Annotated in this window: 52 protein-coding genes (1 of these 52 cut by a window edge); 21 read left to right on the top strand and 31 right to left on the bottom strand. The window is 74.4% G+C overall.

The window, feature by feature from the left end; translation table 11 throughout:
• On the bottom strand, window positions 1-193 hold the 5' portion of the coding sequence (locus ACZ407_RS24470; RefSeq protein ID WP_468131657.1) for a putative quinol monooxygenase. Its footprint begins 110 nt before the window's first position; 193 of the gene's 303 nt are visible here — the first part of the coding sequence; it begins with the start codon at window positions 191-193; the stop codon falls past the left edge of the window.
• Window positions 194-219: 26 nt separating this feature from the next.
• Window positions 220-900, bottom strand: a complete 681-nt coding sequence (locus tag ACZ407_RS24465) for a TetR/AcrR family transcriptional regulator (protein ID WP_468131655.1) — start codon at window positions 898-900, stop codon at window positions 220-222.
• A 250-nt stretch (window positions 901-1,150) separates the two neighbouring features.
• On the opposite strand from ACZ407_RS24465, the gene ACZ407_RS24460 reads away from it, so the two are divergent.
• From ACZ407_RS24460 to ACZ407_RS24450, 3 genes are all read left to right on the top strand, one after another.
• The gene (locus tag ACZ407_RS24460) at window positions 1,151-3,100 is read left to right on the top strand and encodes a glycoside hydrolase family 5 protein (protein WP_468131653.1); all 1,950 of its coding nucleotides are present in this window, start codon (window positions 1,151-1,153) and stop codon (window positions 3,098-3,100) included.
• 226 nt (window positions 3,101-3,326) lie between these two features.
• Complete coding sequence (locus ACZ407_RS24455; RefSeq protein ID WP_468131651.1) at window positions 3,327-4,751, top strand: glycoside hydrolase family 16 protein; 1,425 nt, start codon at window positions 3,327-3,329, stop codon at window positions 4,749-4,751.
• Between the two features lie 154 nt (window positions 4,752-4,905).
• A complete protein-coding gene (locus ACZ407_RS24450; RefSeq protein ID WP_468131649.1) occupies window positions 4,906-5,952 on the top strand; it encodes a LacI family DNA-binding transcriptional regulator in 1,047 nt (348 codons plus the stop codon).
• A gap of 61 nt (window positions 5,953-6,013) precedes the next feature.
• Here ACZ407_RS24450 and ACZ407_RS24445 read toward each other — a convergent pair whose 3' ends face one another.
• The 3 genes from ACZ407_RS24445 to ACZ407_RS24435 all read right to left on the bottom strand — a co-directional run bounded on the left by ACZ407_RS24445 (window position 6,014) and on the right by ACZ407_RS24435 (window position 8,134).
• On the bottom strand, window positions 6,014-6,697 hold the full coding sequence (locus ACZ407_RS24445; RefSeq protein ID WP_468131647.1) for an alpha/beta fold hydrolase: 684 nt from the start codon (window positions 6,695-6,697) through the stop codon (window positions 6,014-6,016).
• 220 nt (window positions 6,698-6,917) lie between these two features.
• The gene (locus ACZ407_RS24440; RefSeq protein WP_468131645.1) at window positions 6,918-7,625 is read right to left on the bottom strand and encodes a ribonuclease H family protein; all 708 of its coding nucleotides are present in this window, start codon (window positions 7,623-7,625) and stop codon (window positions 6,918-6,920) included.
• A gap of 77 nt (window positions 7,626-7,702) precedes the next feature.
• Complete coding sequence (locus tag ACZ407_RS24435; protein ID WP_468131643.1) at window positions 7,703-8,134, bottom strand: nuclear transport factor 2 family protein; 432 nt, start codon at window positions 8,132-8,134, stop codon at window positions 7,703-7,705.
• 124 nt (window positions 8,135-8,258) lie between these two features.
• Here ACZ407_RS24435 and ACZ407_RS24430 point away from each other — a divergent pair, with 124 nt between their 5' ends.
• From ACZ407_RS24430 to yczE, 5 genes are all read left to right on the top strand, one after another.
• Complete coding sequence (locus tag ACZ407_RS24430) at window positions 8,259-8,828, top strand: PadR family transcriptional regulator (protein ID WP_468131641.1); 570 nt, start codon at window positions 8,259-8,261, stop codon at window positions 8,826-8,828.
• Window positions 8,815-9,609, top strand: coding sequence for an SGNH/GDSL hydrolase family protein (locus ACZ407_RS24425; RefSeq protein WP_468131639.1), 795 nt, complete (start codon window positions 8,815-8,817; stop codon window positions 9,607-9,609). Before ACZ407_RS24430 ends, ACZ407_RS24425 begins: the two co-directional genes overlap by 14 nt.
• 138 nt (window positions 9,610-9,747) lie before the next feature.
• Window positions 9,748-10,674, top strand: coding sequence for a serine hydrolase (locus ACZ407_RS24420; protein ID WP_468131637.1), 927 nt, complete (start codon window positions 9,748-9,750; stop codon window positions 10,672-10,674).
• Window positions 10,675-10,810: 136 nt separating this feature from the next.
• Window positions 10,811-12,661 carry a serine/threonine-protein kinase gene (locus ACZ407_RS24415; protein WP_468131635.1) on the top strand — a complete coding sequence of 617 codons (1,851 nt, stop codon included), beginning with the start codon at window positions 10,811-10,813 and terminating at the stop codon, window positions 12,659-12,661.
• Window positions 12,662-12,927: 266 nt separating this feature from the next.
• Window positions 12,928-13,551: a membrane protein YczE gene (gene yczE, locus ACZ407_RS24410; RefSeq protein WP_468131787.1), complete on the top strand. Its 624-nt coding sequence runs from the start codon at window positions 12,928-12,930 to the stop codon at window positions 13,549-13,551.
• Here yczE and ACZ407_RS24405 read toward each other — a convergent pair.
• From ACZ407_RS24405 to ACZ407_RS24390, 4 genes are all read right to left on the bottom strand, one after another.
• Window positions 13,505-15,016, bottom strand: coding sequence for an alpha/beta hydrolase (locus ACZ407_RS24405; protein WP_468131633.1), 1,512 nt, complete (start codon window positions 15,014-15,016; stop codon window positions 13,505-13,507). The two genes, yczE and ACZ407_RS24405, sit on opposite strands and share 47 nt — an antisense overlap.
• A 188-nt stretch (window positions 15,017-15,204) precedes the next feature.
• Window positions 15,205-15,873: a hypothetical protein gene (locus tag ACZ407_RS24400; RefSeq protein WP_468131631.1), complete on the bottom strand. Its 669-nt coding sequence runs from the start codon at window positions 15,871-15,873 to the stop codon at window positions 15,205-15,207.
• A 127-nt stretch (window positions 15,874-16,000) separates the two neighbouring features.
• Entirely contained in the window at window positions 16,001-18,064 is a 2,064-nt protein-coding gene (locus ACZ407_RS24395; RefSeq protein ID WP_468131629.1) for an RICIN domain-containing protein, read from the bottom strand.
• A gap of 400 nt (window positions 18,065-18,464) precedes the next feature.
• Window positions 18,465-18,911 (bottom strand): MarR family winged helix-turn-helix transcriptional regulator, encoded by a 447-nt coding sequence (locus ACZ407_RS24390; RefSeq protein WP_468131627.1) that lies wholly within the window; start codon window positions 18,909-18,911, stop codon window positions 18,465-18,467.
• A 159-nt stretch (window positions 18,912-19,070) separates the two neighbouring features.
• Between ACZ407_RS24390 and ACZ407_RS24385 the strand changes: the two genes are divergently transcribed.
• Window positions 19,071-20,606 carry an MFS transporter gene (locus tag ACZ407_RS24385; protein WP_468131625.1) on the top strand — a complete coding sequence of 512 codons (1,536 nt, stop codon included), beginning with the start codon at window positions 19,071-19,073 and terminating at the stop codon, window positions 20,604-20,606.
• Window positions 20,607-20,673: 67 nt separating this feature from the next.
• Here the strand turns inward: ACZ407_RS24385 and ACZ407_RS24380 are convergent, their stop codons facing one another.
• Window positions 20,674-21,366, bottom strand: a complete 693-nt coding sequence (locus ACZ407_RS24380) for an NAD-dependent epimerase/dehydratase family protein (protein ID WP_468131623.1) — start codon at window positions 21,364-21,366, stop codon at window positions 20,674-20,676.
• Window positions 21,367-21,566: 200 nt separating this feature from the next.
• Window positions 21,567-22,901, bottom strand: a complete 1,335-nt coding sequence (locus ACZ407_RS24375; RefSeq protein ID WP_468131621.1) for a M48 family metallopeptidase — start codon at window positions 22,899-22,901, stop codon at window positions 21,567-21,569.
• A 329-nt stretch (window positions 22,902-23,230) separates the two neighbouring features.
• On the opposite strand from ACZ407_RS24375, the gene ACZ407_RS24370 reads away from it, so the two are divergent.
• Window positions 23,231-23,458: a hypothetical protein gene (locus tag ACZ407_RS24370; protein WP_468131619.1), complete on the top strand. Its 228-nt coding sequence runs from the start codon at window positions 23,231-23,233 to the stop codon at window positions 23,456-23,458.
• Window positions 23,459-23,497: 39 nt separating this feature from the next.
• Here ACZ407_RS24370 and ACZ407_RS24365 read toward each other — a convergent pair whose 3' ends face one another.
• The 4 genes from ACZ407_RS24365 to ACZ407_RS24350 form a co-directional block, all read right to left on the bottom strand.
• Window positions 23,498-24,538: an asparaginase gene (locus ACZ407_RS24365; RefSeq protein ID WP_468131618.1), complete on the bottom strand. Its 1,041-nt coding sequence runs from the start codon at window positions 24,536-24,538 to the stop codon at window positions 23,498-23,500.
• Between the two features lie 234 nt (window positions 24,539-24,772).
• Window positions 24,773-25,360, bottom strand: a complete 588-nt coding sequence (locus tag ACZ407_RS24360) for a TetR/AcrR family transcriptional regulator (protein WP_468131616.1) — start codon at window positions 25,358-25,360, stop codon at window positions 24,773-24,775.
• Window positions 25,357-25,710 (bottom strand): DUF1304 domain-containing protein, encoded by a 354-nt coding sequence (locus ACZ407_RS24355; RefSeq protein WP_468131614.1) that lies wholly within the window; start codon window positions 25,708-25,710, stop codon window positions 25,357-25,359. The genes ACZ407_RS24360 and ACZ407_RS24355 overlap by 4 nt, the downstream gene beginning before the upstream one ends.
• Before the next feature lie 78 nt (window positions 25,711-25,788).
• A complete protein-coding gene (locus ACZ407_RS24350; RefSeq protein WP_468131612.1) occupies window positions 25,789-27,129 on the bottom strand; it encodes a helix-turn-helix domain-containing protein in 1,341 nt (446 codons plus the stop codon).
• Window positions 27,130-27,270: 141 nt separating this feature from the next.
• On the opposite strand from ACZ407_RS24350, the gene ACZ407_RS24345 reads away from it, so the two are divergent.
• Window positions 27,271-28,623, top strand: a complete 1,353-nt coding sequence (locus tag ACZ407_RS24345) for a M64 family metallopeptidase (RefSeq protein WP_468131610.1) — start codon at window positions 27,271-27,273, stop codon at window positions 28,621-28,623.
• A gap of 84 nt (window positions 28,624-28,707) precedes the next feature.
• Here ACZ407_RS24345 and ACZ407_RS24340 read toward each other — a convergent pair whose 3' ends face one another.
• From ACZ407_RS24340 to ACZ407_RS24325, 4 genes are all read right to left on the bottom strand, one after another.
• Window positions 28,708-29,928 (bottom strand): S8 family peptidase, encoded by a 1,221-nt coding sequence (locus ACZ407_RS24340; protein ID WP_468131608.1) that lies wholly within the window; start codon window positions 29,926-29,928, stop codon window positions 28,708-28,710.
• 383 nt (window positions 29,929-30,311) lie between these two features.
• Complete coding sequence (locus ACZ407_RS24335) at window positions 30,312-33,530, bottom strand: TIM-barrel domain-containing protein (protein ID WP_468131606.1); 3,219 nt, start codon at window positions 33,528-33,530, stop codon at window positions 30,312-30,314.
• 271 nt (window positions 33,531-33,801) lie between these two features.
• Window positions 33,802-34,374 (bottom strand): DoxX family protein, encoded by a 573-nt coding sequence (locus tag ACZ407_RS24330; protein ID WP_468131604.1) that lies wholly within the window; start codon window positions 34,372-34,374, stop codon window positions 33,802-33,804.
• Window positions 34,375-34,515: 141 nt separating this feature from the next.
• Window positions 34,516-35,301: a dioxygenase family protein gene (locus ACZ407_RS24325; RefSeq protein WP_468131602.1), complete on the bottom strand. Its 786-nt coding sequence runs from the start codon at window positions 35,299-35,301 to the stop codon at window positions 34,516-34,518.
• 124 nt (window positions 35,302-35,425) lie between these two features.
• On the opposite strand from ACZ407_RS24325, the gene ACZ407_RS24320 reads away from it, so the two are divergent.
• Window positions 35,426-35,890 (top strand): MarR family winged helix-turn-helix transcriptional regulator, encoded by a 465-nt coding sequence (locus tag ACZ407_RS24320; protein ID WP_468131600.1) that lies wholly within the window; start codon window positions 35,426-35,428, stop codon window positions 35,888-35,890.
• Window positions 35,891-35,918: 28 nt separating this feature from the next.
• On the opposite strand, the gene ACZ407_RS24315 is transcribed toward ACZ407_RS24320, so the two are convergent.
• The gene (locus ACZ407_RS24315; RefSeq protein WP_468131598.1) at window positions 35,919-36,074 is read right to left on the bottom strand and encodes a DUF6126 family protein; all 156 of its coding nucleotides are present in this window, start codon (window positions 36,072-36,074) and stop codon (window positions 35,919-35,921) included.
• Between the two features lie 37 nt (window positions 36,075-36,111).
• Window positions 36,112-36,747: a helix-turn-helix domain-containing protein gene (locus tag ACZ407_RS24310; protein WP_468131596.1), complete on the bottom strand. Its 636-nt coding sequence runs from the start codon at window positions 36,745-36,747 to the stop codon at window positions 36,112-36,114.
• Window positions 36,748-36,878: 131 nt separating this feature from the next.
• Between ACZ407_RS24310 and ACZ407_RS24305 the strand changes: the two genes are divergently transcribed.
• The 3 genes from ACZ407_RS24305 (at window position 36,879) to ACZ407_RS24295 (ending at window position 39,169) form a co-directional block, all read left to right on the top strand.
• The gene (locus ACZ407_RS24305; RefSeq protein WP_468131594.1) at window positions 36,879-37,706 is read left to right on the top strand and encodes a hypothetical protein; all 828 of its coding nucleotides are present in this window, start codon (window positions 36,879-36,881) and stop codon (window positions 37,704-37,706) included.
• A 217-nt stretch (window positions 37,707-37,923) separates the two neighbouring features.
• Window positions 37,924-38,553 (top strand): alpha-ketoglutarate-dependent dioxygenase AlkB family protein, encoded by a 630-nt coding sequence (locus ACZ407_RS24300; RefSeq protein ID WP_468131592.1) that lies wholly within the window; start codon window positions 37,924-37,926, stop codon window positions 38,551-38,553.
• A 154-nt stretch (window positions 38,554-38,707) separates the two neighbouring features.
• Window positions 38,708-39,169: a Crp/Fnr family transcriptional regulator gene (locus tag ACZ407_RS24295; RefSeq protein ID WP_468131590.1), complete on the top strand. Its 462-nt coding sequence runs from the start codon at window positions 38,708-38,710 to the stop codon at window positions 39,167-39,169.
• A 12-nt stretch (window positions 39,170-39,181) separates the two neighbouring features.
• Here ACZ407_RS24295 and ACZ407_RS24290 read toward each other — a convergent pair whose 3' ends face one another.
• Window positions 39,182-40,618, bottom strand: coding sequence for an amidase (locus tag ACZ407_RS24290; protein WP_468131588.1), 1,437 nt, complete (start codon window positions 40,616-40,618; stop codon window positions 39,182-39,184).
• Between the two features lie 301 nt (window positions 40,619-40,919).
• Here ACZ407_RS24290 and ACZ407_RS24285 point away from each other — a divergent pair, with 301 nt between their 5' ends.
• A complete protein-coding gene (locus ACZ407_RS24285; protein ID WP_468131586.1) occupies window positions 40,920-41,351 on the top strand; it encodes a subtilase-type protease inhibitor in 432 nt (143 codons plus the stop codon).
• 255 nt (window positions 41,352-41,606) lie between these two features.
• A complete protein-coding gene (locus ACZ407_RS24280; protein WP_468131584.1) occupies window positions 41,607-42,512 on the top strand; it encodes a glycoside hydrolase family 19 protein in 906 nt (301 codons plus the stop codon).
• Window positions 42,513-42,621: 109 nt separating this feature from the next.
• Here the strand turns inward: ACZ407_RS24280 and ACZ407_RS24275 are convergent, their stop codons facing one another.
• From ACZ407_RS24275 to ACZ407_RS24250, 6 genes are all read right to left on the bottom strand, one after another.
• Window positions 42,622-43,569 carry an aldo/keto reductase gene (locus ACZ407_RS24275; protein ID WP_468131582.1) on the bottom strand — a complete coding sequence of 316 codons (948 nt, stop codon included), beginning with the start codon at window positions 43,567-43,569 and terminating at the stop codon, window positions 42,622-42,624.
• Between the two features lie 76 nt (window positions 43,570-43,645).
• Window positions 43,646-43,981 (bottom strand): MazG-like family protein, encoded by a 336-nt coding sequence (locus tag ACZ407_RS24270; RefSeq protein ID WP_468131580.1) that lies wholly within the window; start codon window positions 43,979-43,981, stop codon window positions 43,646-43,648.
• A 25-nt stretch (window positions 43,982-44,006) separates the two neighbouring features.
• The gene (locus ACZ407_RS24265; protein ID WP_468131578.1) at window positions 44,007-44,387 is read right to left on the bottom strand and encodes a hypothetical protein; all 381 of its coding nucleotides are present in this window, start codon (window positions 44,385-44,387) and stop codon (window positions 44,007-44,009) included.
• Between the two features lie 57 nt (window positions 44,388-44,444).
• Window positions 44,445-44,714 (bottom strand): hypothetical protein, encoded by a 270-nt coding sequence (locus ACZ407_RS24260; RefSeq protein ID WP_468131576.1) that lies wholly within the window; start codon window positions 44,712-44,714, stop codon window positions 44,445-44,447.
• On the bottom strand, window positions 44,711-45,091 hold the full coding sequence (locus ACZ407_RS24255) for a hypothetical protein (protein WP_468131574.1): 381 nt from the start codon (window positions 45,089-45,091) through the stop codon (window positions 44,711-44,713). The genes ACZ407_RS24260 and ACZ407_RS24255 overlap by 4 nt, the downstream gene beginning before the upstream one ends.
• 80 nt (window positions 45,092-45,171) lie before the next feature.
• Window positions 45,172-46,032: a GNAT family N-acetyltransferase gene (locus tag ACZ407_RS24250; RefSeq protein ID WP_468131572.1), complete on the bottom strand. Its 861-nt coding sequence runs from the start codon at window positions 46,030-46,032 to the stop codon at window positions 45,172-45,174.
• A 191-nt stretch (window positions 46,033-46,223) separates the two neighbouring features.
• Between ACZ407_RS24250 and ACZ407_RS24245 the strand changes: the two genes are divergently transcribed.
• Window positions 46,224-47,840 (top strand): phospholipase D-like domain-containing protein, encoded by a 1,617-nt coding sequence (locus ACZ407_RS24245; RefSeq protein WP_468131570.1) that lies wholly within the window; start codon window positions 46,224-46,226, stop codon window positions 47,838-47,840.
• A gap of 109 nt (window positions 47,841-47,949) precedes the next feature.
• Here ACZ407_RS24245 and ACZ407_RS24240 read toward each other — a convergent pair whose 3' ends face one another.
• Window positions 47,950-49,338 carry a glutamate decarboxylase gene (locus ACZ407_RS24240; protein ID WP_468131568.1) on the bottom strand — a complete coding sequence of 463 codons (1,389 nt, stop codon included), beginning with the start codon at window positions 49,336-49,338 and terminating at the stop codon, window positions 47,950-47,952.
• A 327-nt stretch (window positions 49,339-49,665) separates the two neighbouring features.
• On the opposite strand from ACZ407_RS24240, the gene melC1 reads away from it, so the two are divergent.
• Together melC1 and melC2 are read left to right on the top strand one after the other, a co-directional pair.
• Window positions 49,666-50,088 (top strand): apotyrosinase chaperone MelC1, encoded by a 423-nt coding sequence (gene melC1, locus ACZ407_RS24235; RefSeq protein WP_468131566.1) that lies wholly within the window; start codon window positions 49,666-49,668, stop codon window positions 50,086-50,088.
• A 17-nt stretch (window positions 50,089-50,105) separates the two neighbouring features.
• Complete coding sequence (gene melC2 / locus ACZ407_RS24230; RefSeq protein WP_468131564.1) at window positions 50,106-50,933, top strand: tyrosinase MelC2; 828 nt, start codon at window positions 50,106-50,108, stop codon at window positions 50,931-50,933.
• Between the two features lie 6 nt (window positions 50,934-50,939).
• Here the strand turns inward: melC2 and ACZ407_RS24225 are convergent, their stop codons facing one another.
• Window positions 50,940-51,632: a response regulator gene (locus tag ACZ407_RS24225; protein WP_468131562.1), complete on the bottom strand. Its 693-nt coding sequence runs from the start codon at window positions 51,630-51,632 to the stop codon at window positions 50,940-50,942.
• The gene (locus ACZ407_RS24220) at window positions 51,629-53,227 is read right to left on the bottom strand and encodes a sensor histidine kinase (protein WP_468131560.1); all 1,599 of its coding nucleotides are present in this window, start codon (window positions 53,225-53,227) and stop codon (window positions 51,629-51,631) included. Before ACZ407_RS24220 ends, ACZ407_RS24225 begins: the two co-directional genes overlap by 4 nt.
• A gap of 187 nt (window positions 53,228-53,414) precedes the next feature.
• Here ACZ407_RS24220 and ACZ407_RS24215 point away from each other — a divergent pair, with 187 nt between their 5' ends.
• Window positions 53,415-54,866 carry a cation:dicarboxylate symporter family transporter gene (locus tag ACZ407_RS24215; RefSeq protein WP_468131558.1) on the top strand — a complete coding sequence of 484 codons (1,452 nt, stop codon included), beginning with the start codon at window positions 53,415-53,417 and terminating at the stop codon, window positions 54,864-54,866.
• Window positions 54,867-54,981: the final 115 nt, after the last annotated feature.

Here is a 54,981-nt window from a genome sequence, read left to right as displayed (position 1 = left end):
GGTCCTCCGCCGAGGCCCACCGCTCGATGAGCACGAAGCGGTCGGGGTCTCCGCAGACCTGGTGCATGTCGTACTGGAGGCACCCCTCCTCGGCCCGCACGACCGGGGCGAGCCGCTCGAAGGCGGCGGTCTGCTCCGGGCCGCGGCCCGGCTGGGTGGTGATCAGGATGACGAGCTGTACCGGCTTTGACATGCCCGGCACCGTAGCCAGCAGGCCGGCTAGCGCGCCGGGTTGACCAGATAGCGGGCAAGGAAGAGGTCCACGCCCGAGGTGACGGTGCGCGTGAGTTCGGCCTCGTCGATCGCCGCGTCCGGGCTGAAGGTGCGCACGAGCTGGGGCACGCCCACGGTGGCGGCCACGAGCTGCTCGACGGCGAGGGCCGCGTCGGGGGCGTCGAGGCGGCCGCGCTCGGTGAGCTCGGTGACCGCGGCGATCAGCGGGCCGTTGTTCATGTCGTACGTGATCCGGTACCAGAGCCGGCCGAGCTGCGGGAACCGGTCGATCTCGCCGATGACCAGGCGGCGCAGCGACATGATGTCGGGGCGCAGGAGCAGCCCGGCCCAGTCGCGGGTGAGGTGGACGAGGGCGGCCCGCAGGTCGGGGGCCCGGGCGATGGTGTGGCTGCAGGGCTCCAGGCCGGCGTACGTCTCGCGCAGGATGCCCGCGATGGCGGCGAGGAAGAGCCGTTCCTTGCTGCCGAAGTGCTTGTAGACGGTGGCTTTGGAGACCCCGGAGCGGCTGGTGATCGCGTCCATGGAGGCGGCCGCGTAGCCCTCGGCGAGGAATTCGGCCACGGCCGCGTCGATGATCGCGCGGCGCTTGAGCCGGGTGGCCTCGGAGCAGTCGGGGATGACCGGGATGCCGTACTCGTCCGTGGTGTCTGTCGCGCCGGCGTCCATGGGGGCCGTCCTCCGGTCGTGCTCTGCGGTGTGGGGGATCTCAGTATATGAACTGAACGGTTCCGTATCCGCGCGCCGGGGGCGCCGAACCATACGGTTCAGCCCACCGCAGGCCCGGGAGTCCGGAGCCGGGCGTCCCGCCGGCCCGCGCAGATCTCTGGCCCCTTCGCCAACTCGTCGGTAACTTGGCCGGGTTCACCCACCCGCCGGCTCCGGCCGCTCCCGGGCCGCCGTCTCCGAGGCAGGTCCCTTGACATCTCCCTTACGCGCACTGCGCCGCCTGGCGGCCGTGTCCGCACTGCTGGCCGCCGCCTGCGCCGGCGCGCCCGCACCGGCCCTCGCGTCCCCGGCGGCCGCCGCGGCGGCAGCGGCAGCCCCGGTCTCCGCTCCGTCCACCGGGCCCGCGCTCGCCGCCTCGTGGACGCCGCCCCTGTCCACCCGGGGCCGCTACATCGTGGACGCCCGGGGCGAGCGCTTCCGCCTGCGGTCGGGGAACTGGGACGGCGCCCAGGGCTCCTGGTCCGGCTCCGGCGACATCGCAGACCCCGCCTCCCACCACAGCGGCCAGGACTCCCACGGCATCCCGCTCGGGCTGGACCGCGCCCCGCTGGCCGCGATCGTCGCCGACCTGCACCGGCTCGGGCTCAACAGCATCCGGCTGCCGTTCTCCAACGAGATGGTCCACACCGCCCGGCCGGTCCCCGACTCCGCCGTCGCGGCCAACCCCGGGCTGCGGGGGAAGACCCCGCTGGAGGTGTACGACGCGGTGGTCTCGGCCCTGACCGCCGACGGCTTCGCCGTGATCCTCAACAACCACACCAACACCAGCCGCTGGTGCTGCGCCCTCGACGGCAACGAGCGCTGGAACACCAGCCAGTCCACCCGGGCCTGGGCCGACGACTGGGTCTTCATGGCCCGCCGCTACCGGGACAACCCCCGCGTGGCCGGCGCCGACCTCTACAACGAGGTGCGCCGCACCGTCCTCGACGACCCCAACTGGGGCCTGGGCGACGACCACGACTGGTACGCCGCCGCCCAGGAGGCCGCGGACCGCATCCTCACCGAGGCCGATCCGGAGCTCCTCGTCATCGTCGAGGGGATCAACTGGACCGGCATCCCCGTGGACGGGTTCGCCCACGGCCGGCCCACCCTCACCCCGGCCCGGACCCTGTCGCACACCCTCGCCGTCTCCGGCAAGCTCGTCTACTCGGCCCACTTCTACGGCTACACCGGCCCCCGCCACAGCGGCGCCACCGGCATGGGCGAGACCCACGACCCCCGCTACCAGGACCTGAGCCCCGCCGAGCTGGAACGGGTCCTGTACGACCAGGCCTTCTTCGTGTCCGCCGAAACCGGCGCGCACTTCACCGCCCCGGTGTGGATCAGCGAGTTCGGGATCGGCTCCGACGAGCAGAACCCCGTGCCCCGCTCCTGGTTCACCCGCTTCGCCGGGCATCTGGCCGCCGCGGACGCCGACTTCGCGTACTGGCCGGCCATCGGGTGGACCGGGCACGACAGCTGGGCCCTGCTGCGCTACGACACCTCCGGCGCCCGCAGCGGCATCCTGGACGGCGGGGACTGGCGGTCCGCCGACTGGACCTCGCTGACCACCGCCCCCGGCCGGACCGGGCCGGTGCCCCGGACCGCTTCCTGGGACCTGCTCACCACCGACCACCGCGACCACGTCCAGTCCCTGCGCACCCGGGCCCTGGGCGACTGGGACGGCGGGGCCCGCAAGGCGGTGTGCCCCGACGGCGAGCGGCTGGTGGGCCTGAGCCACTCGGGGGGCCGCGGCCTGTGCACCGACGGGCCGTCCCCGGGCGACCTGCGGGCCGCGGGCAGCACGCAGACCGTGGTGCGGGACGAGCGGTACGTCCCGGCGGGCGGGGACTGGGCCGGCGGCTACACCAAACTCCAGTGCCCGCCGCAGCAGTTCGCCATCGGCTTCAGCCGGCGCGGGGACCGCACCTCCGCGGTGCTGTGCGTACCGGCGCGAGAGGCCCTGGGCACGGCGGGCCGCACCCTCTGGTTCGACCGCGGCGACAACCGGCCCGCGGGCTCGCCCGGGGCGGACTTCGCGTACGGCCACTTCAAGGGGCAGTGCGGGTCCGACGAGTACGCGGCCGGGGTCGCCTTCACGACCCGGGTCGGCTCGGCCGGGCGGCCGGACGCGCTGCTCTGCCGCCGCCTGGCGCCCTGAGGTCCGTCCGGCCCGGCGGGCCCACCGCCGGGCCGGCTGCGGCGCCGCTGCCGTCATCCAGTGAACCCACTCTGCTTCCGAGGCAGTTGGCGCCTCCAACTCTTGACGCCCGCACCGGCGCGGAGGACAGTGTCCAGCGGCGCGCCTGAGAGCGCTCTCAGAACGGTGAACGCCCTCGTGCGCCTCCCCCCGGACCGCGCCTCGCGGCGCCTCAGAGAGGTGACTCATGCACCCGACATCCGGCACCACCCGGGCCCCGGCCCGGCGCACCCTGCTCGCCGCGCTCACCACCGCGGCCGTGGCCGTGGCCGCCGCCGCGGCCGCGGCCTTCGGCACCGGATCCGCGCAGGCCGTGGCCCCGCCGGTGCCGGCCGGTTGGACCCAGGTGTTCCTCGACGAGTTCGACGGCCCGGCCGGCTCCGGGGTGAACACGGACCGCTGGCAGTACACCACCGGCACCAGCTACCCCGGCGGCCCCGCCCGCTTCGGCACCGGGGAGATCGAGACGATGACGTCGAGCACGGCGAACGTCTCCCTCGACGGCGCGGGCAACCTCCGCATCACCCCGCGGCGGGACGCCGCCGGCAACTGGACCTCGGGCCGGATCGAGACCCGGCGCGCCGACTTCGAGCCCCCTGCGGGCGGCAGACTGCGCGCCGAGGCCCGCATACAGATGCCGAACGTCACCGGGGCGGCGGCGAAGGGCTACTGGCCGGCCTTCTGGATGCTCGGCACCCCCTACCGCGGCAACTGGTGGAACTGGCCCGGCATCGGCGAGCTCGACATCATGGAGAACGTCCAGGGCCTGAACACGGTGTGGGCGACCATGCACTGCGGCACGAGCCCGGGCGGCCCCTGCAACGAGACCTCCGGCATCGGCGGGCAGCGCACCTGCCCCGGAGCCACCTGCCAGGCCGGCTTCCACACGTACGCCGTCGAGTGGGACCGGTCCGCCGCGGTGGAGCAGATGCGCTTCTCCGTCGACGGGACCGTCTTCCACACCGTACGGGCCGACCAGGTGGACGCGGCGACCTGGGCGGCCGCCACGAACCACGGCTACTTCGTCATCCTGAACGTGGCCATGGGCGGCGGGTTCCCCGACGCCTTCGGCGGCGGGCCCGATGCCGGGACCGAACCGGGCCACCCGATGGTCGTGGACTACGTCTCCGTCCAGCGCACGGGCGGCACCACCACCCCGCCCACCACCACCCCGCCGACCACTCCGCCGGCCGGAAGGCGCGACGCGTACGCCGTGATCGAGGCCGAGTCGTACGACGAGCAGTCCGGGACCGTGCGCGAGACCACCGCGGACAGCGGGGGCGGCCAGAACCTCGCCTCGGTCGGCAACGGGGACTGGGCCCTCTACAAGGGCGTGGACTTCGGATCCGGGGCGGCGGCCCGGCAGTTCTACGGCCGGGTGGCCGGCGGCGCGGGCGGCGGGGTCAGCGGGCTCGTCGAAGTCCGGCTGGACAGCCGCACCGCCGCTCCGGTCGGCAGCTTCTCCGTGGCGAACACCGGCGGCTGGCAGAACTGGCAGACCGTGCCCGCGAACATCAGCGCCGTCACCGGCATCCACGACGTGTACCTGACCTTCACCAGCGGCCAGCCCGCCGACTTCGTGAACGTCAACTGGATCCGCTTCGGCCGCTGATCACGGCGGGAGCCCCGATCCGCCCGCCGCCCCTCGGGCACGCCGAGCCGCGCCGCCCGGGCCGCCGCACCCCCTCCCGGCGGCCCGGGCCCGGGCACTACCCTGCTCTTCGCGCGGCGCAGGGGGCGCCCGGCCTGCACAGGAGGGAGCGCCCGTGTCCGAACCGCTCACCGGGGTACGTCCGACGCTGGAAGCCGTCGCAGCCCGCGCCGGGGTCTCGCGGGCCACCGTCTCCCGGGTGGTCAACGGCGGGGAGGGGGTGCGCGCCCGGCTGGCCGAACAGGTCCATGAGGCCATCCGCGAGCTCGGCTACGTGCCCAACCCGGCGGCCCGGACCCTGGTCACGCGGCGCACCGGGGCCGTGGCCGTGGTCATCGCCGAGCCCGAGACGCGGATCTTCTCGGACCCCTTCTTCTCCCGCCAGATACGCGGGATCAGCCGGGAACTCACCGCACACGACACCCAGTTGGTACTGCTGCTGGTCGAGGGCCGGGAGGAGTACGGCCGGATCGGGCGCTACCTCGCCGGCGGGCACGTGGACGGGGCGCTCGCCTTCTCCCTGCACGCCGAGGACCCGCTGCCGGAGATGACGCGCTCCCTCGGGCTGCCCACCGTGTTCGGCGGCCGCCCGGCCTGGACGGCCGGGGCCGCGGACGGGGAGGGCGTCACCTACGTGGACGCGGACAACCGGGGCGGGGCGCAGGCGGCCGTACGGCACCTGCTGGAGCGCGGCCGGAGGTCGGTCGCGCACATCTCCGGACCGCTCGACCAGACCTCGGCGGCCGACCGGTTCGAGGGCTACCGGGACCTGCTGCCGGACGGGGATCCGGCGCTGGTCGCCGAGGGGGACTTCACGGCGGCGGGCGGGGCGCGGGCGATGGCCGAACTGCTGGACCGCCGCCCGTCCCTCGACGCGGTGTTCGCCGCGAACGACCTGATGGCCACGGGCGCGCTGCGGGTGCTGCGGGAGCGCGGCCGGTCGGTGCCCGGTGACGTGGCCGTGGTCGGTTTCGACGACGCGGAGGTGATCGCCGAGACCGCCGACCCGCCGCTGACGACCGTACGCCAGGACATCGAGGGGATGGGCCGGACCATGGCCCGGCTGCTGCTGCGGCGGCTGGGCCCGGAGGGCCGGACCGCGGGCCGGACGGCCGGGCCGGTGATCACGCCCACCGTCCTCGTACCGCGCGCCTCGGCCTGATCCGGCCCCGCGCGCCCCGGCCCGATCCGGCCCGATCCGGTCCGCCCCGCCGGGCGGCCGGCTACGCGTGCCGGGCCGCGGTCCGGATGACGTCGAGGACGGCCTCGGGCTGGGACAGCATCGGAACGTGCGAGGAGTCGAGCTCGACGGTGGTGGCGCCCATGCGCTGGGACATGAACCGCTGGAGGTCGGGGTTGACGGCGTGGTCCTGCCGGGCGAGGACGTACCAGCTGGGCTTGGACTTCCAGGCCGGGTCGTCCGTGCTGGCGCCGAGGACTTCCGCGCGCGCGGATCCCTGGGTGGCCCACACCAGCTGCTGATCGGCCTCCGAGAGGTCCCCGCAGAAGTCGGAGATGCCGTCGCGGGCGATCCACAGGCGGCCGTCCTCCGCGTCCAGGTGCGCGAAGAGGGGCGGCGGGTCGAACTTGCCGATCAGCCCCTCCGGGGTCTCGCCCGCGTCCGGCGCCAGCGCGGCGATGTAGACCAGGGCCCCGACCCGCTCGTCCGTGCCGGCCGCGCTGATCACGAAACCGCCCCAGGAGTGGCCGACGAGGACGGCCGGGGCGCTGACCCGTGCCAGGGCGCGCCGGACGGCATCGACATCGCCCTCCAGCGAGTCCAGCGTGTTCTGGGCGGAGACGACCTCGTGGCCCTCCCTCTGGAGGGCCGGGATCAGCTTGCTGTAGCAGGAGCCGTCCGCCCACAGGCCGTGGGCGAAGACGATGCTGGGCTTGCTCGGAGACATCGGCGCGTTCCTCCAGTCGGCGGTCCCCCCTCGCCTCTTCGGCACCCCGAGTCCACACCGGCGGGCGCCCGCCCACACCCCGGGCGGCCCGAACGGGTCACGCGGGGCGGGGCGGGCGGCGGGGCCTTCAGGCGCCCCGGTCGCCCCCGCCCCCGCCCCCGCCCGCGCTGCCAGGCGGGCGAGGAAGGGGACGGCCCGGGGAACCGGGCGGGGGGCGGGGTCAGTCCGCCGGGGCGGTGGTGCGGCAGTCGGGGTGGCCCCAGCGGGAGCCGACCTTGGTGATCGGCTCGCCCGCCGCGTACGTCCGGCCGCACGGGCAGGTGCCCTTGAACTTCGCTTTGATGGTGCGCGCCGGGCCGCCGGAGCCCCCGGCCGGGGAGGACTTGCGGGCGGTGGCCGTGCCGGGCTTGCGGCGGGCCGGTGCGCTGCGCTGCGGCGCCGGTACGGGGATGTCCTCGTGCCCGTGCGCGGTACCGGCGGCCTCCTGGGTGGCGGCGGCGTCGCTGGCGGCCTGGTCGGCGATGGCGTTGAGGTGGTCGCCGTCCTCCCGGTGGGCGGGCACGTACCGGAACTCGACGTCGCGTCCGGCCAGCAGCTCGTCGATGCTCTCGACGAGCTCCCGGTTGGCGACGGGCTTGCCGCCGGCCGTCTTCCAGCCGTTGCGCTTCCAGTTCGGCAGCCATTCGGTGACGGCCTTCATCGCGTACTGCGAGTCCATCCGCACCTGGAGGGCGGTGCCCGGCGCCACCGCCTCCAGCAGCCTCTGGAGGGCGGTGAGTTCGCCGATGTTGTTGGTGGCGCGGCCCAGCGGGCCCGCCTCCCAGCGCTCGGGGCGGCCCTCGGCGTCGGCGATGACCCAGGCCCATCCGGCCGGGCCGGGATTTCCCTTGGCCGCCCCGTCACAGGCGGCGATGATGCGATCGGACATCCCCCGATGATGCCCGACCGCGACACCGCCGGGCGCCGGCCGGGTGCCCGGCGGCCGCCGCCGGTGGCGCGGTGCCCTCAGTCCGCCGTCGGCACCAGGCCCTCGGCCACCAGCCCGGCGAGGACCGCCTCCCCCAGGGCGTGCACCGCGGACTGCGGGCGGACCATCACCGTGAACTCCTTGATCCGGCCATCGGCGGCGAAGTGGAGGAGGTCGATGCCGTGGACCTCCCTGCCGTTCACGGTGGCCCGGAACAGCAGGACCTCGGAGGGGGCCGCACTGCCGTCGGCGCTCGTCTGCGCCTCCCCCTCGTACCCGCCGACGTAGCGGAAGTCCTCGAAGACGCGCAGCAGGAGGCCGAAGAGGGCCAGGACCATCGGCCGGCCCTCGAAGGGGGTGAACTTCACGGGGCTGTAGAGGCGCACGTCCTCGGTGAACAGGTCGTCGAGCAGCGACAGGTCGCGCTTCTCGACGGCGGTGCGGAAGCGCTGTGCGGCGGATGCGGACACGGGTCCTCCCCTGTAGTCATGGATGTGACTAGTCAGATTTTTGAGTATGCTCGGAGGGGCCGGTGCGGACAAGGGGCCCGGGACGGTTCCGGGGCGGGTGCGGCGGCAGGAGGAGAGGGATCCGATGGCCTTGCGCCACGCCGTCCTCGCGGCGCTGCTCGACGAGGAACTCAGCGGGTACCAGCTGGCCAAGGCGTTCAGCGTGGGCGTGGCGAACTTCTGGCACGCCCTGCCCCAGCAGCTGTACGCGGAGCTGGCCCGGCTGGAGAAGGAGGGCCTGATCTCCGGCCGCGAGGTGGTCCAGGACACCCGTCCGAACAAGCGCCTGTTCCGGGTCACCGAGGCAGGTCTGGCCGAACTGGACGCCTTCGCCGCGGCAGCGGCCAAGCCCTCCTTCATGCGCGACGACCTGGTGGTCAAGGTGCAGGCGGCGGACCACGTGGATCCCGCCGTGCTGATCGCGCAGCTCACCGAGCGGGCCGGGATCGCCCGCGCCAAGGCGGACCTCTTCGAACACCTGCTGCGCACCATGCGGGGCGAGGCCGACGAGGCGGAGTTCCTGCGCCACGGCGAGCGCATCGGCCCGTATCTGACCTGCCTGCGCGGCCTCGCCTTCGAGCGGGGCAACCTGGAGTGGTGCCTGCGCACCATCGGGGTCCTGGAGGAGCGGGAGGCCGCCCGTGTCCGGCCGTGACTACCTGCGCTACGTGGCCCTCGGCGACAGCCAGACCGAGGGGCTGGGCGACGGGGACGAGGAGACCGGCCTGCGCGGCTGGGCCGACCGGTTCGCCGAGGACCTCGCCCGGCACCAGCCCGGCCTGGCGTACGCCAACCTGGCCGTACGCGGGCGCCTGGCGGGGCAGGTACGGGCCGGGCAGCTCGCGGCGGCGCTGGACCTGCGCCCGGACCTGGCCACGGTGGTGGCCGGGATGAACGACCTGCTGCGGCCGCGCTTCGACGCAGACGAGGTGGCCGGGCACCTGGAGGCGATGTTCGCCGCGCTGACCGCCCAGGGGGCCCGGGTGGCCACGGTGACCTTCCCCGACCCCGGGCGGATCACCCCGCTCGCCCGGCCGCTGGGCTCCCGGGTCGAGGCGCTCAACGCCCGGATCCGGGCGGCGGCGGGGCGGCACGGGGTCGCGGTGGCCGAGACAGGCCACCACCCGGTGGTCGCGGATCCCCGCCTGTGGAGCCCGGACCGGCTGCACGCGGGGCCGGTCGGCCACGCCCGGATCGCGGGCGCCGTGGCCGAAGCCCTCGGTCTGCCGGGCAGCAGCGACGCCTGGACCCGCCCGCTGCCGCCGCCCGCGGTGCCCTTCCCCACCGGGCTGCGCGCCGCGCCCGCCGAACTGCGGTGGGCGGCCGGGTTCCTCGGCCCGTGGCTGGGGCGGCGGCTGCTCGGCCGCTCCTCCGGTGCGGGGCGCACCGCGAAGCGCCCCGCACTGCTTCCCGTACGCCTTCCCGCCGGCTCCTGAGGGGGCCGAGACATAGGACACCCGATCGGTTGAACATTTTTTCGGTTCGGGTGCAACCTTTCGGTGGGTCGACGAGTCATGACCGTCGGGTGCGCGCGAGCGCGCCCGCTCGGCAACAAAGGGGATGGGAAGCCTCCAATGACTCACCGGATATCCCGGCGCGCCCGCATGCTGTCCGCAGGCCTGGCCGCCGGGGTGCTCGTACCGCTCGGCGCCGCCGCCGCTCCCGCCTCGGCGGCGGTCGCCCCGACGGTCTCCTGCACCTCCGCCAAGGCCGGTCTGGCCGCCAAGCTCCAGCAGGACATCACCGCCGCCATGCGCGGCCGCAAGGGCGCCATCGCGGTCGGCCTGTACGACCGCACCACGAAGACCACGTGCAGCTTCCGCTCCACCTCGGCGTACGACTCGGCGAGCGTGGTCAAGGCGACCGTGCTCGCCGCCCTGCTGTGGGACGCGAAGAAGACGAACCGCTACCTCACGCAGCGGGAGGCGGACCTCGCGACCGCCATGATCACCAAGTCCGACAACAACGCGACCACCTCGCTGTGGCGCCAGCTGGGCCTGACGAAGATCAAGGGCTTCCTCACCGCCGCCGGGATGACGCACACCGTTCCCGGGGCGAACGGCTACTGGGGGCTCACCCAGATCACCGTCCAGGACGAGCAGCGGCTCCTCTCGCTGATCACCGCGAAGAACACGGTGCTCAGCGACAACTCCCGCGCGTACATCCTGAAGCTGATGAACAAGGTCGTGGCCTCGCAGCGCTGGGGCACGCCCGCGGGCGCCCCGTCCACCGTCAAGGTGCACGTGAAGAACGGCTGGCTGCCGCGGGCCACGCACGGCTGGCGGGTGCACAGCATCGGCGCGTTCCAGGGCGGCGGGCACGACTACTACATGACCGTGCTGAGCCAGGACAACAGCTCGATGGACTACGGCGTGGCCACCATCCAGGCGATCGCGAAGGTGATCCACCGGGACCTGGTGCCGACCACGACGGCCCCGCAGCGCATCGCTCCGCCGGTCAGCCCGACCGAGGCGATCCCGCCGGTGCCGGCCGCCTCCTGAGGCCCCGGCACCCACGGGCGAGCCGCCCGCCGCAGCGCCCCTGGCCCGGGTCCTCCGCTCCGGAGGGCCCGGGCCTTGGCGCAGGTCGGGGCGCGTGCGGCATCATGAGGCCCATCCGATCGAGGGGGAGAACAGCGTGTCGCAGGGCGCTCCGCGCAACAGCACGGTGATCGGCGGGCGTTACCGCCTGGAGCAGCAGCTGGGCCGGGGCGGGATGGGTACGGTCTGGCGCGCGACGGACGAGCTGCTCGGCCGCCGCGTCGCCGTCAAGGAACTCCACGTGGACGACGGGGCGAACGCCGCGAGCGCCCTGCGCGAGGCCCGTGTCGTCGCCCAGCTCCGCCATCCGCACGTGGTCGTCGTGCACGACGTGGTCGAGCACGAGGGGCATCCGTACATCGTGATGGAGCTCGTCGACGGCGGATCCCTCGCGCACCGGCTGGCGACCGCGGGCCCGCTGGCCCCGGCCGAGGCCGCCCGGGTCGGGCTGGCCCTGCTGGGCGCACTGAGCGCCGCCCACGCGGGCGGGGTGCTGCACCGGGACGTGAAGCCGGCCAACGTGCTGCTGGAGTCGGGCACGGACCGGGTGGTGCTGACCGACTTCGGCATCGCCCGGCTCGCCGGGGCCACGACCATCAGCGAGAGCGGGGCTTTCGTCGGCTCCCCCGAATACACCGCGCCCGAACGGATGCAGGGCGGCGAGGCCGGGCCCGCGTCCGACCTGTGGTCCCTGGGCGCCCTGCTGTGCGCGGCGGTCAGCGGGGAGTCCCCGTTCCGGCGCGACTCCCTCGGGGGCATCCTGCACGCGGTCGTCTTCGACGTGATCCGCCCGCCGCAGGAGCTCGGCCCGCTGGCCGCGGTCGTACGGGGGCTGCTGGAGCGGGATCCGGAGCGGCGCATCGGCGCGGCGGAGGCCGAGCGGCTCCTCGCGGAGTGCGCGGGGGCGGGCGGGATCGGCGCGGGCCGGGCCGCCGGCCGCTCCCCGGCCGAACCCGTCCGGCCGGCGTCCGGGCCGTCTCCGAACGCGCCGACGCAGGCCCGGCCGGCGGGGCCGGGCGGGGCCGGCGCGGCAGCGGAGTCCGGTGCCGGGGATGGGCCCTCCGGGGCGGGAGGTGCCGGAGGCGTGCTCGGTGCCGGCTGGGCCGGAGCCGCGGCGGCGGGACCGGCCGGGGGCTCGCCGGGGGCCTCAGTGGCCACGAGCGCGGCCGCGGGTGCCGCCCTTGCCGGGGGCGCGGCCGGTTCGGGTGCCGTGTCCGACGGGACGACCCAGCGGGAGGGGCAACCCCCGCGGCGGCGCCTGCGCATGGGCCTGATCGCGGCGCTCGTCGCCTGCACCGCGCTGGGCGCGGGGACGGCGGTGGCCCTGCTCGACAAGGATCCGGCCGGCCCGGGCGGCACCGCGGGCGCCCAGGGCACCGCGCCCGGCGCGGCCGCCTCCCGAGGCTCCCGGAGCGCGGCCACGGGTGCTCCGGCGGACGCGGCCCCGCCCTCGGGCGCCCCGTCCGTCGTGCCCACGGCTCCGACCGGGAAGGCGGTGCCCGCCGGATACCGGTTCGTTCCCGACGTGCAGGGCTTCGGACTGGCGGTGCCGGAGGGGTACCAGCGCGCCACCGACGACAAGCGGGTCTTCTACCTCTCCCCCGACTCGGCGGTGCGGATCGGGATCAGGCTCCGGATGCCGGTGGCGGGCGGGCCGCTGGCGGTCATGGAGGCCTCGCACCGCGACGGCCCGTCCACCAACCGCGGCTACCGCGACGGCTCGGTGGTCCCCACGACCCACAACGGGATGCCCGCCGCCCTGTGGGAGTTCAGCTGGGACGGCTTCTCGTCCGTCGAGGGGCCCCGGCACACCCTCGACGTGTGCTGGGAGGAGAACAACCGGCTGTACGACCTGTGGGTCTCGGCCCCCGTCGGCAGGGCCGGGGAGGCCAAAAGGCACTTCGACGCGGCCCTGGACTCCTTCGCCGCGCTGGCCGCCGGCCGCTGAGACGGACCGCACGGCGGAAACAAGGCCACTTGGGTCGGATTGGCCCTGGATGCGGATTCCACCTGTGCCGGAGCCTGGGGGGCGTCGGCCATTGGATCTCCGGAAAGGCCCCACCGGTGCCCACCCCCTCACTCCCCTCGCTCCCCGCCGCCCCTGTCGAACCGGCCGCGCCCGCGCAGCCGCCTGCTCCCGCCTCCGGCCCGCCGCCCGCGGCCGCCGGACCGGAGGTCCCGGCCCCGCCCCCGGCTCCGGCCCCGCCCCGCCGACTGGCCCGCCGCCTGGTCCAGCTCTACGCCGGGCTCGCCCTGTACGGCGCCAGTTCGGCCCTCCTCGTCCGGGCGGGGCTGGGCCTCGACCCCTGGGACGTGTTCCACCAGGGGGTGGCCGAGCGGATCGGCTGGAGCATCGGAACCGTGTCCGTGGCCGTGGGGGCGCTGGTGCTGCTCCTGTGGTGGCCGCTGCGCCAGCGCCCGGGGCTCGGCACCGTCTCGAACGTGTTCGTCGTGGGTCTGAGCATGGACGCCACCCTCGTCTTCGTGCCGGCGGCCGGGCGCCCGGTGGTCCAGGTGCTGCTCCTCGCCGCCGGAGTGGTCCTCAACGGCATCGCGACCGGCCTGTACATCGCGGCGCGCTTCGGCCCCGGCCCGCGCGACGGGCTGATGACCGGCCTGCACCGCCGGACGGGCCGCTCGATCCGGCTGGTGCGCACCGGCATCGAACTGACCGTCCTGGCGGCCGGGTTCCTGCTGGGCGGCACGGTCGGGATCGCCACCGTGGTGTACGCCGTGGCCATCGGCCCGCTGGCCCAGTTCTTCCTGCGCTTCTTCGCCCTGCCGGAGCCGGTCAGTTCGGGCAGTACGCGTCCTGCTCCGGCCGCTCCCCCGTCGTGAGGAAGGCGGTGACCGCGCGGTTGCCGCAGGCGTTGCCGTTGCCCAGGTAGAGCCCGTGCCCGCCCTGTTCCTCGGTGACCATGCGGGCCCGGTCGCCGAGCGCCGCGCGCATCTTCAGGGCCCCGGAGAGCGGGTTGGCGGGGTCGCGGCGGCTCTGCAGCATGAGGATGTCGGAAGGGCCCTCGGAGGTGATCCGCACCGGCTCGGGCGCGGTCTCGTGCTTCCAGAAGGAGCAGGGCAGGACGTTGACGGGCATGCCCGCCGTCAGGGGGTGGGCGGCGCGGTCGGCGGCGACCGCCCTCCGGTGGCCGGCGGCCGGAGTGTGCGGCCAGGCCACGTCGTTGCAGATGACGCCGACCATGACCGCCGCGTCCTCGTCGCGGATCGGCCGGGCGAGCTCCGGCGGCAGGGCCACGGGGTCGCCGCCGGCCGCGGCCGCCCGTACCAGGCGTGCGAAGGCGGGGAAGGCGGCATCGGCGTAGAGGGCGTTCTGCAGGGCCTGGCGCAGTCCGTTCCCGGTGAGCGGGACCCCCGGGGTGGTGGACTCCCGCGGTGCCCGGTCGAGGGCGGCGGCGAGGGACAGGACCAGCGGGCGGACCTCCTCGGCCCGCTCGGCGAGCCGCAGGCCCTCGCGGTTCCGGTCCGGGTGCGAGGCCCAGGCGGCGAAGTCGGGGAAGCGGTCGTCGGCGCCCGCCGACATGTTCGCCAGCCAGCCGCGGGCCACCCGCTTCGGGTCGGGGTCGCCGCTGCTGTCGAGCACCCAGCGGTCGGTGCGGTGCGGGAACTGCTGGGCGTAGACGGCCCCGACATAGGTGCCGTACGAGACCCCCCACGCCGAGAGCTTCTCCTCGCCGAGCGCCGCCCGGAAGCGGTCCATGTCGCGCACCTGGTTGGCGGTGGTGAAGCTGCGCAGCACGGGTCCGCCGTTGCGCGCGCAGGCCTCGGCTATGCGGTGCGAGCGGGCGAGGTTGGCGCCGATGGAGCCGTCGGGGGCGGGCCACGGGCGCAGGCTCGTGAGGTAGCGGTCCCCGGGGGCGAGTGCGCAGCTCGCGGTGGTGCTGCCGCCGACCCCGCGCGGGTCCATGGCCACGAGGTCGTACGTGTTCCCCAGCTCCTTGCGGAGGGCCGCGCCCTTCTGGGCCAGGCGCTGCACTCCGGAGCCGCCCGGACCGCCGGGGATCACGAGGAGGCTGCCGCGGCGGGTGCCCGCGCCGCGCTCGGCGGGAAGGCGGGTGACGGCGATGCCGAGCTGCCGCCCTTCGGGCTCGGCGTAGTCGAGCGGCACGGGCAGGGTGGCGCACTCCTGGCCGGCCGGGCCGCCGGGCCGGGCGCAGGGCTGCCAGTCGAGCTGCGGGGCGGCGGCCCCGGTCCCGGGGGCGGCGGCCGCCGCGGTCCCGGTCAGGGTGGCCGCCACCACCGCGGCGGCGAGGGTCAGGAGCAGGGGCTTCTTGATCGGGTTCGTCATGCCCTCAGCCTGGTCGAAGGCGTTCGCGCCCCCCATCCGGCGGGCCGGTCGGCCCGGGGTGGGGACAACCCCCGGGCCCGAGTACGGCCCGCCGCGGGGCAGTTGGCCCCGGGCGGCCGCCGAGGCCCCTCTCGCGGCGGGGCCGGGTCACCGGGCTTTCCGGGCCTGCGCGCGGCCGTGCGGGAGGCTCAGCGGCGTTTGCGCGAGCGGGCGCGGCGGACGAGGATCCCCACCGTGGCGCCGGTGAGGGCGGCGCCTGCGACACCCAGGGTGGTCAGCCACGTGCCGCGGCCGGGGCCGGAGTCCGGCTCCCGGTTGCGGTCGGGGGCGACGGGGTCCATGGCGGGCCGGGCGGCCGTACGGGTGGCTCCGGCGGCCTTCGGGGCATCCGCGGCCGTCCGCCGCCCGGGGCTCCCGGGCCCGGCGGGGGTGGCGGTGCTCGCGGCCGGGCCGGGGGCGGCGACCGTGACGGTGCCCTGGCCGCGGCCGAGGTCCGGGAAGCCCACCTCGACGGTGACCTGCCAGCGGCCGGCCGGCAGGGCTTCGGCGGTGGTCCAGCCGGCCGCGGTGCCCGGGTCGCGGACCAGCTTCCAGGGACCCGCCGTGCGCGTGCCGTCCCCGCTGACCGCGTTGACGGTCGCCGCGACCCGCTCCTCCACCGGGTCCCCGTCGTTCTCCCAGGTGACGTCGGCGGTGACGCGGCCCTGCCGGTGTCCGGTGAGGGTGACCTCGATCGTGTCCCCGTGTGCGGCCGCGGTGCCCGGCGCGGCCATGAGCAGGGCGCCGGACAGGAGGGCGGCGGCCAGGGAGGCGGCGGCCGGGGAGGTGGCGGCCGGGGAGGTGGTTCTTCGGTGCATGGCGGTGCTCCCGGTGGAATGAGGGGCGGGAAGTGCGGTGCGGGCAGGCGGGCCGCCCCGTGACGGCCCGCCTGCCCGGTCGGGTGGCCGCTCGGCGCCTGGGCGCCGAGCGGCACTCCGGCCGGGGTCAGCCGGCCTTCTGGAGGGTCCAGGCCTGGGCCGGGCGCCCGTCCTTGCGCTGGAGGTCGAGCAGCCAGGCCCCGTAGTACGGGCGGTTGCTGACGGTCAGCGCGTAGTCCCCGCTGCGGTCGGTGACCGTGACGGACGCGCCGCGGGTGCCGAGCTTCCACTGCTGGGCCTTGGCGGTGCCGCAGGGCTGCTGGGCGATCCACATGCCGGGGGCCGGAGTGCCGCCGGGCTGGAGGCACTTGCCCGAGGCTGCGGAGCGGATGCGCACGAGTCCGCTGCCGGCGTCGTCGAAGTACCACTGCTGGTGCGCGTACCCGTTGGCGGCGGAGCCGACGAGGAGCGTCCCGTCCGCGCTGCGGCCGCCCCACAGCTCGGCGTTCATGCCGGTGCTGCCGTTGCCGAGCACGTAGCGGCGGCTCGGGGTGGTGGCCCCGTCGCCCGCCTTCCGGGTGGTGAAGCGCCTGGCCGTGCCGGGTCCGCTGTCGCGCCCCTGGGCGTCGCGCACGGAGACGGCCACCTTGTACGAGGTGCCGGGCTGGAGGCGGTAGATGCGCAGCACGGTGCCCTGGACCCAGGTGAGCTGCCTGCCGTCGAGGAACACCTGGTACCAGGCCGCGCCCCGGACCTGCGGCCAGCTCACCACGGCGGAGTCGGCCTGGATCTGGCTCACCGTCACGTCGGGTCCGGTGCCCGGTCCGGGCGTGGTCGGCGTGGGGCTGGGCTTCGGACTCGGGCTCGGGCTCGGGCCGGGGTCCGTGTCGCCGCCGCCCTTGGTGCGCATCAGGAACTGGTTGTCCGCGATGTTCCAGTGGGTCGCCAGGTAGCTGCCGGGCCGCGGGCTGGTGTGGAAGTAGTCGTCGTGGTTGCAGTCGAGGATGTTCTCGGAGGCCCGGTTGGTGCAGACGTTGCGCATCTGCGGGTAGTACGGGCTGTCCGAGTAGCACATGACGTCCCACTCGTCGGTGCAGTGCGCGCCGCGGCTGGTGTTGGGGGCGCTGTTGTTCACCGCACCGAGGTTGTGGCCGAGTTCGTGGGCGGCGGTGTGTCCGCCCCAGCAGCCGCTGTCCGTACGGCCGTAGGAGGGGCCGAAGTTGCTGAGGTTGTTCTGCTCGGGGCGCTCGTCCCCGTTGAAGGTGCCGATGCCGCAGTACACCTGGGCGTCCGCGAAGACCATGTACTTGCGGTCGCGGCGGTCGAGGCCCTTGGCGGCCAGCGCGCGGTTGGTGGCGCTGAACTCGGCCAGGGCGGAGTCCGGGAGCTCGATGTTGAGCACGGTCGGGGTGCAGTCGGCGGCGGTGACGTACCGGATGTGGCGGATGCCGCCCGTCTCCTCGGCGCTGGCCGAGTAGATGACGTCGGCGTCGGCGGCCCACTTGCGGAAGGAGGCCGCGTACTGCGCGTAGCGGTCGCTGCCGGGCGGGTGGACGTAGACCACCTGGACCCGGTTGCCGGTGTTCCCGTCCCCGTCGCAGGGCACGGTCTGCCCGGCGGGGCCGGCCGCGGCGGTGCGGGCCGGGCTCGCGGACTTGCGCGGGGCGGGGGCGGCCGCTGCGGTGCCCTGGGCCTGCGCGTCGACGGCGGGCGCGTCCTGAGCACGTCCGCTGCCCTGCGCCGGGGAGGGGTCGCCGCCGGGCGTGGCCGGATCGGCGGCCTTGGCCACGGACTTCACCGCGGGCGGGGTGTCCTTCTTGATGTCCACGCCCTTCGGCGGGGCGTCGGGGCCGTGGGTGCAGTGCCCCGCGGCGGTGGTGTAGACGCCGGCGCACCGGTCGCCCTTGGGCGCGGGCTTGAGGCCGTCGTAGACCATGCCGCGGGCCGGCTCGTTGCCGGGCTTCTCGTCGAGGGGGGCGGGTTCCGCGTCGCGGGCCGGTGCGGCGGCCGGCACGAGCAGGGCGGTCTCCGGCCGGGCCTGGGCGGGCCGACCGGTCCGCGCGTCCTCGCGGCCGGCCTCGTACGCGACTCCGGCCGCCACGACGGCGGCCACCGCCATGGCGGCGGTGATGCCTATGAAGCGTCCCCGCGGCTTCCGCTGACGTTCTTTCAGCCTTCGATGCTTGGACATGCACACCTCAATTCCTTGGTCAGGGGAGTGGGTGCGTCGGAGCCTGCCAGACGTCTCGCGTGGAGAATTCGGACAAACGGGAGGCGAGCCCGAGAATCCGATCCGTTACCTGCTGGTCTGATTTGATGAACACTCAATTCGCTTATGGACGTGGGGAGTTACGCGCGTCACCGCCCAGTGGTCCAGTCCCGCTTAAGGATGTCGTTATCAAATCGAGATAGTGCGGAAATCGTTGTTGACGGGGATTCAGTCGGGGATTCAACCGTCGATTACCGGGCGCAGGGCCCCGATTACCGATAGGTAAAGATGCACCGGACACCCGGCCCCGCCCGCCGCGGACGAGGTTCCGCATCCGGCCGACCCGGCGCCCGGCGCGGCGGTCCGGATGCACCCGGAAACCTCAGGCGCGCTGCTCCAGCGTGGGCCGCAGGCGCTCCAGGAGCGCATGGAGGGTGGCGCTCTCCACGCCGTCGAGGGTGTCGAGCGCGGAGTGGGTGGCCTGCATCTCCTCGCGCACCCGGCGGATGATCTCGCGCCCCGCGTCGGTGGCGACCACGTTCTTGACCCGCCGGTCGGCCGGGTCCGGCTCGCGGCGGACCAGCCCACGGGCCTCCAGGCGGTCGACGATCCCCGTGACGTTGGAGGCGTCGCACACCAGGAGGGTGGCCAGGCGGCGCATCGGCAGCGGTCCGTCGAGCTGGGCCAGCACCTTGGCCTGGGTGGAGGTGAGCCCGTGGCGCGCCGCGGCGGCTGCGAAATCCCGCCACTGGGCAGCGCCGATCGCGGCGAGCAGCTCCAGCAGCTGGAGCTTGCCGGGGACGGGGTGCGGCGTTGCGGTGGCGCTCATGCGGCGAGCGTACCCAGATTGCTTCACATTATCAATTGTTTACTTGACCACCTTAACTATTTGGGTCTACCTTCGATCGAGTTACTTGAGGTCATGAAACATCTGCCACCTGAAGCACCTGCACCTCACCCGAGAAGCAACCAGAAGGTCCTGCCAGCCATGAGCACCCAGTCCCCCGCCGCCCCGGCAGCCGGGCGCAGCCGAAACGAGACGGTCATCGTCTTCGCCCTGAGCCTCGCCGCGATGGTCGTTTCGATGATGCAGACCCTGCCCGTCCCGATCCTCGGCCTCATCCGCAACGACCTGGGCGCCTCCACCGCCGGGGTCAGCTGGGTGACCACGGCCACCCTGCTGTCGGCCGCGGTCTTCACCCCGCTGCTCGGGCGCTTCGGCGACCAGCACGGCAAGAAGCCCACTCTGGTGGCCGTCCTCGGCGTGATGGTCGCGGGCTCCGTGATCGCGGCGCTCGCCGGCTCCCTCCCGCTGCTGATCCTCGGCCGCGTCCTCCAGGGCGCCGCCACCGCGATCTTCCCGCTGGCCCTGTCCGTCCTGCGCGAGGAGGTCCGCCCGCAGAAGCTGCCCGGCGCCATGGCCCTGGTCAGCGGCACGCTGGCGTTCGGCAGCGGCCTGGCGCTGGTCGCCACCGGGCTCCTCACCTCCGGTGACGGCGCCGACTACCGCAATGCCTTCTGGATGGCGACCGGCTTCGCCGTCCTCGCCCTGGTCGCGGTCGTCGCACTCGTCCCCGCCACCCGCCACAAGACCGGCGGCCGCACCGACTTCCTCGGCGCACTCACCCTCGGCCTGACCCTGCTCCTGCTCCTGCTGCCGATCTCCCAGGGCCACGAGTGGGGCTGGACCTCCGGCCGTACCCTGGGCAGCTTCGCCGGCGCCGCCGTCATGACGGTGGTCTGGGTCCTCACCGAGCTCAAGGTCGGCGAGCCGCTGGTGGACATGCGGATGTTCGTGCACCGCCCGGTCCTCATGGCCAACCTGGCCGGCATCCTCGTCGGCTTCGGCATGTTCGCGAACTTCCTGGGCGTCTCCTACCTCGTCCAGATGCCCGAGGCGCTGACCGGCTACGGCTTCGGCGCGTCCATCCTGCGCGCCTCCGTCGAGTTCCTGCTGCCGGGCGCGATCGTCTCGCTGCTCGCCTCCCCGGTCGGCGGCCAGATCGTCCGGCACCGCGGCCCCCGGGTCGCGCTGGGCCTGGCGGCGGCGCTCGGTGCCGCGGGCTTCGGCTGGCTGGCCCTCGACCACGACCACACCTTCTCGGTGATCGGCGCCGGCCTGGTCGTCGGTGCGGCCGTCAGCTTCGGCTACGCCGCGATGCCCGCCGTGATCATGGCGAGCGTCCCGCACCACCAGAGCGGCATCGCCAACGGCATCAACTCGATCTCCCGCTCCACCGGCAGCGCGATCGGCAGTGCCATCGTCACGACCATCCTGGCCTCGAAGACCGTCGAGCACCTGCCGGCGGGCGTCCCCGCCCTCCCGGCCGAGTCGGGCTTCACCCTCACCTTCGTGATCGGCGCCGTCGCCTTCGCGCTGGTCGCCGTCATCGGCGGGATCGGCCTGCGCGGACAGCACCGCCCGCACACGGCGGCTCAGGCCGCGGCGGCCGGTACCCCGGATGCGGCTGCCGGGACCGCGGACGCGGAGCAGCCGAAGGCGAAGGCGGAGACCTCCGCCTGACCCGTACGCCGCACCCCGCGGCACCACGCGCCGAAGGGCCCCGGTCTCCACCGGGGCCCTTCGGCGTTCAGGCGCCCAGCCGGTCGATGTCCTTGCTGTAGAGGATCCGCGGGCCGGTGCCGTGCAGCCGGGTGACCGCGATCATCGCCCGGCCCAGGTGCTCGGTCGTGGTCGTGTGGCCGGGCGCGACCCGGCGCAGCAGCGGGTACAGCCAGGACGTGAGCGCGTAGCTGATGCGGTAGGCGCGGGTGCGGGAGACCTCGCCGTGCACCGGATGGATGTAGCCGGGCCGGAAGACGTACGCGTGGAGGTCCATCGCCAGCAGCGCGTTCTCGGTCCGCCCCTTGACCCGCGCCCACATCCGGCGTCCGCGCTCGGTGCTGTCCGTGCCCTCTCCCGAGACGTACGTGAAGACGGGGCGGGACGGGTCTCCGGGGGCCCGGCCCGCCGCGTGGGCCTCGGCCAGGGCCCGGGCCGCGGCGAGGGTGTACGCGTAGGTGACCCGGGTGTAGGAGGCCTCGTCGTGTCCGGCGACGGAGACCCCGAGGCAGAAGAAGCAGGCGTCCGCCCCGGAGAACTCCCCCGCGACCGCCGTGTAGTCGGCGAAGTCCTGGTGCAGGACCTCGCGCAGCTTCGGATGTGCGTGCCCCAGGGGCCTGCGGTTGACGACGGTCACGCCGGTGATCCCGGGATCCGCCAGGCAGGCGCGCAGCACCCCCTGACCGATCATCCCGGAGGCTCCGAAGACGACGACCTTCATGGGCTGCTCCCAGCACGGTGCACACGGACGCGGACATGGACATGGTCCCGGACGCGGAGCCGGCGCGGGCGCTCGCACGGATCCGGACGGAACCGCAGTCTGCCCGCCCCCGGTCCGCCCCCGGGGTTGCCCCCGCTCCCCGGCGTGTCCGGCGCCGGTCCCGGCGGCCGGTCCGGGGGTGTCCGCCCGCGTACCCCGCGTCAGCAGCCCCGCCCGTGCAGGACCTCGCGGGCCAGGGCGGCGCGGGCCGGGGCCAGTTCCGCGGCGAGGGCCGCGGCCCTCGTCCCGTCGCAGACGACCCGCGCCGGTCGGGGGCCCGCCGCCAGCAGGCACCGGCGGCGCAGATGGGTGGGCGGATGCGTGTCGTCCACGCTGTGCCCGCGCCGCGCCGAGACCCGGCGCAGGCGTTCGTACTCGCGGTCCGGCACGGAGGCGGCGTGCGCGGCCAGCTGCTCCCACAGCCCCGGCTCCGAGGCTCCGGACCCGCCCGACCCGCCCGGCCGGGCGGACCCGGCGTGCGCGGCGCGGCCCGCCGTGCCGCGGGTCCCGGCAGCGACCGCCGCCCGCCGCAGCTGCCGGGCCGCGGACGGCAGCACCAGCAGTCGGTCCATCAGGGCCACCGCGGCCTCGGTGGATCCGGCCCGTGCGGCCCCGGCGTCCGCCAGGTACTCGGCGCGCTGCGACTCGCGGAGCGTGAGGTGGTCCAGGAGGAGGATCAACCCGGTCACCGCCTGCCGGGGCAGGAAGACGGCGGCGTTGGTGAAGCGGTCCGCCAGGGAGTGCGGCTCGGAGGGGGCCAGCAGGTACCACCAGGTGCCGAGGGAGCGCAGGGCGCCGCCGATCACGGCCGCGCGGCGCACGTCGCCGTGGGAGAAGTGCCCCAGCTCGTGCCCGAGCAGGGCGACCCGCTCCTGCGGGGTGAGGATCTCCCACAGGCCGAGGCCGAGCACCAGGAGCCGGCGGCCGCGCACTCCGTACGTGGTGACCCCCGCGTTGGCCGAGGCGTCGACCACGACGGTGTCCACGCCCGTGGTTCCGGTGGCCGCCGCGACCTCGTCCACCAGCCCGAACAGGACCGGAGCGGCGGCCCGGTCCAGCCGTCGGGCGTCTTCGGGCAGTTTGCCGAACCGCGGCCGGAGCAGGACGGCCAGCGCGACGAGCGCGCCCCCCAGCACCGGCTGCACGCCTTCGCCCCAGCCGAGCACGGCCACCAGCGCGCCCGCCACCAGCAGCAGCGCGGTCGCCCCGTGCACGAGGAGGGCCACGGCCAGGGCCGCCACGGTGGCCGGGCGGCACCCGGCGGGACCGGCCGCGCCGCTCTCGGCCTCGGCGAGCTGCTGCGCTCCGTACCGTGCGGCCAGGCGGCGCCGGAAGGCGGCCACCCGGCCGGGCTCCGGGTCCGGGGCACCGGGGTCCACGTTCCAGTCGCAGGACTCGCACCAGCGGACGAAGCGCTCGTCCATGTCCGGCAGTGCGCTCCCGCAGTCCGGGCAGCACTGCGACCGGCCGGTGCGCACGGCCGTGCCGTTCTCCACGTCTGACGTCCCCGTCAGGTGCGGCTGCCGGCTGCGGGCGCCCCGGTCGGCGCAGCCTAGTGCCCGGCCGCCGGGCCGCCCGTGGCCCGCGCGGGGCCGGTGGCCGGATCGCTCCGGCCCGGTCGCACCCCGCCCGGGCCGGGACGGCCCGGGGGGAACGCGCCGAGGAGCCCTGCCGGATGGTACGGACCACCCGCCGGGCCGGGCCTGCCGGTCGGCCGGATTCCGCCGGTCGCCTCGCCGCACGAGCCGCGCCGGCGGGTGTCCTGCCTGCCCTCCGGGTGGCCCTTGCGCGTGCGCGGGCGCGGGGGCGGGTCCAGGCTGTGGGCATGGGTTCCGCGCCGATTCGCGTACACCGGCTCACCGACCAGGGCGGCCGCCGGGTCTCCGTCAGCGACGAGGGCGGTCACGACCGGCTGCTCGGGATCGCGTACAGCGACGGGGAGCTGCTGGATTTCCTGCGGCGGGCCGGGCTGCCGGACACCGAGGCGGTGCTGGACGATCCGGACTGGGTGAGCTGGGAGACCGAGCGGCCGCACGAGTGGACGGCGCCGTGAGTCAGGGCAAGAGTCACGGCGCCGTCTGCTGAAGGGCCGTCAGGCCGAGGCGAGCTCCGGGGCGGGCTCGGTCTGCGGCACGGCCGGCGGCTCGGTGTCCGCGGGCTCGCCGAGCGCGTGGCGCAGGGCGTGCTGCCGCTCCTCGGGGTCCGCGGAGGAGAGCAGGGCGCTCAGGACGGCGATGCGCGCCTGTCCGGCCCGCAGGATGCCGGTGGGCACGGCGCCGGCGGCGACGAGGTCGACCGCCCCGCCCCCGGTGTAGATCTCGGACACGGGTCCGGCCGCGACCCGGGTGGTCAGGGCGACGAGCACCCCGCGCGAGACGGCGTCCGCGACGGCGTCGACGATCTCGGGGGTCGCGTTGCCCGCACCCGTGGCCACGAGCACGATGCCCTGGGCGCCGGCGGCTACGGCCGCGTCGAACAGGACCGGGTCCCCGTCGCTGTGGTGCATGACCATGTCCACGCGCGGCAGCCGGTCGGGCACGGCGGGAAGGGCCAGCGGGGCGGGGCGGCGGGGGCGTACGGGCACGGAGACCCGGCCGAAGCCGATGCTGCCGAGGGCGTCCCCGGAGGGGTTGGCGAAGGCGTCGTGGGCGAGGGTCTGGGTCTTCACCGTGCCGCGGGCGGCGTGCACCCGGCCGTCGAAGGTGACGACGACGCCGAGGTCGCGGCCGGTCGCGGCGGTCAGCAGCGCGTCGTAGAGGTTGGCCGGGCCGTCGCCGTCGGGGGCGTCCAGCGGACGCTGGGCGCCGGTGAAGACCACCGGCCGCGGGTCGTCGTGGTGGAGGTCCACGAGGAAGGCGGACTCCTCCAGGGTGTCGGTGCCGTGGGTGACGACGATGCCGGAGACCTCGGGATCGGCGAGCACCTCGTGGATGGTGCGCAGCAGGGTGAGCTGGTGGGCGGTGGTCAGCCGGGGGCTGTTCACGCTGAAGAGGTCCACGACCTCGACGGTGACGCCCTCGGGGACGGATGCGGTGGCCATGACCTCCTGGCCGCGGGCGTCCGCGGCGAAGCCGGTGCCCTGCCAGCGGCTGGCTATGGTTCCGCCGGTGCTGATGACGACGACCCGTCCCACGATGGCCACCTCTCTTCGTGCCGTTCATGCAGTGGCAGCCCTGGGGATCCCGGGCGTGCTCGCGCAATATTAAGGATTTGGGCGCGCAATCGGATCGCTAGTTTTCATGCAGGAATGTTTCTCTGTGGTGGATCCTTGCGTTGGCTCCACTTTTCGGAGCGAAACATTGCGTACCACTGGAAACCCCCTCCGGCGTGCGTGAGGGAGTGCAGGCCGGCCGGGCGGCGGCTGCGGTCAGTTCGCGCCGGTCCCGCCCGCCCGGTGCAGGGCGAGCAGCAGGGGCCAGAGCCGCTCGGCGAGCTGCTGCGGTCCGCCGGGGACGGTGCCGTGCAGCCAGTCGGCGAGCACGGCGGTGAAGGTGCCCGCGACGGCCGAGGCCACCAGCTCGGAGTGCGGGGCGCCGGCCCGCTCCCGTTCGGCGTGCGCGCGGGCCCGGAGCTCCCCGTGGAGCCGGTCGCCGAGCGGTCCGGCCCCGCCCGGCAGCAGCAGGGTGCGGTGCAGGTCGCCGTGGCGGGCGGTGGCCGCGAGGAACTCGGCGAGGGCGGCCGGCGGGCGGACCGGCGGAATGGCCGCGGGCCCGGTCTGCCAGGCGTGCAGCGCGTCCACGGCCGCGTGCACCACCTCCGCGCAGGCGTCGACCGCGAGCCCGGTCAGGTCCTCGTAATGGAGGTAGAAGGTGGCGCGGCCGACCCCCGCCCGGCGGACCACGGCGGACACGCTCACCTCGCCGAGGGCCCGGTCCGCGCACTCGGCGAGCAGCGCCTCGCGCAGCCGGGCCTTGGTGCGGGCGGTACGGGGGTCCTCGGCGGCGCCCGGGTTCACGCGGCGAGCAGGGCCGCGCCGAGGGCCAGTGCGGCGGGCAGGGCCTGGACGAAGAGGATGCGCCGGTTCGCGGTCGCGGCCCCGTAGCAGCCCGCGACGATCACGCAGACGAGGAAGAACACCTGCACGCCCAGGTCTCCGGTGATCAGGGACCAGGCCAGGCCGGCCGCGAGGAAGCCGTTGTACAGGCCCTGGTTGGCGGCGAGCGCGGCGGTCCGGCGGGCGAGGTCCGCGTCGAACCCGGAGAGGCGGCGGCCCGGCGGCCGCTCCCACAGGAACATCTCCAGGACCAGGATGTAGGCGTGCAGGGCCGCGACGGCGGCGGTCAGGATCTGTGCGGTGACATGCATGAGAACTCCTCCACTTCCTGGACAACTGTACAGGAAGTGGAGGAGTCCGCATCCGGAGCGGCCGGACGGGCGGGCCGGTCAGCCCGGCGGGAGCTGCGGACCGGCGGGTGCCGGTCCGAGGGTGGTGGTCCCCGGGGTGGCGCGGTGCCCCAGACCGGTCCGGTAGACATCCAGCGCCGCCTCGGTGCGCCCGGTGCGGCGCAGCAGGTCGCCCAGGAGCCGGCACAGGTCGGCCAGGTCCCCGCTCGCGCCGCTGCGCTCCAGCAGGGCGAGGGCCCGTACGTAGTGCTCCTCCGCCTCCTCGGCCTCGCCCTGCTCCTCGGCGATCAGGCCGAGGAGGCGGTGGGCGCCGGCGGCGTGCACGGCGCCGTGCCGGTCGTCGAGTTCCAGCAGGGCGGACAGCAGCCCCACGGCCTCGTCCCGCCGGCCGAGGCGGCGCAGCACGTCCGCGAGCTCCACCTCCACCTGGGCGGTGTACAGTGCGGCGCGCTTGACCGAGAGCATGGTCCGGGCAGTACGCAACTCACGCTCGGCATCGGCCAGTTCGCCGTTCTGCGCGAGTACGTAGCCGCGCATCCAGTGGCAGTGCGCCAGGTCGGTGTGCAGCTGGAGCTGGCGGTAGATGGACTGGGCCTTGGCCAGGGAGGCGTCGGCGTCGGCGGTGCGCCCCTCGGCGAGGAAGGTCCGCGCCACCTGCCGGTGCATGCCGGCGACCAGTGCGGGGTCGGCGGCCTGCGGGGCGAGGGCGAGGGCGAGTTCGGCAGCGTGCGCGGCCCGGGCGTGGGCGCCCATGTCGATGTACGGGCCGATGATGGCGGCGTACAGCAGGAGCAGGGCCTCGGGGTCGGCCAGTCCCCCGGTGGTGAGCTCGTCGATGGCCGCTTCGAGCAGGTAGCAGGCGTACCGGAGCTCCCCGGCGAGGAGGTGGGCGACGGCCCGGCCGCGGACCGCGCGGGCCCGGCGGGGCAGCGGCTCCTCGGCGAGCAGCACCTCGGCGGCCTCGAAGTGGCGGCGCGCGTCGTCGAGTTCACCGGCCTCCAGGGCGCAGTCGCCGAGCCCGAGGAGGGCTTCGGCCTGCTCGGGCACGAGGTCCAGGTGCTCGGCGTCGGTGAGCAGCCGGCGGTAGCCGACCGCGGCCTCGTCGGCGGCTCCGGTGGCCAGCTGCCGCTGTGCGTCGGTGAGTCCCAGGCGCAGTTCGGTGGCGAGGCGGGCGGGGCGTCCGGTGGCCAGCTCCTCGAAGGTGGTGCCGAGCCGCTGGGCGAGGAACCGCAGCGCCGTCTCGGAGGGCCGGACCCGGCCGGACTCCAGGGTGGAGATGTACGCGGGGGTGTACGCGGGCTCGGCGAGCTGGCGCTGGGTCAGCCCCAGGCGACCGCGCAGCGTTTGCACGCGGCGTCCGATCTCGGCCGGTTCATCCATGGCAGACCCCCTTGCGTTTGCGGCGCTCCCGTGTCCGGCGGCGCCGGGACGTTGCGTACGACCCCTGCCCGCCCCTAAGTTAAGCAACTCGTTCATCGTACTTATTCGCCTGCTTAACTGTCCCGTCGGGGAGAGGTTTTCATGCGTTCAGCGCTGCGCAGAGCTGTCATCGCGGCCGGGGTGGCCACCACCGCCACCGCCGTCCTGGCCACCCTTCCGGGAGGGGCGGCCGCCGCACCCCCGCAGGCCGGGCCGGGCGGGGTCACCGTCGAGATCCCCGGCCCCGAGAGCGGCACCGCCGCCGGCTCCGGCCACACCGAAGTCCCGGCTGCGGGCCGCAACAAGCCGTCCGGCCCGCTGTCCTCCTCCGAGGCGGCCCTGGACGGCGAGCTCGCCAAGCTCGTCTACAACGGGCGCACCAAGGACCGGCTGGACATCGTCGTGGTCGGCGACGGGTACACGGCCGCCGAGCAGGCCAAGTTCCACGCCGACGCGAAGGCCAAGTGGGCCGAGCTGACCTCGGTGGAGCCGTACACCACCTACCGCAACCTGTTCAACGTGTGGACCGTCGACGCGGTCTCGAACCAGTCGGGCGTCTCGGGCGACCCGGACGCGAACACGGTCCGCGACACCGCCCTCGGCTCCTACTTCTGGTGCGACGGCATCGAGCGGCTGCTGTGCGTGGACCAGGCGAAGGTCGACAAGTACGTGGCCAAGGCCCCCGACGCCGACCTCGTCCTCGTGCTGTCCAACAGCACCAAGTACGGCGGCGCCGGGTACAACGAGCCGAGCAAGACCCTCGGCTACGAGGGCATATCCACCGCCTCCGCGGGCAACGCGAAGTCCGGCCAGGTGGCCATCCACGAGACCGGGCACTCCCTCGGCAAGCTCGCCGACGAGTACTTCTACCCGGGCTACCCCGGCTACGAGGAGTACAAGGGCGAGGAGCCCGGCGACTCCAACATCAGCACCCTGACCGCCGACACGCTGGCCGCGCAGCGGACCAAGTGGTTCCGCTGGCTGGGCGAGACCTCCCCCGACGGCGGCAAGGTCGGCACCTACGAGGGCGGCGGCTACTACGTCAAGGGCCTCAACCGGCCCACCGACAACTCCCTCATGCGCATCCTCGGCAAGCCGTTCAACCTGCCGGGCGTGGAGGCGATGATCGCCGGGTTCCACCGGCACGCCAACCCGGTCACCGCGCTCACCCCGACCGGCGCGACCCTGCGCCCGGGCAAGACCGTCAAGATCTCCGTGCCGCGCCTCACGGGCGCGGACGGGCGGCAGTTCACGATCCGCTGGTACTTCGACGGCAAGGAGCTGCGCTCGCTGCGCGGCCGTACCAAGGTGGCGGTCGCGGACCTGAGCGGCCGGCTCGCCGACGGCGGCACGCACAAGCTCGGCGTGGCCGTGGAGGACAAGACGCCCTCGGTCCGCGACCCGAAGATCGCCGCGACCCTGAAGTCGAAGATCCGCTGGAACGTCCACCGCTGAGCCTGACGGCGGTCCGCCGGCCGTACGGGAACCACCCCCGGGGGGCGGTTCCCGTACGGCCGGCTTCGGGCGGGTGCGCCCGCCTCAGCGGTACAGCACGTAGAGCAGTCGGTCGGGCGCCACCGGCGGGGTGCCCTGGAGCACGCCCGTCGTGGCGTTGGCCACGAGCGCCTGCTTGACCCGGCCGGGGGTGTCCGCCGGATGCCGGGAGAGGTGCAGGGCGGCGGCGCCGGCCGCGTGCGCGGTGGCCATCGAGGTCCCGCTGAGCACGGCCGTGGCGGTGTCGCCGTCCTTCCATGCCGAGGGAATGCCCACGCCGGGCGCGAACAGGCTCACGCAGTTCCCGTAGTTGGAGGACGCGGCCCGGCGGTCGGCGCTGTCGCTCGACCCGACGCTGACGACTTCGGGCAGCCGGGCCGGCGAGGTGCTGCACGCCCCGTCCGCGGAGCCCGAGCTGCCCGCCGAGGCGGTGTACGTGATGCCGGAGGCCACCGAGTTGCGGACCGCGGAGTCCAGCACGGAACTGACGGCCCCGCCCAGGCTCATGTTGGCCACGGCCGGGCGCACCGCGTGCGCGCTCACCCAGTCGATGCCCGCGATCACGGCCGAAGTGGTGCCGGCTCCTTGGCAGTTGAGCACGCGCACCGCCACCGGGCGGGCCTCCTTGGCCACCCCGTAGGTACGGCCTGCGGCGATGCCCGCGACGTGGGTGCCGTGGCCGTTGCAGTCGTTGCCGTTCTGCCCGTCGCCCACGGTGTCCGTGCCGACCGAGGCCCGGCCGCCGAACTCCGTGTGCGTGGTGCGCAGTCCGGTGTCGATCACGTACAGGCGAACCCCGGCGCCCGTGGACGGCGGGGTGTAGGTCCCGGAGAGCGGCAGCCTGCGCTGGTCGATCCGGTCCAGGCCCCAGGGCACGCCCGCCCGCGCCCCGGCCCGTGCCGGCGGGGCCAGCCGCACGACCCGGTCCGGCTCGACCCGGGCCACCCGCGGATCCGCGGCGATCCGCGCGGCCTGCGCGCGTCCCGTCCGTACGGAGAACCCGCGCAGTGCGGACCGGTAGACGTAGCCGAGCCGGGCGCCGTCCGCCCTGCCGAGGAGGTCCCGTGCCGTGTCCTCGACGGCGGCGGGCCGGCCGTGTGCGGCGGGTTCCTTCAGCACGACGATCCAGCTGCCGGGCACGACCGCGGCGGGGCCGCTCGCGGCCGCGGCCGCGGTCCCGGTCCCGGCCCCGGCCTGGAGTCCTGCGGCCGCCGCGGCGGCGGACAGCAGCACCGACCACGTTCGCCTGCCTCGTAACGCACTCATGTGACACCTCGACCTTTCGTCGACCTGGCGTGGGGATCCGGCCGGACAGGGCACTGCGCGCGCCCGCCAGGCTCCCTCCCCGCGGCCCCGCGCACAAGGGGGCCGGCGCCCGAGGCCCCCGCTGCGCGGAGCCCTTCCCCTCCCCGCCCCTTCCCGAAGCGGGGGCTCCGCCCCCACACCCCCGGTCCTCAAACGCCGGACGGGCTGGACGATCCAGCCTCGCCGGCGATTGAGGCGCGGGGTCCGGGGCGGAGCCCCGGTTCGGGAAGGGGCGGGTAGGGGAAAGCCCCGCAGGGCATGGCCCCCGCCCCCGGACACCGTCATGCCGCCCCGGCCGGCGGGCGCCGGGACGGCATGACGGGGAGTGCGGGCCGCCCGGCCCGCTACGGCGTGAAGGACCAGCGCTGGGCGGCGCTGTTGTCGCACGTCGCACGCACCAGCTTCGTGCCGTTGGCACTCCCCCCGCCCACCGGCGCGAGGCACAGCCCCCCGTTGCGCACCGTGCTCTGCGCCCCCAGCTGCCACACCTGCCCGGCGCCACCGGAACAGCTCTGGATGGTCACCCGGGCCGCCGCCGTCCCGTCGAGGCAGGTGCCGCCGAGCCCGGTGAGCCGTCCGTCCGACCGGAGGGTCCAGCGCTGGTTGGCGCCGCCGTGGCAGGAGTACAGCGCCGGCTCGGTGCCCGGCGCAGTCGCGCTGTACGGCAGGTCCACGCAGGTGGTGGACTCCGCGTTGACCAGGGTGGCGTCGGCCGGCAGCGGGGCCGGCCGCCCCGTGGCGGTGATCTCGGCCGCGCTGGTCCACGGCCCCCGTCCGCCCGCTTCCGTGAGCGCCTTCAGGCGCAGGTAGCGTCCGGTGCGCCCGGCCAGCGGCACGCTCTTCGCGGCGGCCGAGTCGGCGAAGGTGCCGGTGGCCACCGGGGAGCCCCAGCTCGCGGTGGTGTCGGACACGTACACCTCGTAGCCGCCGATGCGGCCGTTGGAGCCGCCGTCCTGGCGGGGCAGGTAGCCCAGCCCGTCGAGGGTGTAGCGGGCCCCCAGGTCGATCTGGATCTCGTGCGGCAGCGCGGCCGGCTTCGCGGCGGACCAGGCCGTGTGCCACATCGTGGCCGGGTTGCCGTCGATCGCGTTCGCCGCGGCCCCGTTCTCCGCCGCCGTCTCCTGGCTGTCGGCGTACGCCACGCTCCACCCGCTCTGCGGGATGGGGGTGGCGGCGGGGACGGGCTCGGCTGCGGGCAGCCGCGTCCCGGTGGCCGTGAGGGTGAAGGCGGCGGACTTGCTGCCGGTCTTGACCCGCAGGACGCCCGCGCGATCGGCGGGGTCGAAGTACCAGCCGGTGGCGGCCGCGTCGTAGGCCGCGCGGGTGGCGTGGGCCGGCAGGGCGGAGCCGTCGGCCGTCACGGCACCGGGGGCTGCGGCCACGTGCAGGGTGAACTCGTAGCCCCGGGAGGCGGGTTTGCCCGTGTAGCTGCCGGTCGGGGCGCCGACGGAGACGGTGATGTCACCGGTGCCGGAGGCGGGCGCGCTGACGTCCACCTTCTGCCGGGCGAACGCGCCGTTCTGGTGGGCGCGGGTCAGGCCGTCGTCCTCGTACAGGGTGAAGGTGGAGTTGCCGCGCGGATGGATGTCGTAGGTGAGGGTGGAGACCGGCTTCTCGCCGGTGTGGTTCATCTGCGGCCACATCGGCACCACGGAGCCGCCCTTGACGAACAGCGGCAGGGTGTCGAGCGGGGCCGCGTAGCCGTTGAGCCAGCCGGGGCCCGCGTACGTGCGGCCCGTCCAGTAGTCGGTCCAGGTCCCGGCGGGCAGGTAGATCCCGTCTCGGACGGAGGTGTCGGAGACCACCGGGGCCACCAGGAAGGCGTCGCCGGCCATGAACTGGCCGCTGGTCAGGTTGCCCCGCGCCACCGGGTCCTCCGGGTACTCCAGGACCAGGGCGCGGGTGCTCGGGACGCCCGTCTCGTGCGCGGTGCGGCTCATCGTGTACAGGTAGGGCATCAGCCGCATCTTGAGCTGGAGGTACTTGCGGTTGATGGACAGGTAGGGCTCGGCGAAGCGCCAGGGCTGCTTGTCCTGGTAGCCGGCGGAGGGGTTGGTGGCGCCCCAGCCGGACATCGTCATGAACGCCGGGGTGAACGCCTTCCACTGGAGGTCGCGCACGTACGTCTTGGGGCTGCCGCCGAAGATGCCGTCCACGTCGCCGGCCGCGTAGTTGAGGCCGGACAGGCCCGCGCCGGCGATGGCCGGGACGTGCCAGCGCATGTCGTCCCAGGTGCCGTACGTGTCGCCGGTCCAGACGACGGCGTTGCGCTGGGTGCCGGCCCAGCCGTCCACCGTCCACACGTAGCGGCGGGCGTCGGAGTTCTTCTCGATGCCGTCCACGGCCTGCTGCACCCCGTTGAAGGCGTACTTGTAGCCGCTGCCGATCCAGGCCACGTCGGTCTTGACCCCGCGGGTGCCGGCGACCCCGACCTCGTCGGCGATGCCGGACAGGCCGGTGGAGGTCCACAGGCCGGTCTGGAAGCCCTTGGCGCGCAGGGCGTCCACGGTGGACTTGAGGGGGGCGGTGTAGCCGCAGCCGTAGCCGTCGTTGGGCAGGAACCAGCCGGAGGGCATGTCGGCCGCGCGCGCGTCGGCGGCATAGCCGACCACGTCGGGGGTGGTCTGGTGGCGGGCCCGGTTGTGGTCGCCCTGGTAGTCGGGGTTGGAGGCGTTGAAGCAGTCCGCGTTGCCGAGTTCGAAGCCCCACATCGGGGCCAGGAACGGCTTCCCGCTCACGTCGGTGTAGGCGTCGAGCACGCCCTTGAGGGAGTCGCCGGTGAAGTACCAGGCGTCGAAGCGCTTTTCGTTGTGGGTGAAGGAGCCGGGGGCGCCGAAGCTGTACGAGCCGGGGGCCCACGTGTTGCGCATGACCCCGTAGCCGTTGGTGGACATGTAGAAGGGCGCCGGGCTGGCGTTGTTGTTCTCGCGCCACTTGTTGTCGACGGCCACGGGGACGGTCTTGCCGCGCAGGGCCCATTCGCCGAGCCGCAGCCCGGTCCCGTAGAACTGCTCGTCGGCGCCGCGCGCCAGGTACTGGGTGGTCTGGGTGCCGGTCCAGCTGGTCGGCTGGGTCTCCTGCCAGACGGGGGTGGTGTTGTCGGCCCGGTAGACGGAGAACTGGAGCGGGGACTTGTTCACGCGGATGGACAAGGCGCCGGTGCTGATCCGGTAGTAGCCGCCCGCATCGGTGTACGAGGTGTTCACGGAGCCGAAGTCGGTGGTGACGGCGAGGTCGGACCCGGCAGGGTCGTCGGCGAAGGAGCCGTCGGGCGAGAGCCAGATCCGGAAGATGTCCGAACGGGCCACGACCACGCGGGCCTTGGCGCCGGTGGAGGCGGTGACCGTGAAGGTGTTGCCGGACTGGGCGAAGCCGGTGACCGATCCGGCCGAGGAGGCGGCGGCCGGGGCGGCCGGCCCGGCGGTGGCCAGCGCCGCGGCGGCGAGGGCGGAGGCGAGGAGGGACCCCAGGGCGCGCAGGGGGCCCCTGCGTTTGCGTGGGCGGTGCGGGTCCGGGCGTGGGCCGGGATGCGGGCGGGCGGTGCGCGGCAGGCCGAGTCTCATGGCAGCTCCAGCAGCTCGTCATGCGGTCCCGGGGCGGGTGGCGCAGCCCTCGTGACGCGCGAGTCGTTTGGCATGCGCCCGGCAACATAGCGCGAAGCCGGTTCCATTTGAAAGAAGTTGCTCGAAACTGGCTGCTACCAAGCACGTTCACGCAATGAAGCATCGGTACGCAGGAACTCCCGCGCACCAACGCGCAGGAGCCCGACGGCAGTTCTGCCGTCGGGCTCCCGAGGAGGGTGGTGCAGCAGGGGCGCCGGTGCACCCGCCGCCGCTACGAACGCGCGATGAGGGTGGCGGCGGCGAGCACCGCGGCCAGGGCGAGCGCAGCCGCCCCGTACTGGAGCCGGTGGCTGCGCACGACCGGCACGAAGCGGTCGAGGGCGTAGCGGCCCGGCCCCGTCAGCGTCAGGGCGACGGCGCCGGCCAGCAGCAGCACCTCGTACTCGGCCCCGCCGTTCGCCCCGGCGAGGAAGTGGCCGTTCCAGACGACCGCCAGGGCGTTGACCATGGTGCCGGCCACGGCCGCCCCGGCCAGCGGGGTGAGGAGGCCGAAGGCCAGGCCGAGCCCGCCCAGGGTCTCGCTGAGGCCCGCGACGACCGCCATCGCCTCTCCGGCCGGGTAGCCGCTGGAGCTGAAGAAGGCACCGGTCCCGCTGATCCCGCCGCCGCCGAACCAGCCGAACAGCTTCTGGACCCCGTGGCCGGTCATGGTCAGGCCGAGGGCGATGCGGAACAGCAGCAGCCCGAGGTCGTAGGCGTGCAGGGTCGCCGGATGCGGGGCGGCGAGCCCGTCGGCGGCGGCCGGGGCCGCAGCGGGGCGGGGGGTGGCGGAAGCAGAACTCATGGATGCGTCTCCGAGGGGATCGGCCGCCGGGCAGACGGCGGCGCGGGCGGGCGGGGAGGGTCGTGCGCGGAGGGTCGTGCGCGGAGGGTCGTGCGGGGAACGTGCACCCCGGGAGGCGGGGCGCGACGGCTCGGCCGAAGGTCAGCCGAACTGGAGGGACCGCTTGGCCAGCCCCATCCAGAAGCCGTCCACGGCGGTGCGCTGGGTGCCGAGCTCGTCCTGTGCCGCGCCGAGCGTGACGAACAGCGGGGCGAAGTGCTCGGTGCGCGGGTGGGCCAGCCGGCCGGCGGGGGCCTTGTGCTCGAAGTCGAGCAGGGAGTCCACGTCGCCCGACTCCAGGGCCCGGCGGCCCCAGTCGTCGAACTCCGCGGACCACCCGGGTACGTCGGGCCCGGTGTGCCGCAGGGCGGCGAGGTTGTGGGTGAAGAAGCCGCTGCCGACGATCAGCACGCCCTCGTCGCGCAGCGGGGCGAGCTTGCGCCCGATGTCCATGAGCCGGCGCGGGTCGAGCGTGGGCATGGAGATCTGGAGCACCGGGATGTCGGCCCCCGGGTACATCTCGACGAGCGGGACGTACGCGCCGTGGTCGAGCCCGCGGTCCGGGATGTCCTGGACCGGCACGCCCGGCGCGCGCAGCAGTTTCCGCACGCTTTCGGCCAGCGCGGGCGCGCCGGGAGCGTCGTACCGGACGCGGTAGTAGTGCTCGGGGAAGCCCCAGAAGTCGTAGACGAGGGGCACCTGCGCGGTGGCGCCGAGGGCGAGCGGAGCCTCTTCCCAGTGGGCGGAGACCATCAGGATCGCCCGCGGCCGGGGCAGCCCGGCGGACCAGGCGGCGAGCTGGCCGGGCCATACGGGGTCGTCGGCCAGCGGAGGTGCGCCGTGGCTGAGGTAGAGGGCGGGCATGCGCCCGGGGGTCGCAGTGGTCATCGTGCTCTCTCCCAGTGTGAGCGCACCCGAGGGCGGACGGACGGCGGCGGCGTGGTTCAAATTCGAACCACACCGCGACAGTACCGCCCGATTCAAATTTGAACAACTGCCGTAGGCTGGGTCCATGGCAGAAACGAGATGGCTCGACGAGAGCGAGATGCGCGCCTGGAAGGCCTTCCTCGCGGCCGGCGCCCTGCTGAACCGGCGCCTCGACCAGCAGCTGAAGGAGGACTCGGGCCTCTCCCACGCGCAGTACGAGATCCTCGTCCGGCTGTCCGCACACCCCGACGGGGAGCTGCGCATGACCGAATTGGCCGATGCGCTGATCAACTCCAAGAGCGGTCTGACCTACCAGGTCGGGCAGCTGGAGAAGGCCGGGCTGGTCCGCCGGCGCAGCTGCCCCTCCGATGTCCGCGGGGTCTACGCGGTACTGACCGAGGCGGGCCGGGAGCTCCTGGAGCGGGCGGCCCCCGGACACGTCACCACGGTCCGCGAGCTGCTCATCGACGTGCTCACCCCCGGGCAGCTGGATGCGATCGCGGACGGCCTGGGCGAGGTCACCCGAAGGCTGCGCACCGCATCGGCCTGATTCCGCCCCCGGCGCGCCCGCGGCCGCCTCACTGCCCCGAGTCCCCCAGGGCGAAGAGCAGGTAGAGGAAGAAGGCGAACAGGTGGCCGAGGAAGAGGTAGGCGACCAGCCGGATCAGGAGTCCCCGGGGGAACTTCGACTCGATGCGGTCGCGGACGGTCTCGGTCGGCTGGTCTTGCGGCATGGTGGTCCCCTCGGAACGGGCGCGCGGTGGCGCGGTGTCAGCGGCGCGGGGCGCCGTCGCCCAGGCACAGCCCGGCGACGGTGCTCTGCAGCAGGGTGTGGACGAACAGCAGCTCGGCCCCGCCGCCGGTGACGGCGGCGATGCGGTGCGGGGTGAGCGAGTCGAAGTGGGCGCTGTCCCCCGGCTCCAGCCGGTACTCGGTGTCCCCGAGGTGCAGCCGCAGCCCGCCCTTGAGCACGTACAGCCACTCCTCGCCCGGGTGGACGCGGACCAGCTCCCCCTGGCTGCGGCCGTACGGGACGTGCACGCGCAGCGCCTGCATGCCGCGGCCGGAGCCGCCGGCCTGCCAGTAGGTCCAGCCGTCGGCCTCCCGGGCGCCCGCCCCGCCGCCGCGGACGACGGGATCCGCGGCCGGAAGCGTTTCGCCCAGCAGTTCGGATACCGTCGTACCGTAGGCGCGGGCGAGACCGAGCAGCATCGGCAGCGAGGGCTGGCGGCGGCCGGTCTCCAGGCGCGACAGGTGCGCCGGGGAGAGCCGGGCCCGGGCGGCCGCGGCCTCCAGGGTCAGCCCGGTGCGGCGGCGCAGTTCGCGCAGCTGCGGGGCCACCGCGGGAAGCCCGTCGGCATCCTGGCCGGATGCCGTTCCGGTGCCGGACTCGGGGTCGGTGTTCATGACCCGATTCAGCCAGAGCCTTGCCCGAGTGGCAAGCTCCTTTGCCCCGGAGGCAAAGCGGCGGTGCGGGCCGCCCTCCCCCGCGGTCTGGCGGTGCGGTGCGGACGGTCCCGGCAGGTAGGTTTCAGGCCATGCGAAAGCGATGGATCTGCGCACTCGTCCCCGCCGCCGCCCTGGCGCTCACCTCCTGCGGCGGGCCCTCCGGGTCCACCGCCCCGGCCTCGGGCACCACGGCCCCGGCGGCCACCCCCTCCGGCACCCCCTCGGGCGCGGCCGCGCTCGACGGCAAGGCCCTGGTCGAGGCGTCCTTCGCCGCGTACGGGCGGGCCTCCTCCGTCACGGTGACCACAGCGGGACGCCCCGCCTCCCGCGACCGCCCGCAACTGACCGTGCAGACCGACCGCCGGGGCAACTGCCTGGCCCGCACCGACTACGGCAGCGGCGGCACGGCGGAGGCGGGCACCGCGCAGGGCGTGGTCTGGGCGAAGGCCGACGCGGCGCTCCTCGGGCACGGCCACGAGGCGCCCGGCACGGCAGCGGCCGCGCAGCGGTACGCCGGCACCTACCTCGCCGAGCCGATCGCGCTGAACGGCGGCGCGGCCTTCAACGTCGTCGCGGCCCCCTGCCAGGCCCTCCAGATGTTCCGCAACCAGCAGCTGCGCTACGGCTCGCAGGCCACGTACACCAAGCGCGCCGCGACCACGGTGGCCGGGGTGCGCGCCGTCCCGGTCGACATCGCGTCGGGTTCCGAGCCGATGGGGACCGTGTACGTGGCCCTGGACGGCAAGCCCTATCCCGTGCGCGTCACGGACCCGGACGGCGGCCGCCAGGACTTCACGGCGTACGACGCCCCGGTGCGGGTGCGGCCGCCGGCCCCCGGGGACCGGGTGTCCCCGCAGACGGTGGGAGAGGCCCTCGGGGTGCCCCGCAACGAGGTCTGGGTCATCGGCCTCAACTGACGGCGGACCGGCACGGCCGGGCGGTCGCATTCCGGCCGCGATCCGGCCGGAACCGGTCGCCCCGGCCGGACGGCCGGCGACCCCGCCCGTTCCCGGAGACTTCGACCCCCCTTCGCGCGGCCGCCATCTGTACGACCGCGAATCCGGCGAATCCGCTGCCGCCCCGCCCGGCCCTCCAATTCGAGCACACGTTCGGACGGCGGCGTACGATGGGCCCATGCACGCATCCCTCCAGGGCTCCCTCTTCGACCAGGACGACGAGATCCGCCTCGGCCCCCTCGCCGGGCTGGTCCGCACCGAGCTCGGCGACGGCGCGTGGATCGACCTGCTCCCCGGCTGGCTGAGCGGGGCCGACGCACTGTTCGAGGAGCTGGCCGCGGGTGTGCCCTGGCGGGCCGAGCGGCGGCGGATGTACGAGCGCGAGGTGGACGTGCCCCGGCTGCTCGCCTTCTACGGGGCCGGGGACGCGCTGCCGCACCCGGTGCTCACACAGGCCCGGGAGGAGCTCTCCCGGCACTACGCGGCCGAGCTGGGCGAGCCCTTCGTCACCGCCGGCCTGTGCTTCTACCGCGACGGCAGGGACAGCGTGGCCTGGCACGGCGACCGCAACGGCCGCTCGTCCCGCGAGGACACCATGATCGCGATCCTGTCCGTGGGCGACCCCCGCGACCTGGCCCTGCGGCCCCGCGGGGGCGGCGCCGCGGCCCTGCGCCTGCCGCTGGGCCACGGGGACCTGGTGGTGATGGGCGGCTCCTGCCAGCGCACCTGGGAGCACGCGGTGCCGAAGTCCGCCCGGGCGGTCGGGCCCCGGATCAGCATCCAGTTCCGGACCCGCGGGGTCTCCTGAGCCCGGGCCCGCCCGCCGCCCCGGGGCGCTTCCGGCAGGTCCCGGCGGCTTCCGGCAGGTCCCGACGGGTTCCGGCGGGTTCCCGGCCGGGCATGGCCGACCCGGCCCCTGCCGGGCCACACTGGGTGCGGGGGGTACGAGACCGGAGGCCGCCGTGAGCACACCTTCTCCCACCCGCATCGCCGCCGTGCTGTCCGCAGAACACCGCGGCCGTCTGATGTCGCTCGCCCGCGAGGTCCGCTTCGCCGAGGGCGACCGCATCTTCGCCGAGGGCGCCCGGGCGGAGGCCTTCTGGATCGTGCGCTCCGGCACGGTCACGCTGGAGATACCGGTGCCCGGGCGACGCCCGGCCGAGATCGAGAGCCTGGGACCGGGCGAGCTCATCGGCTGGTCCTGGCTCTTCCCGCCGTACATATGGCAGTTGACCGCCGAGGCGATGACCCCGGTGCGGGCGTACGAGTTCGACGCGACCGCGGTGCGGATGCAGATGGACGCCGATCCGGCCTTCGGATCGGCACTCGGGCACTGGGTCGGCCGGATCCTGGCCCAGCGGCTGCACCAGACCAGGACCCGGCTCATCGACCTGTACGCCCCGCACCTCAGCCGGTCCGGCTGAGGCCTCCCGGCCTCACCACAGGGCGGGCCGCCGGGCCGCCCACGGCCGGGCCGCCTCCAGCTGGGCGGACAGCGAGATCAGCGTGCTCTCGTCCCCGTAGCGGCCGCCGAGCATGATCCCGACCGGCAGCTCCTCGTCCGTCCAGTGCAGCGGGACGCTGACGGCCGGCTGGCCGGTGGCGTTGTAGAGCGCGGTGTACGGGGTGAAGGCCGCCAGCCCCGCGAACTCCGCGGCCGGGTCCTCGTCGTTGCGCAGCTCCCCGACCAGCGCCGGCAGTTGGGCCAGCGTCGGCGTGAGGATCACGTCGTACGTGCTCAGCAGCGCGTCGGAGACCAGATCGCCCAGGGTCCGGAAGGCGTACAGGGCGCCGGAGAACTCGGTGGCCCCGACCCGGCCGCCGGCCTCGCGCAGGTGGCGGGTGAGCGGCATCAGGAGCTTCTCGTCCACGGGGGCGACCGGCATCAGCGTCGCCATGACCTGCCATACCCGGGTGAAGGAGTCGAGCAGCTGCTCGTCGGCCGGCAGCTCCAGCTCGTCCACGTGGTGCCCCAGCCCGCGCAGCAGGGCCGCGGCGCCGTCGAAGGCGGTCCGGCACTCGGGGTGCAGGGCGACCCCGGGCACGGGCGGCTCCGGCAGCGCCACGATGCGCAGCGTCCCCGGCTCCCGGCGGGCGGCGGCGAGGAAGGTGTCGCCGGGCGGCAGGGAGGGCGCCGCATAGGGGTCCACGGCGGTCGCGGGGCCCGCCATCACGTCGAGCAGGGCGGCCGCGTCCGCCACGGTGCGGGCCAGCGGGCCCTGGGTGGACAGTCCCGTCACGTCGTGCATGACCGGACCGCCCGCCACCCGGCCGCGGCTCGGCTTGATGCCGAACAGGCCGCACACCGAGGCCGGGATGCGGATGGAGCCGCCGCCGTCGGAGGCGTGGGCGACCGGGGCCAGGCCGCCGGCCACCGCGGCCGCGGCCCCGCCGGAGGAGCCGCCCGCCGAGCGGCCCAGGTCCCAGGGGGTGCGGGCGGGCGGCGCCAGGGTGTTCTCGGTGTAGCAGGGCAGCCCGAACTCGGGGGTGTTGGTCTTGCCCAGCATGACGGTTCCGGCCGCGCGCAGCTTCACGACCACGTGGTCGTCGCGGTCCGCCACGTGGTCCGCGTACGCCTGCGAGCCGAGGGTGCAGCGCACCCCGGCCACGAGGTTGAGGTCCTTCACCGGCACCGGGACCCCGTGCAGCGGGTCCAGCGCGCGCCCTTCCCGGCGGGCCGCGAGCGCCTCCCGGCCGGCCTGCGCCGCCTGCTCGCGGGCGAGTTCGGGGGTGACGGTCAGGAAGGCGCCGAGGGTGGCGTCGTGCCGCTCGATGCGGCCGAGGTAGTGCTCGGTCAGCTCCGCGGGCGAGACCGTGCCCGCCTTGATCGCCTCTCCCTGCTCCAGTGCGGTGAGATCGTGCAGCTCGGCCATGTCCGCGTGCCCTTTCGCTCGCCCGGTGGGTACGGCCGATCCTGGCAGTAGCCCCAGGTAACCCACCAGAGGCCACTGGGCCGTTGAGCGGGGACGGGATCGGGCCCGGCGCCGGACGGCGATGGTCTTCGGACGATTCCCTTCTGTGAAGCGGCACTGGTCAGCGCGGTGCGACCTGCCACGATCTGCGCCTATGGCTTCACCTTGAGTGACGGGAATTCACGGTTCGGGTGGGCGACCCGAAGGAGCGTAGGCAAGACTCGCGTCCGATAACCGAAGTCCACAGACAGGAGTGTTCGACATGCGGATCATCACCCGGGGTCTCGGCATCGCGGCGGCCGCCGCACTCGCCCTGGCCGCGGTCCCCGGCTCGGCGGGCGCCGCGCCCAGCGGAGCGGAGAGCCTGTACGCGCCCTCGGCGCTGGTGCTCACCGTCTCCCCGGGCGCACCGGAGGACGGGACCTCGGTCCTGCGTGCAGTGACCCTCACCTGCGCCCCCGCCCCGAGCGGCACGCACCCGGACCCGGCCGGGGCCTGCGCCGAGCTCGACGAGACCGGGGCCGAGCTGGACTTCGTCACCACCGGCGGCACGGGGGCCGCCTGCACCCGGGAGTGGAACCCGTACACGGTGACGGCGGACGGCGTGTGGCAGGGGAAGCGCTTCTCCTACACCCACACCTTCGGGAACCCGTGCACCATGCGCCACGGCAAGGGCACCGTCTTCAACTTCTGAGCCGCACCACGGGATCCGCGACCGGATCCCTGCACCGCCTCCCTGCACCGCATCCACGCACCGGATCCGCACGCCGACCGCGGACCGGGTGCGAGAGGGCCGGCCGGGCACTGCGCCCGGCCGGCCCTCGGCTTTCCCACGGGGCCCGACCCGGACCCTTCTTGGTCTAGACCTTGACAGGTCCAGACCATTTCGCTTCAGTGGCGGCAGGCCGTCGGCTCCGGCGGCAACTCCCCCCACCCCAGGAGCAGTTCCGTGAACCGTGCGCCCCGTCACCGCACCGTCGCCCTGCTGGCCACCGCCGCCACCACGGCTGCGCTCTTCCTCGCGCTCCCCGCGTCCCCCGCCGCCGCGGCCGCCTGCGCCGGCGCGTGGTCGGCGTCCTCCGTCTACACCGGAGGCGCCACCGTCTCGCACTCCGGCCGCAACTGGCAGGCCAAGTGGTGGACCCAGGGCGAGACCCCCGGCACCACCGGCCCCTGGGGGGTGTGGGCCGACCAGGGAAGCTGCGGCAGCACTCCCGACCCGGACCCGCAGCCCTCCGGATTCGTGGTCAGCGAGAGCGTGTTCCACCAGATGTTCCCGAACCGCAGTTCCTTCTACACCTACGCGGGACTCACCGCGGCCCTGTCCGCCTACCCCGGCTTCGCCGGCACCGGCAGCGACACGGTCCGGCGCCAGGAGGCGGCCGCCTTCCTCGCCAACGTGTCGCACGAGACCGGCGGGCTGGTGCACGTGGTGGAGCAGAACACCGCCAACTACCCGCACTACTGCGACACCACGCAGTCCTACGGCTGTCCCGCCGGCCGGGCCGCGTACTACGGCCGCGGGCCCATCCAGCTCAGCTGGAACTTCAACTACAAGGCGGCGGGCGACGCGCTCGGGATCAACCTGCTGGCCGACCCGTACCTCGTCGAGCGGGACTCCGCGGTGGCCTGGAAGACCGCCCTCTGGTACTGGAACACCCAGAACGGGCCGGGCACGATGACCCCGCACGCCGCGATGGTCAACGGCGCCGGGTTCGGGGAGACCATCCGCTCGATCAACGGCTCCCTGGAGTGCAACGGCGGCAACCCGGCCCAGGTGCAGAGCCGCATCGACAGCTACAAGCGCTTCACCCAGCTGCTCGGCGTGGCCCCCGGGGCCAACCTGAGCTGCTGACCGGGACGCCCCGGCCGCGAAGGGCGCGGGCTCCGGTGCGGCGGGTCCGCTGCACCGGAGCCCGCAGCCCGCGGCCCGCGGCCCGCAACCGGGGCCCCGGGCGCACGGCTCAGCGCGGGGAGGCGGCCTCGACGGCCGCCAGCAGCTCCTCGTCGAGGACCACGTCCGCGGCCGCGGCGTTGGCGCGGACCTGCTCGGGCGAGGTGGCGCCGGAGATGACCGAGGCGCAGCCGGGCTGGGCGAGGAGCCAGCCGATCGCCAGCTCCAGCAGGGAGCGGCCGCTCTTCTCGGCGACCGCGGCGAGGGCCTCGACCCGGTCGATGCGGTCCTCGATGTAGCCCGCCTCGTCGTCGTCCGCGAGCCGGGAGTTCGCCGGCACCGGGGCGCCGCGCCGGATCTTGCCGGTCAGCAGGCCGTTGGCGAGGGGGTAGTACGGCAGCACGCCGACCCCGTAGTTCCGCGCGGCGGGCAGGAGTTCGGCCTCCGCGCCGCGGTCGAGCAGGGACCACTCGTTCTGCGCGGAGACGAAGGGGACGGCCCCCGTCTCGCGGGCGGTGTGGGCGGCCTCGGCGAGCTGCCAGCCGCTGAAGTTGGAGTGCCCGATGTAGCGGACCTTGCCCTCGGCGACCAGCTCGGAGAGCGCGGCCAGGGTCTCGGCGAGCGGGGTCGCCGGGTCGTAGCTGTGCAGCTGCAGCAGGTCGATGCGGTCGGTGTCCAGGCGGCGCAGCGATGCCTCGACGGCCCGGCGTATGTACGCGCGGCCGCCCTTCGCCCCGGCGGCCGGACCGTAGCCCATGTCGGCGGAGTCGTAGCCGAACTTGGTGGCGAGCACGACCTCGTCCCGGCGCCCCTTGAGCGCCCGGCCGAGGAACTCCTCGGAGCTGCCGCGCGGGTTGCCGTAGATGTCGGCCCCGTCGAAGAAGGTGATGCCCGCGTCGAGGGCCGCGTCCACGACCTCCGCGGTGGCGCGGGCGTCCAGCCGCCAGCCGAAGTTGTTGCAGCCGAGGCCTACGGCCGAGACGTGCAGTCCGGAGTTGCCGAGAGATGCGTAGCGCATGGGTGGGACGGCTCCGTTCGTTGTCGGTGCCCAGTGGTCGAATTCCGTACGCGCCCAGCCTCGCACGGCGCACCGGTCAGCCGGTCACCCCCGGGTCGAGGAAGCGTCCAGCCTTGATGGTGAGCTGCTCGGCCAGGTAGCGGGGGGCGTCCGGCCGCATCCGGGCGAGGGCCACCAGGGCCGTGATGGCCACGTCGGCGACCTCGGAGTGGACGTCCTCCCAGCTGTGCGAGCGGCCCTTGCGGGGGTTGGTGCCGCGGGCCCCGATGACGGCCTGGGCGGCCTCGCCGAACTCCTCGCCCAGCTTGAGCACCTGGAGCGACCAGCCCTCCTCCGGCGTGAGGCCCAGCTCGGCGCCGTTGGCCTCGAAGGTGTCGGCGAGCGCGCCGATGGTCTTCCAGAGCTGGTCCATGCCTCTCCTGCCGGTCTGCGGACGATCAGGTGCGGGAGACGTACGCTACCGGCGCACCGGAGGGTCCGGGGCCCGGTCCGTGCAGCCGGGACCGGCGGGGGTTGCCGAGCATGCGCGGGGCGAAGGGCCCGGCGCCTCCGGGCAGTCCGGGTTCGGGGGGCGGCAGGCCGAGGCTGTGGCGCAGCCCGGCGAGGGCCGCGTAGACGGGGCCGAGGGCGCCGGGAGCGTCCGGGTGCGCGGTGGCGAGGGCCTGCGCCGTGGTCTCGATGACCTCCAGGGCGTCCTCGGCCGCCTCCCGGCTCCAGCGTCCGGGCCCCGCGGCGTCGTGCAGGTGGCAGGCGGCTTCGGCGGCGTCCGCGGCGCGCTCCCCCACGCCCGGCGCCGCCGCTTCGGGCAACACGTCCATGCCCGGGTCAACGACACCGGGGCCGCGGGGGAACGGCCCGCTGCCGGATCGGCCGGGTCAGGGGCCGGCGACCAGCCAGATGATGGCCACGGTGCGGGTGTCGGGGATGACGCGGTACAGGACGGTGACCACCCCGCCGGTGTCGGCGGCGGGGGCACTGAGCACCCGGCGCAGCTCGGCTCCGGTGACCGGTTCGGCGCTGCTGCCCGCGCGGGGGTCCACCGCGAGCTGCTTCAGGGCCAGGTAGAGGGCTTTGCGTTCACCGGGGGTGAGTTCGGCGACCTCGCGGTTGAGCCGCTCCGGCAGCAGAACGTTCCAGTCGCTCAACGGCCCCCCTCGCCCTGCCGGCCGCCGGGCCCGTCGCCGTAGCCGGGGTCGTAGCCGGACTCGTACGAGGCGTCGAGCGAGGCGAAGAAGTCGTCCATGCCCATGGTCTTCTCGCTGCCGTCGAGCGCGTCGCCGATGGCGGTGGCCACCTCCGGGCTGGTGCGCAGGGCCAGGACGTGCCGGTATTCGGTCAGCACGGCGGGCACGGCGCCCAGCCGGGCACTGTCGAGCCGCGCGTTGAAGACCGCGAGGTCCAGGGGGGAGACCCGGGCGAGGGCGGCGCGTAGCTCCGCGATCGTCGAGGGTCCTTCGTCGGCCCGGATCCGGTAGGGATCGGCGTACGGGCGGGGCGGGGTGCCGGGGGGCTGCGCGCTCATGGTGACCTCCGTCTCGCTTTCCACCGTACGCCGATATCCGGCGGGGTCGAGTCCTGCGGCGGGGGCAATCCCCTCGGGGATCAGCCCAGTTCGAGGCTGGTGACCCCGTAGATGCCGGTGAGGTCCACCGCCGGCGCCGGGCCGGTGTACATCCGGGCGGTCTCGAAGGCGGGCTGCAGGCCGAGTCCGGACAGCAGGGCGCCGGCGGCCGGGTTGGCGTCGGGCACGTCCACGGCGACGGTGCGCTGCGGGGCGCGGCCGGCGAGGGCGTGCAGGAGGGCGGCGGCGGTCCCGGGTGCGTCGGCGTAGAGCGGGCCGATGCGGGAGGCCCCGCTGCACGGGCGGATCACGCCGAGGCCCTCGATGCGGCCCTGGCGCACGGCGGCGATCGCGGTGCGGCCGGGCAGGCCGGTCCAGGCGGCGAGGAAGCCGTCGCGGGCCTCGGGGAAGAAGCGGCGGTCGTATCCGGCCAGCCGGTCGAAGGGCAGGGTGCCGGCGTCGACGAGTGCGAGGCCCTCGGGCAGCGGTGGCGCCTCCTGGGGGACGGGCCCTTCGAAGCGGGAGTTGGTCCAGGCGGAACGGAAGCCGGAGAGGCGGTAGTTGTCCTGCTGTTCGACCACTCCGTCCAGTCCCACGAGCCGTCCTTCGAGGCGGGCCATCCCGGCGCGCCACATCTGGATGCCGTAGCCGCGGCCGCGCACCTCGGGGCGGGCGATGTAGAAGCCGATGAAGCCGAACCCGGTGCCGTAGCGGACGGCGGAGATCGAGGCGACGGGGCGGCCGTCGAGGCGGCCGATGAGGAATCCGGCGGGGTCGGCGACGGCGAACGCTGCGGTGTCGGTGTCGCCGGGGTTCCAGCCCTCCTCGTCGGCCCAGGAGCGCAGCAGCCCCATGTCCTCGTGGCTGGCGGGGGCGATTTCGAACTTCTTGAGCGGTTCCATGCCCCGCGTTGTAGCAGAAATGAGGCGACTTGCGTGCGGAGTGGCCGATTCCCGCCCCTTGCGGCTTCGAACACATCCTACGGACTGGTAACTTCCGCGCGTCGAACCGGTCGGCCGCCTCCTCCGGGGCCGGCCGCGCGCCCGCACGGCGCACCGCACCACCCGTTCCACCTCTCAGGCAAGGAAGCACATTGCACCGCCACCGGCTCCGCCGTTCGTTCCTCCCTGCGCTCGCGCCCGCCCTCGCGCTGACCCTCCTCCCGGCCCTCCCGGCCGCCGCCGACACGGGCACCCCGCACCTCGACGCCGTGGAGCGGGCCCTCCGCCAGGTCTCCCCCGGCCTGGAAGGGCAGGTCTGGCAGCGCACCGCGGGCAACCGCCTCGACGGCACCGCCACCGAGCCCGAGGGCTGGCTGCTGCCGACCCCCGGCTGCTGGGGCGACCCGTCCTGCACGGACCGCCCGGGCACCCGACGGCTGCTCGCCAAGCTCACCGAGAACATCGCCAAGGCCCGGCGGACGGTGGACATCTCCACGCTGGCGCCGTTCCCCGACGGGGCGTTCCAGGACGCGATCGTCGCCGGCCTCAAGGCCTCCGCGGCCGACGGCAACCGCCTCAAGGTCCGCATCCTGGCGGGCGCGGCACCGCTGTACCACATGAACGTCGTGCCTTCGGCGTACCGGGACGAGCTCGTCGCCAGGCTGGGGACCGCCGCCGGGAACGTCACCTTCAACGTGGCCACGATGACCACGTCCAAGACCAGCCTGTCGTGGAACCACTCCAAGCTGGTGGTGGTCGACAACCAGTACGCGGTGACCGGCGGGGTCAACAGCTGGAAGGGCGACTACCTCGACACCGCCCACCCGGTGACGGACGTGGACATGGCCCTGTCCGGCCCGGCCGCCGCCTCCGCAGGCCGCTACCTGGACACGCTGTGGGGCTGGACCTGTGCCAACAAGAACAACTACGCGAGCGTCTGGTTCGCCGCCTCCAACGGCGGGGACTGCATGCCCGCCCTGGAGAGGGAGACCGCGGGCCTGCCCGCCCCCGCACAGGGCGACACCCCCGTGATCGCGGTGGGGGGCCTGGGCGTGGGCATCAGGAGCGTGGACCCGCTCTCGCAGTTCCGCCCGGTCCTGACGACCGCCCCGGACACCAGGTGCGGGCTCGTCGGACTGCCCGACAAGACCAACAACGACCGCGACTACGACACGGTCAACCCGGAGGAGAGCGCCCTGCGCGCGCTGCTCGCGAGCGCGACCGGGCACATCGAGATCTCGCAGCAGGACCTCAACGGCAGCTGCCCGCCGCTGCCCCGCTACGACGTCCGCGTGTACGACACCCTTGCCGCGAAGCTCGCGGCGGGGGTGAAGGTCCGCATCGTGGTCAGCGACCCGGCCAACCGGGGAGGCGTGGGCAGCGCCGGCGGCTACTCGCAGATCAAGTCCCTGTCCGAGATCAGCGACACCCTGCGGGACCGGCTGGGCCGCCTCACCGGCGACCCGGTCAAGGCCCGCGCCGCCATGTGCGCCAACCTGCAGCTGGCCCCGTTCCGGGCCGCCGCCGGCACGAGCGCCTGGGCGGACGGCAGCCCGTACGCGCAGCACCACAAGCTGATCTCGGTGGACGGCGCGGCCTTCTCCATCGGTTCGAAGAACCTCTACCCGGCCTGGCTCCAGGACTTCGGCTACGTCGTGGAGAACCCCGCCGCGGCCGCGCAGCTCGACTCCGGGCTGCTCGCCCCGCAGTGGCAGAACTCCAGGCACGCCGCCACGTTCGACTACGAGCGGGGGGTCTGCCAGGGCTGACGCCCGGGACCGGGTCCGGAACCGGAACCGGTCCCGCAAGGCGGGCGGGGGCGGGCGGCGCGCAGGAGGCGGCCGTCCGCCCCCGCCGTTTCCGGGCCCGCCCCGCCCGTCAGTGGTGGAAGCCGGTGCGGGCGGCGGCGGAGGCCTGGGGGCCCGTCAGCCGGTCCACCGAGCGCCGCAGGTCTCCGGCCAGCAGCACGGCCTGGTCCCGGCTGACCCCGTGGCGGATCAGGATCCGCTGCACGACGGTGGACTCCCGGTCCGCGGGCAGCGGGTACGAGGGGACCTGCCAGCCGCGCAGGCGCAGCTGGTCGGAGAGGTCGTAGAGGCTGAAGCCCGCGCCCTCCGGGTCGGCGAGGGTGTACGAGACGGCCGGCAGACCGCCCCGGCCGTCGTAGAGGAGGGTGAACGGGCCCATGTCCGCGACGAGCCCGGCCAGGTGGCCCGCGGTGTCCGCACAGGCCTGGTGGACCCGGCGGTACCCCTCCCGGCCGAGCCGCAGGAACAGGTAGTACTGGGCGATGATCTCGCCGCCGGGGCGGGAGAAGTTGAGGGCGAAGGTGGGCATGTCCCCGCCCAGGTAGCTGACCCGGAAGACGAGGTCCTCGGGCAGCCGGTCGGCGCAGCGCCAGACCACCCAGCCGACGCCGAGCGGGGCGAGCCCGTACTTGTGGCCGGAGGCGTTGACCGAGACCACCCGCTCCAGGCGGAAGTCCCAGACCACGTCCGGGTGCAGGAACGGGGCCACGAACCCGCCGCTGGCGGCGTCGACGTGGATGGGGATGTCCCAGCCGTGCTCGGCCTGGATCCGGTCGAGGGCCGCGGCGATCTCCGCCACGGGCTCGTAGTCGCAGGTGTAGGTGACGCCGAGGATGGCGACCACGCCGATCGTGTTCTCGTCGGCGTACGCGGCGATCTGATGCGGCCTCAGCCCGGTGGCGCCGGGTTCGAGGGGGATCTGGCGCAGCTCCACGTCGAAGTAGCGCGCGAACTTCTCCCAGCAGACCTGGACCGGGCCGCAGATCAGGTTCGGGCGGTCGGCCGGCCGTCCGGCAGCCCGGCGGGCCTCGCGCCACCGCCACTTGAGGGCGAGGCCGCCGAGCATGGCGGCCTCGCTGGAGCCCGTGGTGGAGCAGCCCGCGGCGGGGGCGCCCTCCTCGTGCGGGGCGTGCCAGAGGTCGGCCAGGATGTTGACGCAGCGCGCCTCGATCTCGGCGGTCTGCGGGTACTCGTCCTTGTCGATCATGTTCTTGTCGATGCACTCGTTCATGAGGCGGTGCACCTCGTCCTCGGACCAGGTGGTGCAGAAGGTCGCGAGGTTCTGTGCCGCATTGCCGTCGAGCAGCAGCTCGTTGCGGATCATCGAGTAGACGATGCCCGGCGGGGCGGGGTGCGCGGGCATCCGGAACTTCGGCAGGACGTGCTCGCTGAGGGCCGAGGCGAAGACGTCCGTGTCGGCGCCCTCGCCGCGCGGGCCACGGGTGGTGTGCAGTGCCATCGTCCGAGTGAATCACCCCATGCCCGACAAGAGCGGGCATTTCACCCCGTGCGGCATGGCTACCGATCCCGCCACCTTTCCGCTGTGAGGGTGGCCACGGTGACGCGCATAGAACAGGATATTTTACTGCTACTCACCGGTAGAACCGAAGGATTTCCCGCCCTTGATGAACAGCCGTCAACGGGCGCGACAAGATCAACAAACTGGTTTTCCACGCAACATATCCCCGGATGTCCGGATCGCAGCGAACCACCCGTTGTTCATTTTTCCGGGCCAGAACCTCACTGATAGTCATCGGTCGCACCATTCGACCGAACAAGGACTGTCATGTCTCAACTCACCCGCCGCCGCGCCCTGATGGCCGGCGCCGGCACCCTCGCCGCGCTCGGAACCGCAGCCGCCGCCCGCGCCGCCGCAGCCGGCGAGCCCGCGCACACCGGCCACGCCGCCGCCCACGGAGCCGACCACTCCGGGCACGGCACGGCCGCCGCTCCCGCCTCCTTCGACGAGGTGTTCCAGGGCCGCCGCATCCAGGGCGCACCCGACCCGCACGCCGGCCACGGGGGCCACCACGGCGTGGGGTACGCCGTGAAGATCGACGGCCGCGAGCTCCACGTGATGCGCAACGCCGACGGCAGCTGGATCAGCGTGGTCAACCACTACGAGACGTTCGCGACCCCGCGGGCGCTGGCCCGCGCCGCCGTGACCGAGCTGCAGGGCGCGGTGCTCGTACCGCTCCAGACCGTCTGAACCACAGGGGACCACCGATGACCATACGCAAGAACCAGGCCGCCCTCACCGCCGACGAGAAGGCCCGCTTCGTCAACGCCGTGCTCGAACTCAAGCGCACCGGCAAGTACGACGCGTTCGTCACCACGCACAACGGCTTCATCATGTCGGACACCGACACCAGCGACCGGGTCGGCCACCGCTCCCCGTCCTTCCTGCCCTGGCACCGCCGCTTCCTCCTGGAGTTCGAGCAGGCCCTCCAGGCCGTGGACTCCTCCGTGGCCCTCCCCTACTGGGACTGGACCGCGGACCGCACCTCCCGCTCCTCCCTGTGGGCCCCCGACTTCCTCGGCGGCACCGGGCGCGCCCGCGACGGCCAGGTCATCGACGGCCCGTTCGCCTACGCCAACGGCAAGTGGGAGATCAACGTCCGTGTGGACGGCCGCAATTACCTGCGCCGCCAGCTCGGCACCTCCGTGGCCCAGCTGCCGACGCGCGCCGAGGTGGACGGCGTGCTCGCCATGAGCGTGTACGACGCCGCGCCCTGGAACAGCTCCTCCAGCGGGTTCCGCAACAACCTGGAGGGCTGGCGCGGGGTCAACCTCCACAACCGGGTGCACGTGTGGGTCGGCGGGCAGATGGCCACCGGCGTCTCCCCCAACGACCCGGTGTTCTGGCTGCACCACGCCTTCATCGACAAGCTGTGGGCCGACTGGCAGAAGCTGCACCCGCAGTCCGGCTACCTGCCCGCGGCCGGCACGGCCAACGTGGTCGACCTGAACGACACCATGCGGCCGTGGAACAACGTCACCCCGGCGGACATGCTCGACCACACGAAGTTCTACACCTTCGACACGGCCGCCTGAGCCGGCTCACGCACCCGGGCCCGGCACCCAGCGGTAGTGCAGCTCGGGGCGGCCCACCTGGCCGTAGCGCGGGGTGCGCACGGCGCGGTCCGTGTCCACCAGGTGCTCCAGGTAGCGCCGGGCCGTGATCCGCGAGATGCCGGCCGCTTCGGCGGCCGCGGCGGCGGTGGTCCCGTCCGGGGCCGTACGCAGGATCCCCGCCACCCGGTCCAGCGTGGGGGCGCTGAGACCCTTGGGAAGGGCGGCCGGCCGGGGTACCCGCAGGGCTTCGAGGGCGCGGTCCACGTCGTCCTGACCGCCCGCCTCCCCGGCGGCCGTACGGAACTGCGCGTACCGCAGCAGCCGGTCGCGCAGGGTGGGGAACGCGAACGGCTTCAGCACGTACTGCACCACGCCGAGGGAGACGCTCTCCCGCACCACGGCGAGGTCGCGCGCCGAGGTCACCGCGATCACGTCCACCCGCTGCCCGGCGGCACGCAGGGCGCGGGCCAGGCCCAGCCCGTGCCCGTCGGGCAGGTACAGGTCGAGCAGCAGCAGGTCCACGGGGGTCCGCTCCAGTGCCCTGCGGGCCTCGGCCACCGAGTGGACCGTGCCGGCGACGGCGAACCCGGGCACCCGCCCGACGTAGAGGGCGTGGGCGGCGGCCGCGACGGGGTCGTCCTCCACGACGAGCACGCGCACCGGCGGAGCGGCGGTCATACCGGCCGCTCCGCAGCGCGCGGCACGGCCGGCGGCTGCCCGGGCAGGGGCAGCCGCACGGTGAACTCGGCGCCGCCGCCCGCCGGTTCGGCCACCGTCACGGTCCCGCCGTGGCGGTGCGCCGTCTGGCGGACCAGGGCCAGGCCGAGGCCGCGGCCGGGGCCCTTGCCGGACCAGCCGCGCGCGAACACGTCGGCCCCGGCGGGCAGCCCCGGCCCGTTGTCGGCCACGGTCAGCTCCAGGGCGTCCGGACCGCCGCGCGCGGTCACCGCCACCCGGGCCCCGGGGGTTCCGGTGACCGCGTCCACGGCGTTGTCGATGAGGTTTCCGAGGACCGTGACCAGGTCCCGGGCGGGGAGCACCGCGGGCAGCGCACTGTCCGGGGTGACCAGGAGCTCCACCCCGCGCTCGTGGGCCTGGGCGGCCTTGCCGAGCAGCAGGGCGGCGAGCACCGGCTCGTCGACCGCCGTCACCACCTGGTCGGTGAGGGCCTGGGCGAGCTCCAGCTCGGCGGTGGCGAACTCCACCGCCTCCTCGGTGCGGCCCAGTTCGATGAGGGAGACCACCGTGTGCAGGCGGTTGGCCGCCTCGTGCGCCTGGGAGCGCAGTGCCCGGGTGAACCCGCGCTCGTGGTCCAGCTCCCCGGTGAGGGCCTGGAGTTCGGTGTGGTCGCGCAGGGTGACGACGGTGCCGCGGCGGCCCCCGCCGGCGACCGGGGAGGTGTTCACCACCAGGACCCGGTCCGCCGTCAGGTGCACCTCGTCCACGCGGGGCCCGTCGGCGAGCAGCGCCCCGGTCAGCGGTGCGGGCAGGCCGAGTTCGCCGGGATTGCGCCCGAGCGCCTCCCCCTCGGTGCCGAGCAGGGCGCGGGCGCCGTCGTTGAGGAGCGAGATCCGGCGCCGCCCGTCGAGCATGAGCAGCCCTTCGCGTACGGCGTGCAGGGTGGCCTGGTGGTAGTCGTGCATCCGGCTCAGCTCGGCGGCGTTCATCCCGTGGGTGTGGCGGCGCAGCCGCGCGTTGATCACGTACGTGCCGAGCCCTCCCAGGGCCAGCGCCCCGGCCGCGACCCAGGCGAGGGCGGCGAGCCGGCGGCCGAGCCGCTCGCTGACGGACTGCACCGTGATCCCCGCGCTGACCAGGGCGGTGATCCGGCCGCCGTCGACGACGGGGGTGACCACGCGGATGGAGGGGCCGAGGGTCCCGGTGTACGTCTCGCTGAAGGTGCGGCCGCGCAGGGCCGGGGCGGTGTTGCCGAGGAAGCGCTCGCCGATCCGCCGCGGGTCGGGATGGGTCCAGCGCACCCCCGACGGAGCCATGATCGTCACGAAGTCCACCCCGGCGTCCCTGCGGACCCGCTCCGCGTACGGCTGGAGCGCCGCCGACGGATCGGGGCCGCGGACGGCCGCCCGGACCGAGGGCGAGTCCGCGACCGCCCGGGCCACCGCGCCGGCCTGCCGCTCGGCGGCCTCCACGGCCTGGTCCCGCGCCGTGGTGTAGCCGAAGAGGGCGCAGACCGCGACCACGACCGCGACCAGCACGGCCTGCATCACGAAGAGCTGGCCGGCCAGGCTGCGCGGGCGGGGGACGCGGAACATGACGCTCAGTGTGCACCGCCCGGTGAACTCAATGAACGCAAGGGTGACCGGGGTCACAGGGTGGAGGACAGTCTTCGGGACCCCTCCGGGGGCGGGACCGCTCCGGTCCCTTCCCGTCCGACGGGACCCGTCCCCCCTTCCTCCCCCGACGGGTCCCGTCCCCCCTTCGCCCATCAGGGAGCCCACCGTGTCCGTACTCCGGGAGCGCAGCGCCGGCCGCCGGGACAGAACCCACTACCTCTACCTCGCGGTGATCGCCGCGGTCGTGCTCGGCATCGCCACCGGGTTCGCCGCGCCCGGGGTGGCCGTCGAGCTGAAGCCGCTCGGCACCGGTTTCGTCGGCCTGATCAAGATGATGATCTCGCCGGTGATCTTCTGCACGATCGTGCTGGGCATCGGCTCGGTCCGCAAGGCGGCCAAGGTCGGCGCCGTGGGCGGTCTGGCCCTCGGCTACTTCCTGGTGATGTCCACGGTGGCCCTCGCCATCGGCCTGCTGGTGGGGAACCTGCTGGAGCCCGGCAGCGGGCTCCAGCTGACGGACGCCGTACGCGAGGCCGGGGCCGCGCAGGCGAAGACCGGTGCGGCGGAGTCCACCGCCGACTTCCTGCTGGGCATCGTCCCGACCACCCTGGTGTCCGCCTTCACCGAGGGCGAGGTGCTCCAGACCCTGCTGGTGGCGCTGCTGTGCGGGTTCGCGCTCCAGGCGCTGGGGTCCGCGGGCGAGCCGGTGCTGCGCGGGGTCGGGCACGTGCAGAAGCTGGTGTTCCGCGTGCTCGCCATGATCATGTGGGCGGCGCCGGTGGGCGCGTTCGGGGCCATCGCCGCGGTGGTCGGGGCCACCGGCGCGGCCGCGCTCAAGTCCCTGGCCGTCATCATGATCGGCTTCTACACGGCCTGCCTGCTCTTCGTCTTCGTGGTCCTCGGGACCCTGCTGCGGCTGTGCACCGGCATCAGCGTGTTCGCCCTGCTGAAGTACCTGGGGCGGGAGTTCCTGCTGATCCTGTCCACCTCCTCGTCCGAGTCGGCGCTGCCGCGGCTGATCGCGAAGATGGAGCACCTGGGCGTCTCCCGCCCGGTCACCGGCATCACCGTTCCGACGGGCTACTCCTTCAACCTGGACGGCACGGCCATCTACCTGACGATGGCCTCGCTGTTCGTCGCCGAGGCCATGGGCAACCCGCTGGCCCTCGGCGAGCAGATCTCCCTGCTGCTGTTCATGATCGTGGCCTCGAAGGGCGCGGCGGGCGTGACCGGTGCGGGTCTGGCCACGCTGGCGGGCGGGCTCCAGTCGCACCGGCCGGAGCTGGTGGACGGGGTGGGCCTGATCGTGGGCATCGACCGGTTCATGAGCGAGGCGCGGGCCCTGACCAACTTCGCGGGCAACGCGGTGGCCACCGTGCTGATCGGCACCTGGACCAAGGAGTTCGACCGGGAGCGGGCCGCCGAGGTGCTGGCCGGCCGGCTGCCCTTCGACGAGGCGACCCTCGTGGACGACCACGGGCACGGGTTCCCGGCCGGGGCCGGGCCCGGGGCGGAGACCGGGGCCGACGGCGAGGCCGTAGCTGCGGCCGGGACCGGGGCCGCCGGCGGCACCGCCGGGGAGCGGGCCGGGCTGCCGGAGCAGCGGCCGGTCGGCTGACCGCGGTCCACGCCCGCCGGGAGTGGGGGGGACCACCCCGGGGGCGGGACGCTGCCTACCCCCCAAAACAGACACTCCTCCCGTCGACCAACCCCCGTCTTGCGTCTGGGTGGTC

The sequence above is a fragment of the Streptomyces sp. NPDC030809 genome, assembly GCF_055572195.1.
The sequence above is the reverse complement of the archived record's forward strand: the minus strand, read 5'-3'. Positions and strand labels throughout refer to the sequence as shown.

What these genes read in the sequence shown, in the direction of transcription:
- ACZ407_RS24315 (WP_468131598.1), bottom strand. Translation starts at nt 36,074, where the DNA reads ATGCCGCAAGACCAGCCGACCGAGACCGTCCGCGACCGCATCGAGTCG.
- ACZ407_RS24290 (WP_468131588.1), bottom strand. Translation starts at nt 40,618, where the DNA reads ATGGCCGAGCTGCACGATCTCACCGCACTGGAGCAGGGAGAGGCGATC.
- ACZ407_RS24270 (WP_468131580.1), bottom strand. Translation starts at nt 43,981, where the DNA reads ATGGACCAGCTCTGGAAGACCATCGGCGCGCTCGCCGACACCTTCGAG.
- melC1 (WP_468131566.1), top strand. Translation starts at nt 49,666, where the DNA reads ATGTCTCAACTCACCCGCCGCCGCGCCCTGATGGCCGGCGCCGGCACC.
- ACZ407_RS24400 (WP_468131631.1), bottom strand. Translation starts at nt 15,873, where the DNA reads ATGCACCGAAGAACCACCTCCCCGGCCGCCACCTCCCCGGCCGCCGCC.
- ACZ407_RS24345 (WP_468131610.1), top strand. Translation starts at nt 27,271, where the DNA reads ATGCGTTCAGCGCTGCGCAGAGCTGTCATCGCGGCCGGGGTGGCCACC.
- ACZ407_RS24330 (WP_468131604.1), bottom strand. Translation starts at nt 34,374, where the DNA reads ATGAGTTCTGCTTCCGCCACCCCCCGCCCCGCTGCGGCCCCGGCCGCC.
- ACZ407_RS24465 (WP_468131655.1), bottom strand. Translation starts at nt 900, where the DNA reads ATGGACGCCGGCGCGACAGACACCACGGACGAGTACGGCATCCCGGTC.
- ACZ407_RS24405 (WP_468131633.1), bottom strand. Translation starts at nt 15,016, where the DNA reads ATGACGAACCCGATCAAGAAGCCCCTGCTCCTGACCCTCGCCGCCGCG.
- ACZ407_RS24445 (WP_468131647.1), bottom strand. Translation starts at nt 6,697, where the DNA reads ATGTCTCCGAGCAAGCCCAGCATCGTCTTCGCCCACGGCCTGTGGGCG.
- ACZ407_RS24275 (WP_468131582.1), bottom strand. Translation starts at nt 43,569, where the DNA reads ATGCGCTACGCATCTCTCGGCAACTCCGGACTGCACGTCTCGGCCGTA.
- ACZ407_RS24310 (WP_468131596.1), bottom strand. Translation starts at nt 36,747, where the DNA reads ATGAACACCGACCCCGAGTCCGGCACCGGAACGGCATCCGGCCAGGAT.
- ACZ407_RS24420 (WP_468131637.1), top strand. Translation starts at nt 9,748, where the DNA reads ATGACTCACCGGATATCCCGGCGCGCCCGCATGCTGTCCGCAGGCCTG.
- ACZ407_RS24385 (WP_468131625.1), top strand. Translation starts at nt 19,071, where the DNA reads ATGAGCACCCAGTCCCCCGCCGCCCCGGCAGCCGGGCGCAGCCGAAAC.
- ACZ407_RS24225 (WP_468131562.1), bottom strand. Translation starts at nt 51,632, where the DNA reads ATGACCGCCGCTCCGCCGGTGCGCGTGCTCGTCGTGGAGGACGACCCC.
- ACZ407_RS24220 (WP_468131560.1), bottom strand. Translation starts at nt 53,227, where the DNA reads ATGTTCCGCGTCCCCCGCCCGCGCAGCCTGGCCGGCCAGCTCTTCGTG.
- ACZ407_RS24355 (WP_468131614.1), bottom strand. Translation starts at nt 25,710, where the DNA reads ATGCATGTCACCGCACAGATCCTGACCGCCGCCGTCGCGGCCCTGCAC.
- melC2 (WP_468131564.1), top strand. Translation starts at nt 50,106, where the DNA reads ATGACCATACGCAAGAACCAGGCCGCCCTCACCGCCGACGAGAAGGCC.
- ACZ407_RS24335 (WP_468131606.1), bottom strand. Translation starts at nt 33,530, where the DNA reads ATGAGACTCGGCCTGCCGCGCACCGCCCGCCCGCATCCCGGCCCACGC.
- ACZ407_RS24305 (WP_468131594.1), top strand. Translation starts at nt 36,879, where the DNA reads ATGCGAAAGCGATGGATCTGCGCACTCGTCCCCGCCGCCGCCCTGGCG.
- ACZ407_RS24440 (WP_468131645.1), bottom strand. Translation starts at nt 7,625, where the DNA reads ATGTCCGATCGCATCATCGCCGCCTGTGACGGGGCGGCCAAGGGAAAT.
- ACZ407_RS24370 (WP_468131619.1), top strand. Translation starts at nt 23,231, where the DNA reads ATGGGTTCCGCGCCGATTCGCGTACACCGGCTCACCGACCAGGGCGGC.
- ACZ407_RS24455 (WP_468131651.1), top strand. Translation starts at nt 3,327, where the DNA reads ATGCACCCGACATCCGGCACCACCCGGGCCCCGGCCCGGCGCACCCTG.
- ACZ407_RS24430 (WP_468131641.1), top strand. Translation starts at nt 8,259, where the DNA reads ATGGCCTTGCGCCACGCCGTCCTCGCGGCGCTGCTCGACGAGGAACTC.
- ACZ407_RS24250 (WP_468131572.1), bottom strand. Translation starts at nt 46,032, where the DNA reads ATGGAACCGCTCAAGAAGTTCGAAATCGCCCCCGCCAGCCACGAGGAC.
- ACZ407_RS24320 (WP_468131600.1), top strand. Translation starts at nt 35,426, where the DNA reads ATGGCAGAAACGAGATGGCTCGACGAGAGCGAGATGCGCGCCTGGAAG.
- ACZ407_RS24285 (WP_468131586.1), top strand. Translation starts at nt 40,920, where the DNA reads ATGCGGATCATCACCCGGGGTCTCGGCATCGCGGCGGCCGCCGCACTC.
- ACZ407_RS24395 (WP_468131629.1), bottom strand. Translation starts at nt 18,064, where the DNA reads ATGTCCAAGCATCGAAGGCTGAAAGAACGTCAGCGGAAGCCGCGGGGA.
- ACZ407_RS24325 (WP_468131602.1), bottom strand. Translation starts at nt 35,301, where the DNA reads ATGACCACTGCGACCCCCGGGCGCATGCCCGCCCTCTACCTCAGCCAC.
- ACZ407_RS24380 (WP_468131623.1), bottom strand. Translation starts at nt 21,366, where the DNA reads ATGAAGGTCGTCGTCTTCGGAGCCTCCGGGATGATCGGTCAGGGGGTG.
- ACZ407_RS24240 (WP_468131568.1), bottom strand. Translation starts at nt 49,338, where the DNA reads ATGGCACTGCACACCACCCGTGGCCCGCGCGGCGAGGGCGCCGACACG.
- ACZ407_RS24340 (WP_468131608.1), bottom strand. Translation starts at nt 29,928, where the DNA reads ATGAGTGCGTTACGAGGCAGGCGAACGTGGTCGGTGCTGCTGTCCGCC.
- ACZ407_RS24390 (WP_468131627.1), bottom strand. Translation starts at nt 18,911, where the DNA reads ATGAGCGCCACCGCAACGCCGCACCCCGTCCCCGGCAAGCTCCAGCTG.
- ACZ407_RS24265 (WP_468131578.1), bottom strand. Translation starts at nt 44,387, where the DNA reads ATGGACGTGTTGCCCGAAGCGGCGGCGCCGGGCGTGGGGGAGCGCGCC.
- ACZ407_RS24255 (WP_468131574.1), bottom strand. Translation starts at nt 45,091, where the DNA reads ATGAGCGCGCAGCCCCCCGGCACCCCGCCCCGCCCGTACGCCGATCCC.
- ACZ407_RS24300 (WP_468131592.1), top strand. Translation starts at nt 37,924, where the DNA reads ATGCACGCATCCCTCCAGGGCTCCCTCTTCGACCAGGACGACGAGATC.
- ACZ407_RS24350 (WP_468131612.1), bottom strand. Translation starts at nt 27,129, where the DNA reads ATGGATGAACCGGCCGAGATCGGACGCCGCGTGCAAACGCTGCGCGGT.